The sequence below is a fragment of the Catellatospora chokoriensis genome, assembly GCF_011297315.1.
GTDB lineage: Bacteria > Actinomycetota > Actinomycetes > Mycobacteriales > Micromonosporaceae > Catellatospora > Catellatospora citrea.
In genome coordinates this window covers 229,606-277,889 of record NZ_JAAOTI010000012.1, presented here as the reverse complement: position 1 = coordinate 277,889, position 48,284 = coordinate 229,606, and the positions used below count along the sequence as shown (strand labels likewise).

At 71.5% G+C, this 48,284-nt stretch carries 46 protein-coding genes, 1 tRNA gene and 1 pseudogene (1 of these 48 running past the window's edge); 16 read left to right on the top strand and 32 right to left on the bottom strand.

From position 1 onward, the window contains the following. The first annotated feature begins 43 nt into the window (after positions 1–43). A tRNA-Gly gene (locus HAV39_RS20100) sits at positions 44–159 on the top strand. Positions 160–228: 69 nt separating this feature from the next. Here HAV39_RS20100 and HAV39_RS20095 read toward each other — a convergent pair. Together HAV39_RS20095 and HAV39_RS20090 are read right to left on the bottom strand one after the other, a co-directional pair. Continuing rightward, the gene (locus tag HAV39_RS20095; protein WP_191840714.1) at positions 229–804 is read right to left on the bottom strand and encodes a hypothetical protein; all 576 of its coding nucleotides are present in this window, start codon (positions 802–804) and stop codon (positions 229–231) included. Positions 805–963: 159 nt separating this feature from the next. Continuing rightward, positions 964–1,539, bottom strand: coding sequence for a hypothetical protein (locus HAV39_RS20090; RefSeq protein ID WP_191840713.1), 576 nt, complete (start codon positions 1,537–1,539; stop codon positions 964–966). 79 nt (positions 1,540–1,618) lie between these two features. Here HAV39_RS20090 and HAV39_RS20085 point away from each other — a divergent pair, with 79 nt between their 5' ends. Beyond that, positions 1,619–1,849 carry a hypothetical protein gene (locus HAV39_RS20085; RefSeq protein ID WP_144121103.1) on the top strand — a complete coding sequence of 77 codons (231 nt, stop codon included), beginning with the start codon at positions 1,619–1,621 and terminating at the stop codon, positions 1,847–1,849. Positions 1,850–1,885: 36 nt separating this feature from the next. On the opposite strand, the gene HAV39_RS20080 is transcribed toward HAV39_RS20085, so the two are convergent. The 4 genes from HAV39_RS20080 to HAV39_RS20065 all read right to left on the bottom strand — a co-directional run bounded on the left by HAV39_RS20080 (position 1,886) and on the right by HAV39_RS20065 (position 4,886). Next, the gene (locus tag HAV39_RS20080) at positions 1,886–2,356 is read right to left on the bottom strand and encodes a ribose-5-phosphate isomerase (RefSeq protein ID WP_191840712.1); all 471 of its coding nucleotides are present in this window, start codon (positions 2,354–2,356) and stop codon (positions 1,886–1,888) included. 246 nt (positions 2,357–2,602) lie between these two features. Next, positions 2,603–3,793 carry a DUF1015 family protein gene (locus HAV39_RS20075; RefSeq protein ID WP_191840711.1) on the bottom strand — a complete coding sequence of 397 codons (1,191 nt, stop codon included), beginning with the start codon at positions 3,791–3,793 and terminating at the stop codon, positions 2,603–2,605. Between the two features lie 147 nt (positions 3,794–3,940). After that, the gene (locus tag HAV39_RS20070) at positions 3,941–4,147 is read right to left on the bottom strand and encodes a hypothetical protein (RefSeq protein ID WP_191840710.1); all 207 of its coding nucleotides are present in this window, start codon (positions 4,145–4,147) and stop codon (positions 3,941–3,943) included. A gap of 103 nt (positions 4,148–4,250) precedes the next feature. Next, complete coding sequence (locus HAV39_RS20065; protein ID WP_120316554.1) at positions 4,251–4,886, bottom strand: mycothiol-dependent nitroreductase Rv2466c family protein; 636 nt, start codon at positions 4,884–4,886, stop codon at positions 4,251–4,253. Between the two features lie 176 nt (positions 4,887–5,062). Here HAV39_RS20065 and pepN point away from each other — a divergent pair, with 176 nt between their 5' ends. Beyond that, on the top strand, positions 5,063–7,618 hold the full coding sequence (gene pepN / locus HAV39_RS20060) for an aminopeptidase N (RefSeq protein ID WP_191840709.1): 2,556 nt from the start codon (positions 5,063–5,065) through the stop codon (positions 7,616–7,618). 64 nt (positions 7,619–7,682) lie between these two features. Here pepN and HAV39_RS20055 read toward each other — a convergent pair whose 3' ends face one another. The 14 genes from HAV39_RS20055 to HAV39_RS19990 all read right to left on the bottom strand — a co-directional run bounded on the left by HAV39_RS20055 (position 7,683) and on the right by HAV39_RS19990 (position 19,908). Next, positions 7,683–8,090 (bottom strand): DUF5130 family protein, encoded by a 408-nt coding sequence (locus tag HAV39_RS20055; RefSeq protein WP_191840708.1) that lies wholly within the window; start codon positions 8,088–8,090, stop codon positions 7,683–7,685. After that, positions 8,077–8,364 (bottom strand): aa3-type cytochrome oxidase subunit CtaJ, encoded by a 288-nt coding sequence (ctaJ, locus tag HAV39_RS20050; RefSeq protein ID WP_191840707.1) that lies wholly within the window; start codon positions 8,362–8,364, stop codon positions 8,077–8,079. The genes HAV39_RS20055 and ctaJ overlap by 14 nt, the downstream gene beginning before the upstream one ends. Positions 8,365–8,453: 89 nt before the next feature. Next, complete coding sequence (locus HAV39_RS20045; protein WP_191840706.1) at positions 8,454–9,194, bottom strand: alpha/beta hydrolase; 741 nt, start codon at positions 9,192–9,194, stop codon at positions 8,454–8,456. Between the two features lie 13 nt (positions 9,195–9,207). Next, positions 9,208–10,215, bottom strand: a complete 1,008-nt coding sequence (locus tag HAV39_RS20040; protein ID WP_191840747.1) for an amidohydrolase family protein — start codon at positions 10,213–10,215, stop codon at positions 9,208–9,210. Then, complete coding sequence (locus HAV39_RS20035; protein WP_191840705.1) at positions 10,212–10,733, bottom strand: 3-hydroxyanthranilate 3,4-dioxygenase; 522 nt, start codon at positions 10,731–10,733, stop codon at positions 10,212–10,214. The genes HAV39_RS20040 and HAV39_RS20035 overlap by 4 nt, the downstream gene beginning before the upstream one ends. Further along, positions 10,730–11,155, bottom strand: coding sequence for a RidA family protein (locus HAV39_RS20030; RefSeq protein WP_191840704.1), 426 nt, complete (start codon positions 11,153–11,155; stop codon positions 10,730–10,732). The genes HAV39_RS20035 and HAV39_RS20030 overlap by 4 nt, the downstream gene beginning before the upstream one ends. Further along, positions 11,152–11,880, bottom strand: coding sequence for a 2-keto-4-pentenoate hydratase (locus HAV39_RS20025; protein ID WP_191840703.1), 729 nt, complete (start codon positions 11,878–11,880; stop codon positions 11,152–11,154). The genes HAV39_RS20030 and HAV39_RS20025 overlap by 4 nt, the downstream gene beginning before the upstream one ends. After that, complete coding sequence (dmpG, locus tag HAV39_RS20020; RefSeq protein ID WP_191840702.1) at positions 11,877–12,911, bottom strand: 4-hydroxy-2-oxovalerate aldolase; 1,035 nt, start codon at positions 12,909–12,911, stop codon at positions 11,877–11,879. The genes HAV39_RS20025 and dmpG overlap by 4 nt, the downstream gene beginning before the upstream one ends. Then, positions 12,908–13,825 carry an acetaldehyde dehydrogenase (acetylating) gene (locus tag HAV39_RS20015; RefSeq protein WP_191840701.1) on the bottom strand — a complete coding sequence of 306 codons (918 nt, stop codon included), beginning with the start codon at positions 13,823–13,825 and terminating at the stop codon, positions 12,908–12,910. Before HAV39_RS20015 ends, dmpG begins: the two co-directional genes overlap by 4 nt. A 103-nt stretch (positions 13,826–13,928) precedes the next feature. Then, entirely contained in the window at positions 13,929–14,723 is a 795-nt protein-coding gene (locus tag HAV39_RS20010) for a 2-keto-4-pentenoate hydratase (protein ID WP_191840700.1), read from the bottom strand. Positions 14,724–14,752: 29 nt separating this feature from the next. Continuing rightward, positions 14,753–16,255, bottom strand: a complete 1,503-nt coding sequence (locus HAV39_RS20005; RefSeq protein WP_373311867.1) for a 2-hydroxymuconic semialdehyde dehydrogenase — start codon at positions 16,253–16,255, stop codon at positions 14,753–14,755. Further along, entirely contained in the window at positions 16,252–17,616 is a 1,365-nt protein-coding gene (locus HAV39_RS20000; RefSeq protein WP_191840699.1) for an FAD-dependent oxidoreductase, read from the bottom strand. The genes HAV39_RS20005 and HAV39_RS20000 overlap by 4 nt, the downstream gene beginning before the upstream one ends. Next, entirely contained in the window at positions 17,613–18,929 is a 1,317-nt protein-coding gene (gene kynU, locus HAV39_RS19995) for a kynureninase (protein ID WP_191840698.1), read from the bottom strand. Before kynU ends, HAV39_RS20000 begins: the two co-directional genes overlap by 4 nt. 88 nt (positions 18,930–19,017) lie before the next feature. Then, positions 19,018–19,908, bottom strand: a complete 891-nt coding sequence (locus HAV39_RS19990; RefSeq protein WP_191840697.1) for a tryptophan 2,3-dioxygenase — start codon at positions 19,906–19,908, stop codon at positions 19,018–19,020. 142 nt (positions 19,909–20,050) lie between these two features. On the opposite strand from HAV39_RS19990, the gene HAV39_RS19985 reads away from it, so the two are divergent. From HAV39_RS19985 to HAV39_RS19975, 3 genes are all read left to right on the top strand, one after another. Beyond that, positions 20,051–20,485, top strand: coding sequence for an Lrp/AsnC family transcriptional regulator (locus HAV39_RS19985; protein WP_191840696.1), 435 nt, complete (start codon positions 20,051–20,053; stop codon positions 20,483–20,485). 243 nt (positions 20,486–20,728) lie between these two features. After that, positions 20,729–21,223 (top strand): hypothetical protein, encoded by a 495-nt coding sequence (locus HAV39_RS19980; RefSeq protein WP_191840695.1) that lies wholly within the window; start codon positions 20,729–20,731, stop codon positions 21,221–21,223. A 4-nt stretch (positions 21,224–21,227) separates the two neighbouring features. Continuing rightward, positions 21,228–21,845, top strand: a complete 618-nt coding sequence (locus HAV39_RS19975) for a class F sortase (RefSeq protein WP_191840694.1) — start codon at positions 21,228–21,230, stop codon at positions 21,843–21,845. On the opposite strand, the pseudogene HAV39_RS19970 reads toward HAV39_RS19975, so the two are convergent. Next, positions 21,791–22,370: pseudogene (locus HAV39_RS19970) on the bottom strand (HNH endonuclease). The gene HAV39_RS19975 and the pseudogene HAV39_RS19970 sit on opposite strands and share 55 nt — an antisense overlap. A gap of 199 nt (positions 22,371–22,569) precedes the next feature. Between HAV39_RS19970 and HAV39_RS19965 the strand changes: the two are divergent. The 4 genes from HAV39_RS19965 (at position 22,570) to HAV39_RS19950 (ending at position 26,929) form a co-directional block, all read left to right on the top strand. Then, positions 22,570–23,577, top strand: coding sequence for a mechanosensitive ion channel family protein (locus tag HAV39_RS19965; protein ID WP_191840693.1), 1,008 nt, complete (start codon positions 22,570–22,572; stop codon positions 23,575–23,577). Between the two features lie 159 nt (positions 23,578–23,736). Further along, a complete protein-coding gene (locus tag HAV39_RS19960) occupies positions 23,737–25,062 on the top strand; it encodes an MFS transporter (protein ID WP_244958835.1) in 1,326 nt (441 codons plus the stop codon). After that, a complete protein-coding gene (locus HAV39_RS19955; protein ID WP_155389625.1) occupies positions 25,040–25,489 on the top strand; it encodes a globin in 450 nt (149 codons plus the stop codon). Before HAV39_RS19960 ends, HAV39_RS19955 begins: the two co-directional genes overlap by 23 nt. Positions 25,490–25,648: 159 nt before the next feature. Next, positions 25,649–26,929, top strand: a complete 1,281-nt coding sequence (locus tag HAV39_RS19950) for a delta-60 repeat domain-containing protein (RefSeq protein ID WP_191840691.1) — start codon at positions 25,649–25,651, stop codon at positions 26,927–26,929. A 191-nt stretch (positions 26,930–27,120) separates the two neighbouring features. On the opposite strand, the gene HAV39_RS19945 is transcribed toward HAV39_RS19950, so the two are convergent. The 4 genes from HAV39_RS19945 to ettA all read right to left on the bottom strand — a co-directional run bounded on the left by HAV39_RS19945 (position 27,121) and on the right by ettA (position 30,632). Continuing rightward, a complete protein-coding gene (locus HAV39_RS19945; RefSeq protein WP_373311866.1) occupies positions 27,121–27,702 on the bottom strand; it encodes a type III secretion system chaperone family protein in 582 nt (193 codons plus the stop codon). 159 nt (positions 27,703–27,861) lie between these two features. Next, positions 27,862–28,491: a DUF8185 domain-containing protein gene (locus HAV39_RS19940; RefSeq protein ID WP_191840690.1), complete on the bottom strand. Its 630-nt coding sequence runs from the start codon at positions 28,489–28,491 to the stop codon at positions 27,862–27,864. Continuing rightward, a complete protein-coding gene (locus tag HAV39_RS19935; protein ID WP_155389622.1) occupies positions 28,476–28,877 on the bottom strand; it encodes an acyl-CoA thioesterase in 402 nt (133 codons plus the stop codon). Before HAV39_RS19935 ends, HAV39_RS19940 begins: the two co-directional genes overlap by 16 nt. A gap of 78 nt (positions 28,878–28,955) precedes the next feature. Further along, positions 28,956–30,632, bottom strand: coding sequence for an energy-dependent translational throttle protein EttA (gene ettA / locus HAV39_RS19930; RefSeq protein ID WP_191840689.1), 1,677 nt, complete (start codon positions 30,630–30,632; stop codon positions 28,956–28,958). A 293-nt stretch (positions 30,633–30,925) separates the two neighbouring features. Here ettA and HAV39_RS19925 point away from each other — a divergent pair, with 293 nt between their 5' ends. The 3 genes from HAV39_RS19925 (at position 30,926) to HAV39_RS19915 (ending at position 36,460) form a co-directional block, all read left to right on the top strand. Then, positions 30,926–32,347, top strand: coding sequence for an alpha,alpha-trehalose-phosphate synthase (UDP-forming) (locus tag HAV39_RS19925; protein ID WP_191840688.1), 1,422 nt, complete (start codon positions 30,926–30,928; stop codon positions 32,345–32,347). Continuing rightward, a complete protein-coding gene (gene otsB, locus HAV39_RS19920; RefSeq protein WP_239120936.1) occupies positions 32,344–34,884 on the top strand; it encodes a trehalose-phosphatase in 2,541 nt (846 codons plus the stop codon). Before HAV39_RS19925 ends, otsB begins: the two co-directional genes overlap by 4 nt. A gap of 106 nt (positions 34,885–34,990) precedes the next feature. Beyond that, positions 34,991–36,460, top strand: a complete 1,470-nt coding sequence (locus HAV39_RS19915) for an AAA family ATPase (RefSeq protein ID WP_191840687.1) — start codon at positions 34,991–34,993, stop codon at positions 36,458–36,460. A gap of 134 nt (positions 36,461–36,594) precedes the next feature. On the opposite strand, the gene cobA is transcribed toward HAV39_RS19915, so the two are convergent. After that, a complete protein-coding gene (gene cobA / locus HAV39_RS19910) occupies positions 36,595–37,794 on the bottom strand; it encodes a uroporphyrinogen-III C-methyltransferase (RefSeq protein ID WP_191840686.1) in 1,200 nt (399 codons plus the stop codon). Between the two features lie 108 nt (positions 37,795–37,902). Next, positions 37,903–38,976: a nicotinate-nucleotide--dimethylbenzimidazole phosphoribosyltransferase gene (gene cobT, locus HAV39_RS19905; RefSeq protein ID WP_191840744.1), complete on the bottom strand. Its 1,074-nt coding sequence runs from the start codon at positions 38,974–38,976 to the stop codon at positions 37,903–37,905. A 122-nt stretch (positions 38,977–39,098) separates the two neighbouring features. Here cobT and HAV39_RS19900 point away from each other — a divergent pair, with 122 nt between their 5' ends. Beyond that, entirely contained in the window at positions 39,099–41,321 is a 2,223-nt protein-coding gene (locus HAV39_RS19900; RefSeq protein ID WP_239120935.1) for a transglycosylase domain-containing protein, read from the top strand. A 72-nt stretch (positions 41,322–41,393) separates the two neighbouring features. Here the strand turns inward: HAV39_RS19900 and HAV39_RS19895 are convergent, their stop codons facing one another. Continuing rightward, entirely contained in the window at positions 41,394–41,993 is a 600-nt protein-coding gene (locus HAV39_RS19895) for a GNAT family N-acetyltransferase (protein ID WP_120316582.1), read from the bottom strand. 178 nt (positions 41,994–42,171) lie between these two features. Here HAV39_RS19895 and HAV39_RS19890 point away from each other — a divergent pair, with 178 nt between their 5' ends. Both HAV39_RS19890 and HAV39_RS42775 read left to right on the top strand, forming a co-directional pair. After that, positions 42,172–42,993, top strand: coding sequence for an SURF1 family cytochrome oxidase biogenesis protein (locus HAV39_RS19890; RefSeq protein WP_239120934.1), 822 nt, complete (start codon positions 42,172–42,174; stop codon positions 42,991–42,993). A 168-nt stretch (positions 42,994–43,161) separates the two neighbouring features. Then, a complete protein-coding gene (locus HAV39_RS42775; RefSeq protein ID WP_244958834.1) occupies positions 43,162–44,175 on the top strand; it encodes a hypothetical protein in 1,014 nt (337 codons plus the stop codon). 142 nt (positions 44,176–44,317) lie between these two features. On the opposite strand, the gene HAV39_RS19880 is transcribed toward HAV39_RS42775, so the two are convergent. The 4 genes from HAV39_RS19880 to HAV39_RS19865 all read right to left on the bottom strand — a co-directional run. Beyond that, positions 44,318–45,691 carry a dipeptidase gene (locus HAV39_RS19880; protein ID WP_191840684.1) on the bottom strand — a complete coding sequence of 458 codons (1,374 nt, stop codon included), beginning with the start codon at positions 45,689–45,691 and terminating at the stop codon, positions 44,318–44,320. 82 nt (positions 45,692–45,773) lie between these two features. Continuing rightward, positions 45,774–46,322, bottom strand: coding sequence for a uridine kinase family protein (locus HAV39_RS19875; RefSeq protein ID WP_191840683.1), 549 nt, complete (start codon positions 46,320–46,322; stop codon positions 45,774–45,776). A 115-nt stretch (positions 46,323–46,437) separates the two neighbouring features. Continuing rightward, positions 46,438–47,976, bottom strand: coding sequence for a cobyric acid synthase (locus HAV39_RS19870; protein ID WP_191840682.1), 1,539 nt, complete (start codon positions 47,974–47,976; stop codon positions 46,438–46,440). A 194-nt stretch (positions 47,977–48,170) separates the two neighbouring features. Further along, on the bottom strand, positions 48,171–48,284 hold the final stretch of the coding sequence (locus tag HAV39_RS19865; protein WP_425321549.1) for a single-stranded DNA-binding protein. It continues 525 nt past the right edge of the window; only the last 114 of its 639 coding nucleotides appear in the window; its start codon lies beyond the right edge, outside the window; its stop codon occupies positions 48,171–48,173.

Genomic DNA, 48,284 nt, shown 5'->3' with positions numbered 1-48,284 from the left:
GTGCCAGCGGCGTGCCAGATGGAGAGACCTCATACGGTCACAAGCGGGCACCAGTGGTCAGAGGCCCGGCGGTGACGACCGGGCGTTTCAGGCATCGCGGGCCGTCCTTGGCGGTCTTCCAAACTGACTACGCGAGTTCGATTCTCGTCGCCCGCTCCATAGAAGAAGGCCCAGGTCATCGGCGGTTCGCCGGGCCTGGGCCTTTTCCGTGTACGAGCGCACACCTCGTCAGGCGTTGCAGAGACGCTGGTGGGCGTACTCGTCGGCGGCCGCGTTGCAGCGGTAGGGCGAACCGAGGATCTGGCGCAGGTGCTCGGTGAGCGGGATCAGTTCGATCACGCCGGGAGCGAACAGCCGCACCCGGTACCCGTCGCCGACGCGGGGCAGGCCTTCGAGGCTGTCCGGCACGACGGTGGCGCCGTCGTCGCCGGTGTAGCGGAACCCGGTGTAGATCAGGTGCGGCGCACCTGGGCTCAGGTCCACCTTGAGCGTCGCCTCGGCGGTGCAGCGGACCGGGACCGAGATGCCGCGGCACGGGCCGAGCTGGATGCGTTCGCCGGCCGTGCCGTCGGGCTTGATGGTCAGCTCGGCCCCGTGCACCCGCCAGGTGCCGACGAACGGCGCGAGGCCGGGGACGACCGCGGCGGGCGTGGAGGCAGCGGTGCCCGAGGGCGTCGCGGAGGCGGTGACCGTGCCCGCGTTCGCGGTGGCGACGGGCTCGGCGAGCAGTCCCCGGCCGAGCGCCATCCCGCCGCCGATCACCAGCACGCCCAGTGCCGCGGCCAACGGATACCGGAGTCTCACCCCGCCCTCCCCCGCGTCCGGTCGAACTCGATAGAGCTGGTTCACCCTATTTCATCCCGATTGACACCAAGCCGCAAATACGAAGATCGCCGCTCCGGCCGGGAGCCGCGGTCGAACCGCGGATCCTCACCCGAAACGGCGATCTTCAGAAGACCGACGTCAGCGAACGCCGCGCAGGAAGTTCCAGGCGTCCACGACCCAGCTGATGGAGCGCAGGTACTGCGCGCCGGCGACGACCAGGAAGACGCCGATCACGGCGTGGGACAGCCAGGCGCTGCGCCGGGACCGGCCCATGATCTTCTCCAGCACCACCCCGCCGACGAGGCGGCACAGCGCGAACAGGCCGACCCCGACCAGGACGATGAGGAACAGGGCCAGGGTGGCCGAGGCGTGATCGCTGTCGGCTCCCGCCGAGGCGGCCCACAGGCCCCAGGACACCAGCAGGAAGATCGCGCCCGCCACGCTCCACCGGCCGCCCGCCTTCAGCTGCCGCATGCGCACGCCGAACGGCACGTCAGGGCGCTTGAGGTGGCCCGAGGTGACGATCTGCCCCGGCGCGAGCGTCGGCTCGAAGGAGACCGTGTGCTCCACCTGGCGCTGGGCGGGCACCGCTGCCACACCCGTCTTGAAGTCCTTCTGCCCCGGCGCGGGCTGCTGGGTCTGCAACGCCTCGGTCGGGATCTCCTGCGTACGGTCGAAGCGCAGTTCCTGCGTCGGATCGGTCCCCTCAGTCACGCCGCACATGCTAGCCGCCGCGCACGACACCGCCAGTCGAGTATCGCGGCCGCCCAGGCCGACCGACTAGCCTGGCGGGATGCAGGAATACGAGCGTCGCAGGCATCGTGGCCGCTCCGACGACGATGACGACCACGACCTCGAACGCGGCCTGCGGGGCCTGATCGGGCCCGGGGCGTCGCAGATCAGCCTGTCCGCGGCGCTGCGGGCGCGGGACGCCGCCCGGCCCACGGCCGACGACCTGGCTCGCGCCGAGGCCGAGCTGGAGATCGTCCGCCGTGGTTGGGTGCCGCGCGACCCGCTGCGCTGACGCCGCCGGAATCAGCCGGGAAAAGTCGGAGATCCGTCAGTTCGGCAGGGGCGGCAGCTCGCCGGTCTTCTCGTAGACGGCGACCTCCTCGATGCGCCGGGCGTGCCGCTCGGCCTGCGAGAAGGGGGTGCTGAGGAACGCCTCCACGATCGCGGTCGCCTCCTCCAGCGTGTGCTGGCGGGCGCCGATGCCGACGACGTTGGCGTCGTTGTGCTGCCGGGACAGGGTGGCCGTGTCGATGTTCCAGGCCAGCGCGGCGCGTACGCCCGCGATCTTGTTGGCGGCGATCTGCTCCCCGTTGCCGGAACCGCCGATCACCACGCCCAGGCTGCCCGGATCCGTGACCACCCGGTGCCCGGCGTGCAGGCAGAACGAGGGGTAGTCGTCCTCGGCGTCGTAGGCGTGCGCGCCGACGTCGACCACGTCGTATCCCTTGGCCTGCAGCTCGGTGACCAGGTGGGCCTTCAGTTCGAAACCGGCGTGGTCCGCCGCGAGGTAAACGCGCATGGTCAAAGTCTGCCAGCCGAGCCGGGCCGCCGTGCGGCGGACCCGCTTGCCGCCGCAGCCGAGCAGGGCGCGGTCCGCACCAAGGTCTTTCGACTTGCCAGGCAGGTGGGCGAATACGGCCTCAAGATACGCACAGATGCCCGGCAAGTCGGACGATCATGGCTCGGGCACGCTGCTCAGCGCGGGTAGAGCGTTAAGAAGGGCACCTTCTACATCGTATAACGATGTGAAGGTGCCCTTCCTTCGTCAGAGCTGGGCCACGACCAGGCCGGCGCGGGCCTTGGGGGTGAACCAGGTGCTCTTGCGGGGCATCTTCTGGCGGGCCAGGTTCACCTCGACGAAGTCGTCGACGGTGACCGGGGCGATGAGCACCGCGAGCGCGGCCCGGCCGGCGTCGACCTCACCGGTCAGCCAGGCCGCCGGATAGTCGCCACCGACGTAGGTGATGCGCTTGTCGCCGGGCTCCAGGTCCAGCGCCTCACCGAACAGGACCCGCTCGACCAGGGCGTGGTCGATGTTGTCCACGACGGACCCGGCGGGGTCGCGGGGCAGGGTGACCGCGTAGGAGCGGCCGCCCGCGTAGAGGTGGATCACGCCGCCGGTGGCGGGCACGTCCGGGGTGCCCTCGCCGACCTGCGCGCCGGCCTTCTCCAGCCGGGTCAGCAGCTCCTCGACGGTGATGTCGAGCTTGTGCACCAGGCGGTTGTAGGGCTGGATCGCCACCGACTCCGGCGTGGTCACCACGGCGAGGAAGCGGGCGAAGCCGCCGGTCTGCGCGGCCAGGCTGCGGTGGTTGCCGTCGGCGACGACCAGGTCGCCGCCACCGGCCAGGGCGCGCAGCGCGTCCGCCTGCGGGCCCGGGGGCAGCGGCCAGATCGCGTGGGTACGCCCCGACGGGTCCACGTCCGTGGCGGCGGGCTCGCCCGCCTGGGCGACCGCCTCGGCCAGCGCCGCGTGCAGCTCCGTGCCGCGACCGGTCTGCAGCAGCAGCACCGGCGACAGCAGGTGGCCCAGCGCCTGGGCGAGCGCCACCCGCTCGCGCACCTTCTCCAGGAAGACGTCCTCGTTGCGGATGACCAGGCCCGGCTCGTCGGCGCTGGTCGAGATCTGGTCGGTGTCGACCATGCACCAGAGGCCGTACGCGGCCGCGCCGTCCGGGGCGGTGATCGCGTAGAGCACGACCACGTCCTGCGCGGCGGCGTAGGCTCCGGCGTCCTTGGCCTGCGCCAGCCGCGCCACCGCGTCGGGCAGCGCGTCCGCGAAGGACTTGCCCAGGCTGTCCGGCGCCCGGTGCGGCATCTCGACGGCGAGCGCGCTACGCGGGTTGGCGGTGATGATCTCGGTGATCTCGGCGTCGTCGGCGAACTCGTCGTAGTTCTGCGCGCCGGTGGCTCCCGTGGTGAGCCAGGCCGTGTGGATCGGGTGTACGACTGTCACGGCTGCTCACGCTACCGCCGTCCACCGGCTGGGACGGTGTGGCCCCGCGCGGCGGCGGGCGGCGTGGCGTGGCCCGCCCCGGAGTCCGGACAGCACGACGCCCGCACGGCGCGGGTCCGTGCGGGCGGTCGTCGACGGGTGCCGGGCTCAGCCGCGCCGGGCGACCACGAAGCCGGCGGGCGACGCGCCGACCAGGACCGGCTCGGCGAGGAACGCGGCGATCTCGGCGGGCAGGTTCGGCTGCCAGATCGCCCACCTGCTCTCCTCGACGCTGAGGTACGAGGTGCCCAGGCTGTCCGCGACGGCCTGGGCCGGTGTGGGAAGGCGCCAGGGGTCCGCGGCGACGTCCGCCATGTCTGTTCTCCCGACTCGTCGGTGAAATGGTGAAGTGGTCCATCTCACCAACGAGCGGGCGGGCGGAAAGGACAGCCCTGCGCGGTCGGCCAGTCGGCCGGGATCAGTCGAAGATCGGACCGAGGTCGCGGCTGCGCTTGAGCTCGTAGAAGCCGGGGGTCCCGGCCACCAGCAGCACGCCGTCCCAGAGCCGTCCGGCGGCCTCGCCCTTGGGCGCGGGCGTCACCACGGGGCCGAAGAACGCGATCCGCTCCCCGTCCGGGCCGGGCGCGTGGATCACCGGGGTGCCCACGTCGGTGCCGACCGGCTTCATGCCCGCGTTGTGGCTCTCCACCAGCAGGTCGTCGTGCACGGTCTCGGCGGCGGCCGCGGCCAGCGCGGGGTCGAGCCCGGCGTCGGTGAGCGCGGCCGCGTACAGCTCCGGCCCCAGCTCCTCCTTGCCCAGGTGGATGCGGGTGCCCAGCGCGGTGTAGAGGTCGCGCAGGACGTGGTCGCCGTACTTGCGGGCGGCGGCGATGCACACCCGCACCGGGCCCCAGCCCTTCGCCATCAGTTCCTGGTACTGCTCGGGCAGGTCGCGGCCCTGGTTGAGCACGGACAGGCTCATCACGTGGAAGTCCACCGTCACCGGGCGGACCTTCTCGACCTCCAGCAGCCAGCGCGAGGTCATCCAGGCCCACGGGCAGAGCGGGTCGAACCACATGCCGACCGAGGAGGGGGTTTCGCTAACAGGGGTCATGTGGTGAATCATGACGCGGCGGTTTCACTCCGGCGCGTGACCTTAGCCACGCCCCTGGGACACAATGTGAAACAGTTACTTCGCGCCCTCACCCGGGACGTGATGAAAGACTGCTCTGGGCAGCGACACTGCCCTACATGCTGCTCACGACCGCAGCCGACAGGAGTTAACACGCCGTGACCGGTACGCGCAATCTCTCCCAGGCCGAGGCCGCCGACAGGGCCCGGCTGCTGGACGTCAACTCGTACGACGTCTCGCTGGACCTCACCGACGGGGCCGGCAACCCCGGCGACGGCACCTTCCGCAGCGTGACGACGGTGAAGTTCACCGCCGCGACGCCCGGTGCGGGCACCTTCATCGAGGTCGCCGCCAGCAAGATCGCTCGGGCCGAGCTGAACGGCGTGGCGCTGGACACCAGCGCCTGGACGGCCGAGACCGGGCTGGTGCTGCCGCAGCTGGCCGAGCAGAACACGCTCGTGGTCGAGGCGGACTTCCCGTTCTCGCAGCAGGGCCAGGGCCTGCACCGCGCGGTCGACCCCGCGGACAAGGAGGTCTACCTCTACAGCCAGTTCGAGACCGCGGACGCCCAGAAGGTCTTCGCCTGTTTCGACCAGCCGGATCTGAAGTCGGTCTACACCTGGCACGCCGTGGTGCCCAAGCACTGGAAGGTCGTCTCCAACGCGCCGGTCGCGTCGGTCACCACCGAGGGCTCCGGCAAGACCGTCCACTTCGAGCAGTCGGCCCGCATGTCGACGTACGTCACCGCGCTGTGCGCCGGGCCGTACCACGAGGTGCGGACCACGCACGACGGCGTCGACATGGGCGTCTTCTGCCGCGCGTCGATGGCCGAGTATCTCGAGGCCGACGAGCTGTTCGAGATCACCAAGCAGGGCTTCGACTTCTTCCAGGCCCAGTTCGGCGTGCGCTACCCGCTGCCCAAGTACGACCAGCTGTGGGTGCCCGAGTTCAACGCGGGCGCCATGGAGAACTTCGGCTGCGTCACCCACGCCGACGCCTCCTACGTCTTCCGCAGCGAGGTCACCGACTACGAGCGCGAGCAGCGCGCCAACACGATCCTGCACGAGCTGGCCCACATGTGGTTCGGCGACCTGGTCACCATGCGCTGGTGGGACGACCTGTGGCTGAACGAGTCGTTCGCCGAGTGGGCCTCGCACTGGTGCAACGCCGAGGCGACCCGCTTCTCCGACGCCTGGACCACGTTCCTGTCCGTGCGCAAGAACTGGGGCTACGGCCAGGACCAGCTGTCCAGCACGCACCCGGTCTACTGCGACATGCCCGACGTGGACGCGGTCGAGGTCAACTTCGACGGCATCACGTACGCCAAGGGCGCCAGCGTGATCAAGCAGCTCGTGGCGTACGTCGGCATCGACGCGTTCGTCACCGGCCTGCGCTCGTACTTCAAGCAGCACGCCTGGGGCAACGCCACCTTCGGCGACCTGCTCTCGGCGCTGGAGGCGGCCTCCGGCCGCGAGCTGCGCGGGTTCGCCAAGGCCTGGCTGGAGACCGCTCAGGTCAACACGCTGCGCCCGGTGGTGGAGATCGCCAAGGACGGCACGTACCGGCAGGTGACGGTGCTGCAGACCGCGCCGGAGAGCCACCCGACGCTGCGCCCGCACCACCTGGCCGTCGGCCTGTACGACCTCGTCGACGGCAGCCTGGTGCGCCGCGAGCGGATCGAGACCGACGTCGCGGGCGCGGAGACGGTGCTCGCGGAGCTGGCCGGCAAGAAGGCCGCCGACGTGCTGCTGCTCAACGACGACGACCTCACGTACACCAAGCTGCGGCTGGACGAGCGCTCGCTGGCGACCGTGGTCGGCAACCTGAGCGGCTTCGACTCCTCGCTGGCCCGCGCGCTGTGCTGGGCCGCCGCGTGGGACATGGTCCGCGACGCGGAGCTGCCCGCCCGCGACTACGTCGCCCTGGTCACCAACGCGCTGCCCGGTGAACGCGACATCAACCTGGTCACCTCCACGCTGCGCCAGGTCCAGCTGGTGCTCACCCAGTACGCCGACCCGGCCTGGGCGCCGGCGGGCTGGGCGAAGCTGGCCGACACCGCCAAGGCCGCGCTGGCCGTCGCCGAGCCCGGCAGCGGCTTCCAGCTCGCCTGGACGCGTGCCTTCATCAGCGCCGCCCGCGGCAGCACCGACCTGGCCACCCTGCAGGGCTGGCTGACCGGCACCGGGGTGCCGCAGGGCATCGCCATCGCCGGTGAGCTGCGCTGGCAGCTGGTGCAGTGCCTGGTGGCGAACGGCGGCGTCGACCCGGCGGTCATCCAGGCCGAGCACGACGCCGACCGCACCGCCTCCGGCGACATCGGCGCCGCGCTCGCGTACGCGCTGATCCCGACGCCGGACAACAAGGCCGCGGTGTGGACGGAGCTGACCGGCCCGACGGCGCTGCCCAACTGGCGCAACCGGGCGCTGATCCAGGGCTTCCAGCACCCGGCCCAGGCGGAGCTGACCGCGCCGTACACGTCGCGTTTCTTCGCCGACGTCGCGGGCGTGTGGGCGGCCCGCGACAGCGAGCCGGCCCAGGAGTTCGTGGTGCTGGCCTACCCGGTGCTCGACGTGTCGCCGCAGACCGTGTCGGCGGCGCAGGCATGGCTGGCGGAGGAGGGCCACCCGGCCCCGCTGCGCCGCCTCATGGCCGAGGGCAACGACCGGGTGGTGCGCGCCCTCAAGGCCCGCGCCAAGGACGCCGCAGCCTCCTGAGCGGATACGGAAGGGGCCGGACGCGATGCGTCCGGCCCCTTCCCGCGTCTCTATGCCCGTCAGGTCACAGGGTGTGCTTGCCGGCCAGGCCGGTGAGCTGGGCCAGGCCGCTGACGAGGCCGCCGGCCAGGTCTCCCCCGCCGAACGAGGCCGCCATGGACAGCGCGGCCAGCTTGCAGTCGCGGTCCGACAGGCGCTTGCGGGCCTGCGACCCGGTCACGATCTCCAGCTGGCGCTGGCCCGGGGCGACGGCGATGAGCACCGACTCCGCCGGGTTGGCCAGGCGGGCGTGCAGCAGCTCGGCGCCCTCGCGCACCGGCTCGCTGACCTCGCCCACGTACACGCTGAAGGTCAGGCCGCTGTTCTCGTCGGCCTTGCGCAGCGCGTCGTCGAGCCGCAGCAGCTGGCGGGTCGTGAACGGCCCGTCGAGCACCGCCGGGCTGGACACTGCGTAGTGGTCACCAGCGGTCACTTGCGCCCCCTGTCACGTCCACGACCGGCGTGATGTCGCCGGCCGCGGTCAGCTCCGCACGCGCGGCCGCGTCGAGCGCCGCGTGGTGCGCCTCCGGGCCGTCCGATTCGGGCCGGGCGAGGAACCACACCGGCGCGAACTCGTACGGCCGACCGGGCCGGTACCGCTTGGCGTTGCGGCCACCGGCCGCATAGACCAGTGCAAAGATGATCCCGATCACCGCGAGCGGGATGCCTGCGTAGATCAGTAGATCAGATAGATCTGGCGTGGACACCGTGAAGCCCCCCGGCTCGAGTCCTGATTAACGTCTCAACGCTAGCGGAGAGGACGCGGCCACCTGCTCAGGGGTGGTCGCGTGCCGTCTCAGTCACCCAGCCGCGACAGCTCGGCGAGCACCGTGGGCCAGGCCGCCGACAGCGGGTCGATGACCGCGTAGTGGGCCGCGCCGGGCACCGCGACGAGCCGGCTGCCCGGCTGCGCGACGGCGTACGCCTCGGCCAGCGTGATCGGCACGATCGCGTCCCGCACGCCGTGGACCAGCACCGTCGGGCTGGTCGGGGCGGGCAGCCGGACCGGATCGAGATCCTCGCGGGTCGATGCGTCCGCGCCCAGGAAATCGACGACCGCCCCGCCGTCGAGGTCGAGTTCCTGGGCCAGCCGGAGGTCCGCCACGGGCCCCAGGGCCAGCGTGCCGACCTGCTGGGGGGCCGGCGCGGCGATCGCCGCCCACAGCACCAGGTGCCCGCCGGCCGAGTGGCCGACCGCGATCACCCGCCCGTCGTGTCCGCCCAGCTCACCCGGCACGACGGCGAGCGCCTCGGCGACGTCGCGCACGGTGGCGTCCGGATCGCCGGGCACCCGGCGGTACTCGGTCGACACGACCGTCCAGCCCGCGTCGCGGATGGCGGCGGCCATCGGACGGGTGTGGGCACGGTCATACTCCGGCCGCCAGAATCCGCCGTGCACGATCACGACCAGCGGCCGGGCCGCGGCACGGGCGTCGCCGCACCAGGCGTCGGCGACGTGCTCGGGCCGCGGGCCGTAGCGCAGGACGAGATCCGGCGCGGTGGCCGACCGGCTGAGCACCGAACGGTCCTCGGTCATGCCCGCTCCTCGCTCATGCCGCCCTGCCCAGGAACGCCAGGGCGTTGCCGCCGAGCAGCTTGGCGCGCTGGCCTTCGGTGAGGAAGTCGGACTTGCGCACCACCGCGCCGACCGGGCGCTCGCCCAGCGGGTACGGGTAGTCGCTGCCGAGCAGCACCCGGTCCTCCCCCAGCGTGTCCACCAGCAGCCGCAGCGCGGCCGGGTCGAACACCACGGTGTCCACCGAGAAGCGGTGCGTGTACTCGCTCGGCGGCAGCGCGGACTGCCCGCGCACCACGTCGCCGCGCCGGTGCCAGGCGTTGTCGGCCCGGCCCAGCCAGAACGGGAAGCTGCCGCCGCCGTGCGCGAAGCACAGCCGCAGCGTCTCCGGGACCTGGTCGAACACCCCGCCGAGGATCATCGACAGCACCGACAGGTGGGTCTCGGCGGGCATGCCGGTGAGCCAGCGGGCCATCCACCGGTCCAGGCGCGGGCCGGTCGGCATGTCCCACGGGTGCACGAACACCGGCGCCCCGACCTGCGCGCAGTGCTGCAGGAACTGGACGATGCCGGCGTCGTCGAGGTCGCGGTCGCCGACGTGGTTGCCGATCTCGACGCCGACGTGCCCGTTGGCCAGGCTGCGGTCGAGCTCGGCGCAGGCCAGGTCCGGGTCCTGCAGCGGCACCTGGCAGAACGGCACCAGCCGGTCTCCCCCGTCCGCGCAGACCTGCAGGGCCAGGTCGTTGAAGATCCGGGCCACTTTCATGGCCTGCTCGGCCGGGCGCTCATACGAGAAGAACACCGGGGTGGGCGAGACGACCTGGATGTCCACCCCGTCGTCGGCCATGTCCCCGAGCCGGGTCGGCGCGTCCCAGCACTGCGCGCCGATGGGCCGGAACTCGGTCTCCCCGATCATGATCATCGCGGCGCGCTCGGAGTCCACCCGCAGCCAGGGCCAGCCGTCGCCGCCGCACTCGCCCGACAGCTCCGGCCAGCCCTTCGGCACGACGTGGGTGTGCACGTCGACTACGGGCGACATCAGCCCTTGCCCGGGTGCAGCGTGCCGCACTTGTCGCAGGTGCGGGCCTGCTCGCTGTCGTAGAACGCGGTGAACACCGGCGGCAGGTCGGCGACGATGTCGCGCACCTGCAGCTCCACCTCGTGCACGATCTCGTCGCAGTTCGGGCAGTACCAGCGGAACTTCTCCAGCGTGCCCTCCTCGCGGACCCGCTCCATGACCAGGCCGATCGAGCCGGCCTCGCGCTGCGGCGAGTGCGGCGTGAGCCGGGGCAGCATCCACATGTGCCCCTCGGGCACCGTGATGGTCCGCGGGCCGTCCGGGGTCATCAGGTTGATCCGCAGGGTGCCCTTGATCTGGTAGAAGAACTCCTCGTACGGGTCCACGTGGAAGTCCGTGCGCTGGTTCGGGCCGCCGACGACCATCACGATGAAGTCGTCGCCCGTCGGGAACATCTGCTTGTTGCCGACCGGCGGCTTGAGCAGGTGCTGGTTGTCCTCGATCCAGCCGGGAAAGCTCACCGGCTCGGAAATCTCCGTCACTTCGATCCTCCTTCGGGCAAAAGTGCGACAGCCTGGATCTCGATCAGCAGGTGCGGGTGCGGGAGCTGGTGCACCGCGACCGTGGTGCGGGTGGGTCCGGTGGCGTCGAAGAACTCGCCGTACACCTCGTTGTACCCGCCGAAGTCGTTCATGTTGACCAGATACGTGGTGACCTGCACCAGGTCGGACAGGTCCGCGCCGACCGAGCGCAGGATGTCGCCGATGTTCTCGATCACCGCGCGGGTCTGCTCGCGGATGTCGAGACTGGTCGTGCCCATCCCATCCACCGAGGCACCCGCGATGGTGTTGTCCGGCCGCCGGCTCGACGTGCCGCTCACGAACGCGAACCCGCCCGCGACCTTCACGTGCGGAAACCGCCCCCGCGGCGTCGCCTTGCCCGCGACCACCTTCGCGCCGCTCATGCCGCTGCCTTCAGCGATGCGGTGCCGAGGCCCTCGACGACGGCGCGCACGTGGGCGCCAGGGGTGAGCGGGACGGCGGCGGTGGCCGCGCCGGCCAGGAAGACCCAGCCGGGCTCCAGAGCGACGCCGTAGCGGGCGGTCAGGGCGCGGCCCTCGGTCAGCGCGCGGCGCGGGTCGCCGAGGATCGCCGCGGTCGAACCCGCCTGGACGACCTTGCCGTCGACCTCCAGCAGCACGCCGAGGTTGTCGACGCCCGGCGGGACGGGCTGCCACGCGCCGATCACGAACGCCGCGCCGGAGGTGTTGTCGGCGACTACGTCGGCGTGCGTGAACTGGAAGTCTGCGTACCGGGAGTCGATGATCTCCAGCGCAGGGGCGGCCGCGGCGATGCCGTGCTCGCCCAGCAGGAACGCGATCTCCGGCTCGATCCGCGGGTGGATGAAGCCGTCCAGGCTGAGCTGACCGCTGTCGGGCACGGCCATCCCGTCGGTGAGCCGTCCCCAGATCACCTCGTGTACGCCGACCTGCGCCATCTTGGCCCGGCTGGTCAGTCCCATCTTGATGCCGACCAGCCGCTGACCCCGGTCGAGGCGGCGCGCGATCAGCGCCTCCTGCACGGCATAGGCACCGTCGACGTCCAGCTCGTGGCCCAGGGTGAGCTGCGGGATCGCGGTAGCGCTGACCGCCGCGTCGTCCAGCAGCACGGCCATCTCAGTGACGCTCATTTGCTTCCCTCCGCTGCCTGGACCAGGTCCAGGGCCACGTCGACGATCATGTCCTCCTGGCCGCCGACCATGCGGCGGCGGCCCAGCTCGACCAGGATCGAGCGCACGTCCACGCCGTACTTCGCCGAGGCGCGCTCGGCGTGGCGCAGGAAGCTGGAGTAGACGCCCGCGTAACCCAGTGACAGGGTCTCCCGGTCGACCTGCACCGGGCGGTCCTGCAGCGGCCGCACGATGTCGTCGGCGGCGTCCATCAGCGCGAACACGTCGCAGCCGTGCTGCCAGCCCATCAGTTCCGCGGTGGCGACGAAGACCTCCAGCGGCGCGTTGCCCGCGCCCGCGCCCATGCCCGCCAGGCTCGCGTCGACGCGCACCGGGACGCCGGGACGGTCGCCGTGCTCGACGGCGAGCACGCTGTTGGCGACGCCGAGCGACAGGTTGTGGTGGGCGTGGATGCCGACCTGCGTGGTCTCGTCCAGCACCTGCCGGTAGGCGTCGACCCGCTCGGCGACGTCGCCCATCAGCAGCCGGCCGCCGGAGTCGGTGACGTAGACGCAGTGCGCGCCGTACGACTCCATGAGTTTGGCCTGCTTGGCGAGTCCTGCCGGGTCGTTCATGTGGGACATCATCAGGAAGCCCGCGACGTCCATGCCGTTGTCGCGCGCCCAGCCGATGTGCTGGGCCGAGATGTCGGCCTCGGTGCAGTGCGTGGCGATGCGCACGCTGGTCACGCCGAGGTCGCGGGCGGCCTTCAGGTCGGCGATGGTGCCGATGCCGGGCAGCAGCAGCGTGGTCAGCTTCGACCGGGTCATCACCTCGGCGGCCGCGGCGATCCACTCCGCGTCGGTGGCCGCGCCGTGGCCGTAGTTGACGCTGGACCCGGCCAGGCCGTCGCCGTGCGCCACCTCGATCGCGGCCACGCCCGCGGCGTCCAGGGCCGCGGCGATCTGCCGCACCTGGTCGACGGTGTACCGGTGCCCGATGGCGTGCATGCCGTCGCGCAGGGTCACGTCCTGTACGTAGACCTCGGTCACGCCGCCACCTCCGCGCGCTTGCTGACCAGGCGCTCCGCGGTACGCAGCGCGGCCGAGGTCATGATGTCCAGGTTCCCGGCGTACTCGGGCAGGTAGTGCCCCGCCCCGGAGACCTCCAGGAACACCGAGACCTGCAGCGCCGGTTCGGCCAGCATCGGCACGCTCACCCGGTCGAACTGCACCTTCTGCTTGAGCCGGTAACCGGGCACGTAACCCTGCACCTGCTTGACCATGTCCTCGATCGACGCCTCGATCGCGGCCCGGTCGGCGTCCGCGTCCGCGCACAGGCAGTACACGGTGTCGCGCATGAGCAGCGGCGGCTCGGCCGGGTTCAGCACGATGATCGCCTTGCCGCGCGCCGCCCCGCCGACGACCTCGATGGCGCGGGCCGTGGTCTCGGTGAACTCGTCGATGTTGGCCCGGGTGCCGGGACCGGCCGAGCGCGACGCGATGGACGCGACGATCTCGCCGTACGCCACCGGCGTCACCGCGTGCACGGCCGCGACGATCGGCACCGTCGCCTGCCCGCCGCAGGTCACCATGTTGACGTTGGACTGGTCCAGGTGCTCGTCCAGGTTGACCGTGGGCACGACGTACGGCCCGAGCGCGGCCGGGGTCAGGTCGATCACGATCTTGCCGTGCTGGCGCAGCACCTCGTCGTTGCGCCGGTGCGCCCCCGCCGACGTGGCGTCGAACACCACGTCCACCTCGGCGAACTCCGGCATCGCCACCAGCCCGTCCACACCTTCGGCCGTGGTCGCCACCCCGAGCCGCGCAGCCCGCGCCAGCCCATCGGACTCCGGATCGATCCCCACCATCGCCACCATCCGGAGCGACTCCGACAACCGCAACACCTTGATCATCAGGTCGGTCCCGATGTTCCCCGACCCGATGACCGCCACCCCGGCCTTCACCACGTACCTCCCTTGCCGACGGCCACCACGTGAGCCCCGTTGATCACGGTGCCGAGGTGGTGACACGCCGTCGAACACGTCCTTAAGTTCATGATCAAACCGTTCATGCGGTGAAGCGTGTGCGGACGGAGCCGAGGTTGGAGATGCGGGCCTCGTAGGCGGCGCCGGGGGTGACCGGGACCATCGGGCCGAGGGCGCCGGAGAGGATCACGTCGCCCGCGTGCAGCGGGGTGCCTGCGGCGGCCATGGTCTGGGCGAGCCAGGCGACGGCGTGCAGGGGGTTGCCGAGGCAGGCCGCGCCCGCGCCGACGGAGACGGGTTCGCCCTCGTGTTCCAGGACCATGCCGCACAGGCGCAGGTCGACGGCCGACAGCGCCACCGGGCGGTTGCCGAGGACGAACATCGCGCTGGAGGCGTTGTCGGCGACCGTGTCCACGATGGAGATGTCCCAGTTCGCGATGCGCGAGCCGACGATCTCGATGGCGGGCAGCAGGCAGTCGGTCGCCCGGACCACGTCGGCCACGGTGACCTGGTCGTACGGCAGGTCCCGGCCAAGCACGAAGGCGACCTCCGCCTCGACCTTGGGCTGCAGGATGCGCGTCACGTCGACCTCTGCCCCGTCGAAGGCGGCCATGTCGGCGAACAGCACCCCGAAGTCGGGCTGGTCGACGCCGAGCTGCCGCTGCACGGCCGGGTTGGTCAGGCCGATCTTCGCGCCGACGACGCGCCGTCCGGCCGCGACCGCGTCGGCGGTCATCGCGCGCTGCACCGCGTACGCCGAGGCCACGTCCCCGACCGGCAGCAGCCGCTCGCGCAGCGGGGCGCACGGGGTGCGGGTCTCCTGCGCCTCGCGCAGCAGCCGCACCGCCTCGTCCAGCGTCTCCTTGCCGATGCTCATGCTCACCTCTCGTGTCGTGGCCGAGGCGGTCACGACAGGTCCACGCAGACGTTGGTCAGTTCGGAGTAGAAGGCCAGCGAGTGCACGCCGCCCTCGCGGCCCACGCCCGAGGCCTTCACCCCGCCGAACGGGGTGCGCAGGTCGCGCAGGAACCAGGTGTTCACCCAGACCAGCCCGGCGTCCAGGCGCGACCCGGCCCGGTGCGCCCGGCCCACGTCCCGCGTCCACACCGTGCTCGCCAGGCCGTACGCGCTGTCGTTGGCGAGCGCGTACGCCTCCTCCTCGTCGTCGAACGGCATCAGGCTGCACACCGGTCCGAAGATCTCCTCGCGGTTGACCCGCGCGTCCTGGGCCAGCCCGGTCAGCACCGTCGGCTGCACGTACGCGCCACCGTCGCGGGCGTCGCCGAAGCTCGGCACCCCACCGCCGGCCAGCACCGTCGCGCCCTCGGCACGGGCCAGGTCGTAGTAGCCGAGCACCTTGTCCCGGTGCTGCCGCGAGATCAGCGGCATGTTCACCGTCGCCTCCTCGTGCGGCCAGCCGAAGGCCAGCTCGGAGGCCTGCTTGGCGAGCCGGTCGGCGAACTCGTCGAAGATCGAACGGTGCACGTACAACCGCTCGGTGCACAGGCAGACCTGGCCGCCGTTGGTGAAGCTGGACCGCACCGAGCCGGCCACCGCCGCGTCCAGGTCGGCGTCCGGGAAGACCAATCCGGCGTTCTTGCCGCCCAGCTCGAACGAGACCGCCTTCACCCCGTCGGCCGCCGCGCGCATGATCGCGCTGCCGGTGGCCGACTCGCCGGTGAACGTGATCGCGTCCACGCCCGGGTGCTTGGTCAGGAACTCGCCCGCCGAGTCCGGGCCGAAGCCGTGGACCAGGTTGAACACGCCCTCGGGCACGCCCGCGGCGGCCATCACCTCGGCCAGCAGCGTGGCCGACGACGGGGTCTCCTCCGACGGCTTCACGATCACCGCGTTGCCGCAGGCCAGTGCCGGGGCGAGCTTCCAGGTGAGCAGCAGCAGCGGCAGGTTCCAGGGCACGATGATCGCGACCACGCCCACCGGCTTGCGTACCGCGTAGTTCAGTGCGCGGCCTCCGGCCGCCGTCGTGGTCATGAACGACTCGGTGGGCGCGGTCGCCACGATGTCGGCGAAGGCCCGGAAGTTGGCCGCGCCGCGCGGGATGTCGAGGGTACGCGCCTGCGAGATGCTCTTGCCGGTGTCCGCGACCTCGGCCGTGACCAGGTCGTCGAAGCGCCGCCCCAGCTCGTCGGCGACCCGGCGCAGCACCGCCGCGCGCTCACCCTCGCTCATCCGCCCCCACGGCCCGTGCAGGGCCGTGCGGGCGGCGGCAACGGCCGCGTCCACGGTCGACGCGTCCGCCTCGGCGACGTCGAAGATCTTCTCGCCGGTCACCGGCGACACCTTCGCGAACGTCTTGTCCGCCGAGACGAACGTCCCGCCGACGAAGTTGCGCAGCAGCCCCGGCGCACCGGCCGGACGGCCGGTCATCAGCATCGGATCCCAGTTCATGCCCCAGTGCCCTTCCGGAAGGCGAACGCGGCCAGCGCCCCGACGGCCAGCACCGCCGCGCCCGCCGCCGCGGCCAGCAGCCGCTGCTGACGGCGCACCCGCCGCTGGACCTGGGCGTACGGCGTGGTCGAGAACGACACCAGCTCGTAGCGTGACACGTACCGGCCGGGCAGCGCCCGCTCCAGCGCGTGCTCGACCTTCTTCTGCGCCTGGAACACCGGGGAGGCGACCTTGTCGCGCATCTCCACGAAGTTCTCCAGCGCCATCTGCGCGATGGCCTCGGTGTTGTCCCGGCGGCGCGCCTCGAACTCGGGCAGCGCCCGGTCCCAGTCGTCGCCGGTCTCGTCGAGGATGCGGTCCAGCTCGACGACGTCCTCGAAAGCGCAGTTCGCGCCCTGGCCGTAGAACGGCACGATGGCGTGCGCGGCGTCGCCGAGCAGGCCCACCCGGCCGTACGCGTGCCACGGGCTGCACCGCACCGTGCCCAGCACGCCCACCGGGTTGTGCAGGTAGTCGTCGACGAGGTCCGGGGCCAGCTCGATCACGTCCGGGTACACCTGCGCGAAGTGCTTCTCGATCGCGGCCGGGCTGCTCAGCGACGCGAACGCGTTGGTGCCGCCGGTCGGCCAGAACAGGGTGCAGGTGAAGGAGCGGTCGGGGTTCGGCAGCGCGATCATCATCGACGCGCCGCGCGGCCAGATGTGCAGCGCGCCCGGGTCCATCGCGAACTCGCCGTCGCGGGCCGGGATGGTCAGCTCCTTGTAGCCGTGCTCCAGGAAGTCCAGGCTCTCGGTCAGGCCGGTGTGGGCGAGCAGCTGCCCGCGCACCGCGGAGCTGAAGCCGTCGGTGCCGATGACCACGTCGGCCTGCGCCGTCTCCTCCCGCCCGTCGACCGCGAACGTCATCGCACCGGTCTTCGGGTCCAGACCGACCAGACGGTGTTCGAAGTGCGCGGTCACGTTCGGCAGCGCGGTGGCCGCCTCCAGCAGGGCGTTGTTCAGCGCGCCGCGGCTGATCGAGTTGATCGCCCGCTCGCCGTCGCTGCTGTAGGGCTGGAAGCCCGGCTCACCCTCGACCGGGTGGATCATCCGGCCGCGCATCGGCAGCGCGTCGGCCATCACCGAGCGGTCCAGGTCGATGCGGCGCAGCGCGTCCAGGCCCCGCTCGGACAGTGCCAGGTTGATGGAGCGGCCGCGCTCCACCTTGCCGGTGCGCGGGTCGGGGCGGCGCTCGTACATCGTCACGGTGTAGCCCCGGCGGGCCAGGTAGCAGGCCAGCAGGCTGCCCGCCAACCCCGCGCCGACCACGGCGACGTTCTTCGCGGCGGTCCCGGAATCGCCGGTCCTCGGCTCGGTGGTCATCGCTCCTCCTCCGGCGTCGCCGCCGCGCCCTGCCGGGGTGCGTCGGTCGGGAAGATCGCGGCGAGCGCTTGCGCCACCCGCCAGCAGTCGTGATAGGTCGAGTACAGCGGCACCGGCGCGAAGCGCACGATGTCGGGCTGGCGCGCGTCGGCGATCACGCCGTGCTCGTGGCGCAGCCGCCGGGCCAGCTCGTTCGCACCCAGATCGGTGGTGCGCACGGACAGCTGGCAACCCCGCCGCGCCGGGTCGCGCGGCGTGACCTGCTGCAACGGCCGTCCCGGCAGCACCTCGTCGAGCAGGCTCTCCAGGTATGCGGTCAGCCGCAGGCTGCGCTCGCGCAGCGCGTCCATACCGATCTTGTCGAACAGGTCGAGGGAGGTGCGCACCGGGCCCATCGCGAAGATCGGCGGGTTGGAGATCTGCCACGCCTCGACCGTGGCCGGCGGGCGCGAGGTCGGCGTCATCTCGAACCGCGTCGACGCCTCCGTGCTCCACCAGCCCTCGAAGCGGGGCAGGTCGGGGTCGCCCAGGTGCCGCTCGTGCACGAAGACGCCGCCCAGCGCGCCGGGGCCGGAGTTCAGGTACTTGTACGAGCACCAGGCCGCGAAGTCGACGTCCCACTCGTGCAGCCGCAGCGGCACGTTGCCCGCCGCGTGCGCGAGGTCCCAGCCGACGACCGCGCCCGCGGCCCGGCCCGCCGCGGTGATCGCGGGGATGTCCATCAGCTCACCGGTGAGGAAGTTGACCCCGCCGAGCATGACCAGGGCGACCGTGTCGCCCTCGGCGCGCAGGAACGCCAGCACGTCCTCGGTGCGCAGGGTGTCCTCCCCGGCGCGCGGGCGCAGGCGTACCACGGTGGTGTCGGGGTCCAGGCCGTGGAAGCGGGCCTGGCTGCGCACAGCGTAGCTGTCGGACGGGAACGCCACGTCCTCGATCACGATGCGGGTGCGCGCCCCCGCCGGCCGGTAGAACGACACCATCAGCAGGTGCAGGTTGACCGTCAGCGAGTTCATCACCACGGCCTCGGCGGGCAGCGCCCCCACCAGTCGCGCCGCCTGCTCGGTCAGCAACTCGTGGTACGGCAGCCAAGGCCGCGCAGCCTCCAGATGCCCCTCCACCCCGAGCCGCGCCCATGCGTCGAGATCGCCCAGGAGCTCGTCCCGGGTGGCCCGCGGCTGCAACCCGAGCGAGTTCCCGGCCATGTAGGCCGTCTCCGAATAGGCCCCACCCTCAGCCGGCGGGACCAGGAAGAGGTCCCGATGACCCGGGTCGGCCTGGTCCCGACGCCGCGCGCCTTCCTCAGTGAACGTCATACTGCTCTCGCTACCACTCTGCGTTGATCATGAACTTATGGACGTGATGGACGGCGTGTCGCCACCCCGGTGCCGTGATCACTGTGCCTCACATGGCGGTGCGGGCGGACCAGAGTTCGGGGAAGACGGTGCGGGACATGCTGCGCTGGAGCCAGGCGTAGCCGTTGGAGCCGCCGCTGCCGACCTTCGCGCCCATGGTGCGGGCCACGGCCTTGAGGTGCTTGTAGCGCCAGTCGTCGAAGCGCTCGGCGACGTCGGTCAGCGCCTCGCCGAGCAGGCGCAGGTGGTTGTCGGGGCTCTGGTCGGCATAGATGCGCACCCACGCCGCCTCGACGGCCGGGTGGGCCTCGTGCTCGGTCGCGAAGTCGCGGGTCAGCAGGTCGGCGGGGATGTCGAAGCCCTGGCGGGCGAGCAGCGCGATCACGTCGTCCCAGACGCTCGTGCCGTGCAGGGTCGCCAGCAGGTCGTGGTACACCTCGTCCTGGCGCTGGAACGGGCGGATCAGCGACGCCGTCTTCAGCCCGAGCAGGAACTCCAGGTGCCGGTACATCGCCGACTGGAAGCCCGAGCCCTCGCCGAGCAGGTTGCGGAAGCGGTTGAAGTCGGCGGGCGTCATCCAGTGCAGCGCGTTCCAGGCCGCGTTGAGCCCGTCCAGGTGCAGCGCGGTGCGCCGCAGCGGGGCGAGCGCGCCGTAGGCGTCGTCCTCGGCCAGCAGCCGCTGGGTCTCGCGCAGCTCGAATCGCACCAGCCCGAAGTACAGTTCCATCACCTGGCTGATCATGAGGAAGGACATCTCGCCCGGGTCCTTGCTCAGCGTCTGCTGCAGCGTGTGCAGGGTGCTCGCGTGCACGTACGCGTCATACGGCGTGCGCTGCGCGAACTCCAGGGTCGGCTCCCCGCCGTTGGCTTCGGCGCGCTCGGCGCGCTCGGCCGCGGTCGCGGGGCGTACGGCGGCGGTCGTCGTCGATGGAGCGGTCACGCGTTCCTCCGGGTGCTCTGGTCAACGTCATGATGTCTCCGTGAGGCCTCCGGACGGAATGCCGAATCAACGGCGCTCGGGGCGATCCGCTTAACGTTCATACTGGGGTCGGGGCGTTTCGTTTACGAAGGGAAAGCGGGTCGTGGACGACATGGATTGGGCGCTGCTGCGCGAGCTGCAGGAGGACGCCCGGCTGTCCTTCAGCGAGCTGTCCCGGCGGGTGCACCTGTCCCCGCCGGCGGTCGCCGAGCGGGTGCGGCGGCTGGAGGAGTCGGGTGTGATCACCGGCTACCGGGCGCACGTGGACCTGACCGCGGCGGGCCGCCCGGTCGTCGCGATGATCCAGATGTCCTGCTACGGCCCGGGCTGCGTGCTGCGGGATCCGGCGGTGCCGGAGTGGCCGGAGATCCTGGAGATCCACCGCATCACCGGCGACGCGTGCAGCGTCCTCAAGGTCGCCGCGACCTCCATGGACGCCTTCGAGGCCCTCATCGACCGGCTCGCCCCCCACGGCCGCCCCTCAAGCACCCTCATCCTCTCCACCCCCCTCGCCTGGCGCCCCCTCACCCCACCCTGACGAGCCGGTGCGTGAGCGCACCATGATCGTTCGGCTTGCCAGGCAAGTGGGCGAATGGACGGTCAAGATACGCACAGGTGCCAGGCATGTCGGATGACCTTGGAGCCGCGAGGCGGGGGCAGCGCGTGATGGCGTCCGGTTCGGGCCTTTTTTCATGTTTCTGGGCGTGGTGGGTTGGGGATGGGTGAGAGGATTTGGTATAGCCCGGGGGGATCGGGTGGTGATGAGTGATTTGGGGGAAACATGCGGTCTGCTCTCCGGGTGGCGGCCGGTGCCGTGGCGCTGGTCGTGGCGGCGCTCACCGCGCCGGCGCCCGCGCACGCCGAGGGTGTCTTCGTCGAGGTCAACCCGAGCACCATCCAGGCCGGCTTCCAGGTCGCCATCCGCGCCAGCTGCGGCGACGCGCTGAACAACGCGAAGGTGCACTCCGAGGCGTTCGGCACGGTCACCGTGGAGCCGGTCAACGTGTACCTGATCGCGGCGGCCACGGTGCCCGAGAACAAGAAGGCCGGCGGCTACAACGTGAAGCTGACCTGCCCGAGCCGGCAGACCGCCACCACCACGCTGTGGGTGGTCAACCACGACAGCCCGAGCCGCGGCCCGAACACGGGCGGCGGCGCGCTGGCCGGCGACGGTGGGGCGACGCTGATCGGCGCCGGCGCCACGGCGATGGGCCTGGGCCTGGGCGTGCTGCTGCTGTCGCGACGGCGCGGGCGCAGCCCGCTGACCCCCGCCTGACGCCGTGCTGCGCCGTCTGCGCGGCCCGCTGGCCGCGGTGCTGCTGCTGGTCGGGCTGTTCAGCGTCGGCATCGGGCTGGGCAAAGCCAACGGCTACTCGTTCGCCGAGCTGTTCCGGGGGCCGGGCAAGGCTCCGCCGGGCGAGTTCCCGGTGCTCGGCCCGAGCCGCCCGCTGCGGATCCAGATTCCCGCGATCAAGGTCAAGGCGTACATCCACGGCGTGGGCCTGGACTCCCGCGGCGCGATCGACACGCCGTCGCTGCTGCTGCGCAACGAGGCCGGCTGGTTCGACGACGGGCCCTCCCCCGGCCAGTACGGACCGGCGATCATCGTCGGGCACGTGGACACCAAGGACTCCCCCGGCGTCTTCCACCGCCTCGACGAGCTGAAGCCCGGCGCGAAGATCGAGATCACGCGCCGGGACAACAAGGTCACCGTGTTCGAGGTCAACACCGTCGAGCGGTTCAGCAAGCAGAGCCTGCCCGTCGACCGGATCTACCACGACTACACCCGGCCCGGGCTGCGGCTGATCACCTGCGGGGGGCGCTGGGTGGGCGGCGAGCTGGGCTACGCCGACAACATCGTGGTGTTCGCGAGCCTGGTCAGCACGCACCGGGCCTGAGCCTCAGGCGGCCGTCTCCAGCCACTGCGCCCAGCGCGGGTCCGGGGTGCGGTGGCCGAGCACCCGCCAGATCGCGCCGTGCGGCACCGTCGGCTTCATGGGAAGACGCCAGCCGAGATCGGCCAGCGTCTTGTCGCCCTTGTGGTGGTTGCAGCGCGCGCAGGCCGCGACCACGTTGTCCCAGGCGTGCTGCCCGCCCTTGGACCGCGGGTGCACGTGGTCGATCGTCTCGGCCGGACCCTGGCAGTAGACGCAGCGCCCGCCGTCGCGCGCGAATATGGCGCGCCGGGACAGGCCGACCTGGGAGCGGTACGGCACCCGGACGTATCGGGTGAGCTTGGCCACCAGCGGGACGGGCACCCGGTGGCGCGAACTGTGCAGCACCCCGTCGCCGTCGGCGACGCAGACGGCCTTGCCCGAGAGAATGAGAATGGCGGCCCGGCGCACGGACACGACACACAGCGGTTCGTAGGTCGCGTTGAGGAGCAACGCGGCGGAGGCGGCTGTGCGTCGTATGTCAGGCATCGGTCTCACCCTCCGGCGGCCAGTCACGTCATCGCGTCATTGTGACCATCGTCCCCGATTGATCTGGTGAATGCACCTACAATTTGCGGCGGTCTCATGAATTCTCAGCTGCGCTATGCCCTGCTCATTGGCATATGCGAGGAAAATCCCCCCGAGCCCGCCCGCACCGCCGACCGACCGATGAGGTAGCTAGTTAGCCATGCCGTTGAGCCTTCTCGCCCCCGACCCGGCCACGCCGTGCACCGACACCGACCAGATCTGCCAGTGGCTGTACAACGTCACCGACTCCGAGTGGCTGGCCGACGGCGGCTATTACCTGCTCATCAAACCGATCCGCATCATCGTCATCATTGTCGTCGCGCTGATCGCCCGCGCGCTGCTGAACCACACGATCAACAAGATCGTGGCACGTACCGCCCAGGGCAAGGTGCCGACCATGCTGCGCCCGATCCGGGAGAAGGTGCCGGTCTCGGTCCTGAACGCCGGGAGCATGTTCCCCGAGCGCCGGCGCCAGCGCGCGGAGGCCATCGGCTCGGTGCTCAAGAGCATGGTCACCGTCGGCGTCTTCTCGGTCGCCTTCCTGATCGTGCTCAGTGAGTTCGACATCAACGTCGGGCCGCTCATCGCCAGCCTCGGCATCGTCGGCGTGGCCCTGGGCTTCGGCGCGCAGTCGCTGGTCAAGGACTTGATAGCGGGCCTGTTCATGCTGCTGGAGGACCAGTACGGCGTCGGCGACGTGATCGACACCGGCGAGGCCGTCGGCGTGGTCGAGTCGGTCGGCCTGCGCACCGTCACCATCCGCGACGGCCGCGGCGTCATCTGGTACGTGCGCAACGGTGAGATCATCCGCATCGGCAACAAGAGCCAGGGCTGGGCCACCGTCATGATCGACGTGCCGATCGGCTTCGTCGGCGTGGAGGAGGCGACGTCGGTGCTGCGCGAGGCGGTCGACGCCTTCGCGCACGATCCCGAGTGGTCCGCCGACTTCGTGGAGCCGCCGCAAGTGCTGGGTGTCGAGAACATCAGCGTGGACGGCGCGGTGATCCGCACCGTGTGCAAGACCTCTGCCGACCGGCAGTGGGACCTGCAGCGGGAGATGCGCCGCCGGCTCACCGAGGCGCTCGAGGCCTCGGGCATCGCGGCGCAGATGCAGGCGTCCCGCGCGCTGCGGGCGTCGGTGCCCGCCGAGGAGCCGCCCACCGCCTGACCGGACAGCGTGGCATCAGCCGTAGAGGCTAGCGCTTTATCCACCGATCGGGCAGAATCAACCGACGACATCCCTTCTGGGACGGTCATTCGGCGTGACTCTGCGACAGGATGGCGGTCCTCGACACCAATGTCGTGATCGATGGAGGACCATCCGGTGGTGCACCACCCCGCTCGCACCAACACACCCCCGCCGAACGAACCGCCCGGCTCGCAACCCGAGCACCGCGCGACCTTCGGTGAGGTGCTCGCCATCCGCGAGTACCGGGGCATGCTCGGTGCCAGCGTGCTGTCCTGGATCGGCGACTACCTGGCCAAGGCCGCGGTCACCACGCTGGTCTACGAGCAGACGCAGTCGGCGGGCATGGCCGCGGCCACCTTCGCGATCAGCTTCGCGCCGTGGGTGCTGCTGGGGCCCATGCTGGCCGCGGTCGCCGAGCGGTATCCGTACCGCTCGGTCATGATCATCAGTGATCTGGCCCGGATGGTGCTCATCGCGCTGGTCGCGGTGCCCGGCCTGCCGATCCCGGTCCTGCTCGGCCTGCTCTTCCTCACCGCCCTGGGCAACCCGCCCTACGAGGCCGCCCGCTCGGCGCTCTATCCGGCCATCCTCACCGGCGACCGCCTGGTGGTGGGCATCTCGCTGAACATGAGCGCCGGCCAGGCCGCCCAGATCGGCGGCTACCTCGCCGGCGGTGTGCTGGCCGCCCTGAACCCGCGCATGTCGCTGCTGCTCGACGCGGGCACCTTCGCCGCCTCGGCGCTGCTGCTCACCCTGGTGGTGCGGCACCGGCCCGCGGTGGCCAACCCGAGCGCACGGCGCAATCTGGTCCGGGAGACCGTGGAGGGCTTCCGGGTGGTCTTCGGGATCCCCGCGCTGCGCGCCATCGCCGTGCTCGTGTTCAGCGTGACCCTGTTCGCGATCGTGCCGGAGGGCCTCGCCGCCGTCTGGGCTCACCACCTGACGCCGGGCGAGGACGCCGGGCGCGGCTTCGCGCAAGGCATGATCATGCTCGCCAACCCGGCCGGTTACGTGCTGGGCGGCATCGTGGTCGGCCGGTTCATGGCACCGCACGTGCGCCGGTCGCTGATCCGGCCGCTGGCCCTGCTCACCCCGATCATGCTGGTGCCCGCGCTGCTCAACCCGTCGCTGGCCGCCGTGTGCCTGATGGCGGCGGCCTGCGGCTTCTGCCTGGCCGGCATGCTGCCCGCCATCAACGGGCTCTTCGTGCAGGCACTGCCGAACGTCTACCGGGCCCGCGCGTTCGGCGTGATGCAGGGCGGTGTGCAGATCATGCAGGGCGGCGCGGTGCTGATCACCGGGATGCTGGCCAGCCACTGGCCGCTGCACCAGGTCATCGGCCTGTGGAGCGTAGCCGGGGTGGTGCTGGTGCTGGTGGCGCTCAGCGCCTGGCCGCCGCACGAGCGGTTCACCGCGGCCATCGAGCGCGCCCGGCGGCTCAATGAGGCTCCGGTCGCCGGGTAGCCTAGGGCTGGTGAGTGACCAGCCCGCCGCCCCCGCGTCGACCGCCCTGCCGACTCCGAACTACTTCGAGCTGCTCGGCGGTGAGGACGCCTTCCGACTGCTCGTGGACGAGTTCTACGCCGGGGTCGCCACCGACCCGGTGATGCGCCCGATGTACCCGGAGGAAGACCTCGGCCCGGCCAACGAGCGGCTGCGCCTCTTCCTTATCCAGTACTGGGGCGGTCCGAACACCTACTCGCAGGAGCGGGGGCACCCGCGGCTGCGGATGCGCCACGCCCCCTTCGTCATCGGCACCGTCGAGCGCGACGCCTGGCTGCGCCACATGCGCCACGCCGTCGACACCCTCGAACTCAGCCCCGAGCTGGACAAGATGCTGTGGGACTACCTGGAGCGGGCGGCGTTCTTCATGGTCAATGCGGAGCACTAGGCCATGAAGCAACAGCTCAGCATGGTGAACGCCGACCACTGAGCAGTTCCGAGTGACCTTGGGCACCCTTCTCGACTGACCGGCCGAGCAGGGTGCCCTTCCTTTCGGTCGCCTCGTTAACCAGGGGAGGAATGCCCGGATTTACGAGGAGACGCCCTGATGCGCCATCGCGTGGTATCGCTGGCCGCCCTGGCCGCGATGGCCCTGCCCGCCGCCGTGTGGGCTGCCCAACCGCAGGCCCCGGCCGAGAACCTGAAACCGCGCGACGTGCGCACCGTGGCCGAGGATCCCGCCGACTGGACGCCGCACATCCTCGACGGCGAGGTGCACGCGCTGGCGGTGGTCGGCGAGGTCGTGGTAGTCGGCGGAGACTTCACCAGGGTGAGCGACAACCTGGGCACCGAGGAGTACGAGCGCGAGCACCTGTTCGCCTTCGACCTGCACACCGGCGCCGTGCTCGACTTCGCGCCGGAGGTGGACGGCATGGTCTACTCGCTGACCCCCGGCCCGGACAACTCGGTGTTCGTCGGCGGCGCGTTCGAGGAGATCGACGAGCAGGACCAGAGGGGACTCGCCCGGCTCGACCTGGCCACCGGCGAGCTGGTAGAGGGCTTCGACGCCTCGATCAACTGGGGCGACGTACGCGGCCTGTCCGTCTCCGACGGGTGGCTGTACCTCGGCGGCTCGTTCACCGCGGTCAACGACGTGCCGCGGCGCGGGCTGGCCCGGCTCGACGTGCTCACCGGCGAGGTGGACCCGGCGTTCGACGCGCGGCTGGACGCCCCGGAGATCGGCCGGGTGAAGGTCGAGGACATCGCGATCTCGCCGTCCGGCGACCGGCTGCTGGCGATCGGCGCCTTCACCCGGGTCGGCTCGGCCCGCCGGGTGCAGGCCGCGATGTTCGACCTGACCGGCAACCCGTCAAAGGCCGCCAACTGGTCGACCGACGCGTACGTCCCGCTGTGCCGGGAGGGCTTCGACACCTACATGCGCGCGGCCGACTTCTCCCCCGACGGCGATTACTTCGTCATCGTGACGACCGGCCGGCTCAGCGGCTACGAGATCAACTGTGACACCGCGGCCCGGTTCGAGACCTACGCCACCGGCAAGGTCCGTCCCACCTGGGTCAACCACACCGGCGGCGACTCGCTGTACGCCGTCGAGATCGTCGGCGGCGCCGTCTACGTGGGCGGGCACCAGCGCTGGCTGGACAACCCCTACGGCATGGAGTCGGCCGGACCGGGTGCGGTGGAACGCCCCGGTGTGGCGGCGATCAACCCGGTCACCGGGATGGCCCTGGCCTGGAACCCGACCCGCACCCGCGGCGTCGGCGTGCGCGCGTTCGCCACCACGCCGCTGGGCCTGCTGGTCGGCTCGGACACCGACGAGCTCGGCCGGGAGTACCACGGCCGGATCGGCCTGTTCCCCCGCCTGGACTGACGCGGCTCCCACAGGAGCCCGTCGGAGCGGCCGCTCGGTGTACGGCCGCAGCGCGGCGTAGGCCGTACACCGATTGAGGCCGCGGAGCGGGCTCCGCATGACGCAGACAGATCAGCCGCCTGCCCGGGTGTACGAGACCCGGACAGGCGGCTGTCGCCGTCAGAGGGCCCTGCGGCGGCGGAGAGACGTCTTCAGAGCAGCAGGCCGCCGTCGCTGTGCATCCAGTCCACGAAGGTGGTGGAGACCGAGGCGGCGCAGTCGAGAAGCTCCATCAGCAGCGCGTCGTGCACGCCGGAGCGCAGGGGCACCTGCCACTCGGCGTAGATCGGCAGCTGGCCGCGCTCGGTCGGGTCGCCCACGTAGGCCTTGGCGAAGCGGCGGGTGTGGTTCCACTCGTTGACCGCGCGGTAGGCGAGGTCGGCCAGCTCCGGCGGCACGGTGGCGTGCGGGCGGGCCCGGATCACCAGGATCTCGTCGTCCGGCCCCTCGACCGCGAACAGCAGGGCGTGCCGCTCCCAGAGCGCCAGCAGGCTCTCCTCGCCGTCGGAGAGGTAGCGGATGTCGAGCAGGTCGAGGGTGGCGGCGATGCGGCGCAGGTTGACCTGTGGTGTCTCGGCCGGCGCCAGGGTCGTCGGCGCCGGCGGCAGGCTGTCCATCATGGACAGGTCGTCCGGCACCTCGAAGAGGCTGCGCTGTTGCGGGACCGTGCGCGAGCGCGCCGTCCCCGCCGTCGACTGACCCACCCGCAAGCGTTGCCACGAAAACCACGCCATGCCCATGCTCCTGTCCGACCGTAGCCTGAAGCCGACAGATCAATGCTGAGGGAGATTGCTTGCCTACCCTCAGTTCCATCCCCGGCGAGGAGGCTACCCGGACAGCCGTCTTTCGTCATCCCCTTACCGGCGGTCCCAGGCTGAACAGACGATGTCCGATCAGCCGATCGACCGACTGGCAATCGGCCGTACGGACAACACGGGCGTCCGGAACCAAGCAGTGCCAAAGGAACCGGCGAGTCCGGTCCACGTCCCCGCGGTGACCACGGTGACGTCCTCGGCTCCGAGGAAGCCCATCCGCACCAAGCCTTGCACGAGCCGCTGCGGCACGGCGAACGCCACGCCGTCCACATCGGACGTTCCGCTCACCACGACGTGGTCCAGGAGCGCGTCGCGCAGCACCCGCTGCCCGACCGCGCGGCCCTTCAGCCCGGTGGTCCCGACGTCGCGCAGCGCCTGCGCGGCGGCCGCGGCCACGTCGCCGACCACCGACGCGGGCAGCCGCTCGACCGCCCGGGCGGTCGCCGGGGGCAGCGCGCCGCGCCACCGGTCGTCCAGCGCCGGCGGGTCCGCGGCGCCTTCCAGCAGCGCCGCCGCCGCGGCCACCCGGTCACGGTCGACGCTGCCGGCGACGGTGCGGGTGACGAGCACGCCCCACGGCAGCGTGGCCCACAGCGCCACCCGGCCCGGCCCGGCCGGGCACAGCCGCACCAGGGTCGCCGGGTCGAGCCGCAGCAGCCGGCGCAGGAACACCGCCGCGTCGGCGCGCTCGGTCAGGTCGACAGCCATGGCTTCAGGAAACTCTGCTCGGCCTCGCTCATCCGGCGCGGCCGCTGCCGGTCCAGGTCGTACGGCACCAGCACGGAACGGGCCCGGCTGGCCAGCAGGTCACCGTCGAACAGCTCGTAGCAGACGGTGAACCGGGACGGCTTGAGGTCTTCGATCCACAGTTCGATGCGCACCGGGTCGCCATAGTCGACCGGCCGCAGGTAGTCCACCTCGTGCCGGGACACCACGATGCCCTCCTCGAAGGAGGTCACCCCGGCCTCCCGGGCGCCGACGAACATCATCGCGACGCGGGCCTCCTCGTACAGGGTGAGGAAACGCGCGTTGTTGACGTGGCCGTACGCGTCAAGATCAGACCACCGCAGCGCGCAGTGGTAGGTGAATCTCATGGTTCTCCCACTCGCCTTGATCGTTCGGCCTGCCGGTCGCTCGCGCGACCGGCAGGCCGGTGGATCATGAGATCCGGATCAGTCGCGCGTCAGCCTGCGGTGGGTGACCCGGTGCGGGCGGGCGGCCTCGACACCCAGGCGCTCGATCTTGTTCTTCTCGTACGACTCGAAGTTGCCCTCGAACCAGAACCACTTCGACTCGTTCTCCTCGGTGCCCTCCCACGCCAGGATGTGGGTGGCCACGCGGTCGAGGAACATCCGGTCGTGGGAGATGACCACGGCGCAGCCCGGGAACTCCAGCAGCGCGTTCTCCAGGCTGGACAGCGTCTCCACGTCCAGGTCGTTGGTCGGCTCGTCGAGCAGCAGCACGTTGCCGCCGATCTTGAGCGTGAGCGCCAGGTTGAGGCGGTTGCGCTCACCACCGGACAGCACGTTGACCGGCTTCTGCTGGTCCGGCCCCTTGAAGCCGAAGGCGGCCACGTACGCCCGCGAGGGCATCTCGACCTTGCCGACCATCAGGTAGTCCAGGCCGTCGGAGACGACCTCCCAGACGGTCTGGGCGCTGTCCAGGCCGGCCCGGTTCTGGTCGACGTAGGACAGGGTCACCGTCTCGCCGACCTTGACCGCGCCGTCGTCCGGCTTCTCGATGCCGACGATGGTCTTGAACAGGGTGGTCTTGCCGACGCCGTTCGGGCCGATGATGCCGACGATGCCGTTGCGCGGCAGCGAGAACGACAGGTTGTCGATCAGCACCCGCTCGCCGAAGCCCTTGACCAGGTCCTTGGCCTCGATGACCGTGCTGCCCAGGCGCGGGCCCGGCGGGATCTGGATCTCCTCGAAGTCCAGCTTGCGGGTCTTCTCGGCCTCGGACGCCATCTCCTCGTACCGGTCCAGACGGGCCCGGGACTTGGTCTGGCGCGCCTTGGCGTTGGAGCGCACCCACTCCAGCTCCTCGGACAGCCGCTTGCGCATCTTGGCGTCCTTGCGGCCCTCGATCGACAGACGCGCCGCCTTCTTCTCCAGGTAGGTGGAGTAGTTGCCCTCGTAGGGGTAGGCGCGCCCGCGGTCGAGCTCCAGGATCCACTGGGCCACGTTGTCCAGGAAGTACCGGTCGTGGGTGATCGCGATCACCGTGCCGGGGTACTTCGCCAGGTGCTGCTCCAGCCAGAGCACGCTCTCGGCGTCCAGGTGGTTGGTGGGCTCGTCGAGCAGCAGCAGGTCGGGCTGCTCCAGCAGCACCTTGCACAGCGCCACGCGGCGCTTCTCGCCACCGGACAGCGGGCCGACCGGCAGGTCGGGCTCCGGGCAGCGCAGCGCGTCCATGGCCTGCTCGAGCTTGGAGTCGAGGTCCCACGCGTCACTGTGGTCCAGCTCCTCCTGGAGCCGGCCCATCTCGTCCATGAGCTCGTCGGAGTAGTCGGTCGCCATCAGCTCGGCGATCTCGTTGAACCGCGCGAGTTTGGCCTTGGTGTCGGCGACGGCGAGCTCGATGTTCTGCAGCACGGTCAGCGACTCGTCCAGCCGGGGCTCCTGAGCCACCATGCCGACGGTGTAGCCGGGCATGAGCCGGGCCTCGCCGTTGCTGGGGATGTCCTGGCCGGACATGATCCGCAGAAGGCTCGACTTACCCGCGCCGTTCGGGCCGACCACGCCGATCTTGGCACCCGGCAGGAAGTTGAGCGTGACGTTGTCGAGCACAACCTTGTCGCCGTGCGCCTTGCGTGCCTTCTCGAGCGTGTATATGAACTGGGCCACGGTCGGGCCAACCCCCTTCAGACAGTCTTCGTGTCAATACTCCCAGGTGGCCCTGCGGCCTGAGACATGGGGCCGTGTGAGCCGGCTCGCCCGCCCCCGGGACGTGCGCCGACCCGGACATCGGGTTTCGCAGGGCACGAGGCGGGCATCACGCAGCGGGTTGTGATCAAAGCGCAGCGCTGGGATGATCTACACGTATCGCCATCGCGTGTCGCGCCGATGATCCACCTTTCAGAGGACTTCAGTAGTCTCAGAGGATGGCCCACGATCCACCGATCGGAGGAGAGGCAGCGATGGTCGATCGCAGTCCGTTCGTTGTCGTGGCAAACCGGCTGCCCGTGGACGAAGTGACCACGGACACCCCGGGAGGCCGCGTCACGGGTTCCGGAGATTCCCGCCGCCGGTGGCGGCGCAGCCCCGGCGGACTCGTCACCGCCCTGCACCCGGTGCTCGTCGAGCGCCATGGCACGTGGATCGGCTGGTCGGGCTCGCCCGGCCCGGCTCCGGAGCCGTTCGAGCTGGATGGGATCAACCTGCGGCCGGTGCCGCTCTCTGAAGAAGATCTTGAGCGGTACTACGAGGGCCAGTCCAACGCCACCATCTGGCCGCTCTACCACGACAACGTCGAGCCGCCCGTCTTCCGCCGCCGCTGGCGGGAGGCCTACCGGGTGGTCAACCGGCGCTACGCCGAGGCGGCCGCGGAGGTCGCCGCCCAGGGGGCCACCGTCTGGGTGCAGGACTACCAGCTCCAACTCGTGCCCGCGATGCTGCGCGAGCTGCGCCCCGACCTCAAGATCGGATTCTTCCTGCACATCCCTTTTCCGCCGATCGAGCTGTTCATGCAGCTGCCGCAGCGCGCCGAGGTGCTGCGCGGGCTGCTCGGGGCCGACCTGGTCGGCTTCCAGCAGCGGCTGGCCGCGCAGAACTTCATCCGGCTGGCCCGGCACCTGCTCGGCACGCCGTACCACGGCAACGTGATCGAATATGAGGGCCGCCAGGTCAAGGCGGACGCCTTCCCGATCTCGATCGACGTGGGCGAGATGCAGCGTCTCGCGGACAACCCACTTGTCCGGGAGCGGGCGGTGCAGATCCGGGCCGAGCTGGGCGACCCCAAAACGGTCATCCTGGGCGTGGACCGGCTCGACTACACCAAGGGCATCGAGCATCGCCTGAAGGCATATCGCGAGCTCTTGGCCGCGGGACGGCTGTCCGTGCCGGAATCGGTGATGGTGCAGGTCGCGACGCCGAGCCGGGAGCGGGTCGAGCACTACCAGGCACTTCGCATCAAGGTCGAGCGCGAGGTGGGCCGGATCAACGGCGATTTCGGCCGTGTCGGCGTGCCTGCGGTGCATTACCTGCACCAGTCGTACAGTCGCAGTGAGTTGGCCGCGCTCTACTGCGCGGCCGACGTCATGATGGTGACCCCGTTGCGGGACGGTATGAACCTGGTGGCCAAGGAGTACGTGGCGGCACGCTTGGAGCATGGTGGCGCACTCGTGTTGAGCGAGTTCGCGGGCGCGGCCGGAGAGCTGCGACAGGCGTTCCTGTGCAACCCCCACGATCTGGACGCGGTCAAGGACGCACTCATGCGCGCGGTCACCGTCGACGAGCACGAGGCCCGGCGCCGGATGAGCGTGATGCAGCGGCACCTGCGCCGCCACGACGTGGCGCGCTGGGCGTCAGACTTCCTGACCGAACTGGGAGCAATACCATGACCCTGGGCATGACCGTCGATCTCGACCGCGACGGCTTCGACCCCGAACTGCGCTCCGCGCTGGCGCAGCTTGCCCGCGTGCCGCACCTGCTCGTCGCGTGCGACTACGACGGCACCCTGGCCCCGATCGTGGAGGACCCGTCCGCGGCCGCCCCGATCCCGGAGGCGGTCGCAGCGTTGCGATCGCTGGCCACGCTCCCGCAGACCACCGTCGCGGTGGTCTCCGGGCGCGCACTGCGCGACCTGGCGGCGCTGTCCCGGCTGCCGAGCGAGGTCCATCTCGTCGGCAGCCACGGCTCCGAGTTCGACATCGGCTTCGTCCAGCGGCTCGCCTCCGACCTGGTCGAGCTGCGCAGCCGGCTGCAGACCGAGCTGGAGCGCATCGCCGCCGAGCACCCGGGCGTACGCCTGGAGAACAAGCCCGCCAGCGTCGCCGTGCACCTGCGCACCGCCTCCCGGGCGGTGGCGGCCGCGGTGACCGACGCCATCCGGTGCGGTCCGGCCGCCTGGGCCGGCGTGCACACCACCGAGGGCAAGGAGGTCGTCGAGCTGTCGGTGCTGGCCTCGCACAAGGGCACCGCGATCGACGAGCTGCGCCGCCAGGTGTCCGCGGGCGCGGTGCTGTTCATGGGCGACGACGTCACCGACGAGAACGCCTTCCGGCAGCTGTCGGGCAAGGACATCGGCGTGAAGGTGGGCGCGGGCGAGACCGCCGCGTCCTTCCGGGTGCACGACCCGCTGCAGGCGGTGCGCATCCTGGCGCTGCTGCTGGACACCCGGCGGCACTGGCTGTTCGGCGAGCGGGCGGTGCCGATCGAGCGCCACTCGATGCTGGCCGACGGCCGCACCGTCGCGCTGATCAGCCCGGACGCCCGGGTGAGCTGGCTGTGCCACCCGCGGCCGGACAGCGCGGCGATCTTCGCCGACCTGCTCGGCGGCGCGCCCGCGGGCCACTTCAGCGTGGGGCCGCAGCGCGGCGGCCACCCGCTCGGCCAGCGCTACCGCCCCGGCACGATGACCGTGGAGACCCGCTGGTCCGGGCTGACCGTGACGGACTGGCTCGAAGGCGACAGCCTGATGCGCCGCCTCACCGGCAACACCGTGGTGCGCGTCGAGTACGCGCCGCGGCCCGAGTTCGGGCAGGTGCCGGTCCAGCTGCAGCCGCTCACCGACGGGCTGCTCGTGCTGGGCACCAGCGAGCACCTGTGCCTGTACTCCCCCGGCGTCGAGTGGGACGTGGTCGACGATGGCGGGCACGACACCGCCCGCGCGGTCATCGACCTGTCGAAGATGAACGGCGAGGCGCTGCTCGAGATGCGCATGCGCAGCCACAACCTGACCGCCCACCCGCTGTCCGCGGGCGAGCGGCTGGAGCTGGTCGAGCAGCCGTGGCGGGAATGGGCCAACTCGCTGGAACTGCCCTCGGTCGAGAAGGAGGTGGTCATGCGCAGCGCGCTCACGCTGCGCGGGCTGTGCCACTTCGAGGGCGGCGGCGTCATCGCGGCGGCGACCACCTCGCTGCCGGAGACGCTGGGCGGCATCCGCAACTGGGACTACCGCTTCGTCTGGCTGCGCGACGGCGCGATGACCGTCAAGGCGCTGGTCGAACTCGGCTCGCTGACCGAGGCCGAGGCGTTCCTGCGCTGGGTCGACGGGGTCGTCGACCGCACCGGCGGGCACCCGGAGCGGCTGCACCCGCTCTACACCGTGGACGGCTACGAGCTCGGCCCCGAGGCCGTGATCGAGAGCCTGCCCGGCTACGCCGGCTCCCGGCCGGTGCGCGTCGGCAACGCCGCCAACAAGCAGCTCCAGCTGGACGTGTTCGGCCCGGTCGCGGACGTGCTGATGGCGGTCGCGGACAAGCGCGGCAAGATCCGTCACGAGGAGTGGCGGGTCATGGAGGCCATGGTGCAGGCCTGCTCCCAGCGCTGGCACGAGCCCGACCACGGCATCTGGGAGGCGCGTCTGCCTCCGCGCCACCACGTGTACTCCAAGGTCATGTCGTGGATGACGGTGGACCGGGCGCTGCAGGTGCTGGAGCGGCACACCACCGAGGAGCGGCCCGAGTGGGTCGAGCTGCGGGACCGGATCGCCGAGAACGTCCTGCACCAGGGCTGGCACGAGGGCACCAAGGCGTACACGGTGGCCTACGGCTTCCCGGAGATGGACGCCTCCAGCCTGTGGATCGGCCTGTCCGGCCTGCTGGCCGACGACGACCCGCGCTTCCTGGACACGGTGCTCGCGGTCGAGGCAGAGCTCCGCTCGGGACCGGTCGTCTACCGCTACAAGTGGGACGACGGCATGCCCGGCAAGGAGGGCGGCTTCCACATCTGCACCGCGTGGCTGATCGAGGCCTACCTGCGTACCGGCCGCCGGGCCGACGCCGAGGAGCTGTTCGACCAGATGCTGGCCACGGCCGGCCCGACCGGCCTGCTCCCCGAGCAGTACGACCCGGACCTGGAGCGCGGCCTCGGCAACCACCCGCAGGCCTACAGCCACCTCGGCCTGATCAGGTGCGCGCAACTGCTCGGCAGGTGAGCACGGCGAAGGGGCTCCACCCTGCGGGGTGGAGCCCCTTCCTTTGCCACGACTATGGTAACTCCAGCTATCATAGCTGCAGCTATCATAATCAGGGGGTACGCCGATGGACGCAGCGAAGCCGCAGCGCCTGCACGGCCGCGCGGTCGAGTGGGACGAGCTGACCGACTTCGTCTCGGCTCCGACGGCGGGGGCGACCCTCGGCCTCGTCTACGGCCGCCGCCGCCAGGGCAAGACACTCATGCTCGAACTGCTGGCCCAGCAGACCGGCGGCTTCTTCTTCGGCGCGACGCAGCAGACCGAGAGCCAGAACCTGGCCGACCTCGGTCGCGCACTCGCCGAACACCGCGGACTCGGTTCGCCGCTGGCACCGGCCGACTGGCGCGAGGCGCTGACCGAGCTGATCCGGCTCGGCCGCGAACGGCAGCTGCCCGTCATCATCGACGAGTTCCCCTACCTCGTCGCGACGACGCCCGCCCTGCCCTCCTATCTGCAGCAGGCCCTGAGCCCGCTCGGCGAGGCCAAGCAGGACACCCGCACCCGGCTCGTCCTCTGCGGCAGCGCGCTGACCACGATGTCCACGCTGCTCGCCGCGGGCGCTCCGCTGCGCGGCCGGGCGGTGCTGGAACTGGTGGTGCGTCCGTTCGGCTACCGCGAAGCGGCCGCATTCTGGGGACTCACCGATCCCGACCTCGCCTTCCGGGTCAACGCCCTGGTCGGCGGGACACCGGCATACCTGGAGATGAGCGGAGGGGCCGGGCCGCGCAGCGCCGCCGACTTCGACCGCTGGGTGCGGCGCCGGATCGTCAATCCCGCGTCGGCGATGTTCCGTGAGGGCAGCCTGCTGCTGCGCGAGGACCCGTCGATCGCCGACCCCACCTCGTACGCCGCCGTCCTCACCGCGCTGAGCGCCGGCAAGGTCCGCCGCACCGAGATCGCGGCCGAACTCGGCCGGCCCGCCTCGGCGCTGGCCCACCTGCTCAACGGTTTGCAGGGCATCGGCCTGGTCGAGGCCGTCGACGACGCGCTGCGCAGCAAGCGCACCGTCTACCGGATCACCGAGCCCGTCGTCCGGCTGTACCAGCTGATCATCAACCGGCACGAGGCCGAGCTGGTCGCGGGGCGGGCGGAGCAGGTGTGGGACCGCAACAGCGACACCATCGCCTCCAAGATCTACGGACCGCACTTCGAGGATCTGAGCCGCCAGTGGTGTTTGTGGCACGCGAGTGAGCAGACGCTGGGCGGCCTGGCGAGCCGGGCGCTGCCCACGGAACTCCCCTGCCGGGACCACCGGGCCGGCCACGAGCTGGACGCCGTCGTCTGGGAGACCCGTGCCGGCCACCCCGGGCGCATCATCGCGATCGGCGAGGCCAAGGCCACCGCGAGCCCGGTCGGCGTCGACGAGCTGACCCGCCTCGACCATCTGCGCGGGCTGCTTCCCGCCGACGCCGCGACCCCCGCGCCCCGCCTGCTGCTGTTCGCCCGTTCGGGCTTCACCCCCGCGCTGAGACGCACCGCGGCCACCCGCGACGACGTCGAACTCGTCGACCTGGACCGCCTGTACCACGGCTCGTGACACCAGCGCGCTGCGCAGCCGCGCACAGCTTCATGATCTGTTTTTGTGGACGCCTGATGTCGCTATGACGACGCCGGACGTCCACAAAAACAGATCATGACGGCTGGCGGCCGGTCCCGATGCCGCAGGCCGGATCAACGTCCGGGTGTCAGGACCTCGGCCACGTGACCGATGACGACGATGGCGGGCGGGTTGAGCTGCTTGGCGAGGTCGGGCAGGTCGGCGAGGGTGCCGTGGACGGACTTCTGCTGGTCCGTCGTGCCCTCCTGGACGATCGCGGCGGGGGTCGTGGCGTCGCGGCCGTGCGCCAGCAGCGTCGCCACGATGGCGGGCAGGTTCTTCAGGCCCATCAGGATCACCAGCGTGCCGCGCAGCCGGGCCAGCGCGGGCCAGTCCACCAGCGAGTCCGGATGGTCCGGGCCGATATGCCCGCTGACCACGGTGAACTCGTGCGCGACCCGGCGGTGCGTCACCGGGATGCCCGCCGCGGCGGGCACCGAGATCGCGCTCGTCACGCCGGGCACCACGGTCACCGGCACACCCGCCTCGGCGCAGGCCAGCACCTCTTCGCCGCCGCGGCCGAAGACGTACGGGTCACCGCCCTTGAGGCGCACCACGAAGAGCCCCGCCCTGGCCCGTTCCACCAGGATGCGGTTGATCTCCTCCTGCTGCGCGGCTGGTCCATAGGGCAGCTTCGCCACGTCGACCAGTTCCACGTCGGCGCGCAGCTCGTCGAGGAGCAGGCCGGGGCCGAGCCGGTCGGCGACCACCACGTCCGCGGCGGCCAGCAGGCGACGGCCCTTGACCGTGATCAGCTCCGGGTCGCCGGGACCGCCGCCGACCAGCGCCACGGTGCCCTTCACCGTCTCCGGCACGGTCGCCTCATCGGTGGCCAGCAGGTTCGCGATGCGGTCGCGGACCGCCACCGCCCGCCGCGGTGAGCCGCCCGCGAGCACGGCCACGGTCACCGCGCCGTGCCGGGCCACCGCCGGTGTCCAGGCGCTCGCGGCGTGCCGGTCGTCGGCGCGTACGCAGAAGATGCGGCGCTGCTCCGCAGCGGCCGAGACCGACTCCGCGGCGTCGTGGTCGTCGACCGCGACCTGCACCAGCCACACGCCGTCCAGGTCTCCCTCGGCGAACGGCCGCTCCAGCCAGGTGAGCCGGCCCGCGTCGGCCAGCCCGCGCAGCGCGGGCGTCAGCTCCGGCGCGACCAGGCGCAGCTGTGCACCGGCCGCCAGCAGCGCGGGCACCCGCCGGGTCGCCACCGCGCCCCCGCCGACGACCAGCACCGGCCGCCCGTCCAACCGCAGCGCGAGGGGATAGAGGTCACTCACTGTCGCTGCACGCCCTTCGTAGTGCCCTGCGCGGCACCCCGCACGGGGTCGCTCACTCCTCGACTTTCTCCCGAGCCACCACGGCTCAGCCTGCGGGGCTCGCTGCGCTCACTCCTCGACTTTCGCGGCGACACCGGCGCTGTCGAACGTCGCCATCTCGTGCAGGACCCGCACCGCGCCGGCCACGATCGGATAGGCCAGCACCGCGCCGGTGCCCTCGCCCAGCCGGAGGCCGAGGTCGAGCAGCGGGTTCAGTTCGAGCTGCGACAGCGCCACGCTAGCGCCCGGCTCGACCGACTGATGTCCCGCGATCATCGCGTCCCGGCTGCTGGGCGCGATGGCCACCGCCGTCAGCGCGGCGGCGGCCGCGATCACGCCGTCGAGGATGACCGGCACCCGGCGCGACGCCGCGCCCAGGATGAAGCCGGCCAGCCCGGCGTGCTCCAGGCCGCCGAGCGCGGCCAGCACCGCGACCGGGTCGGTGGCCGGGTCGCCGCCCCAGGACGGGCCGTGCAGTGCCAGCGCCTGCCGGATCACCTCGACCTTGCGCAGGTGCGTGGGCGTGTCGATGCCGGTGCCGTAGCCGGTCACGACGCCGGGGTCGCGCCCGGTGAACGCGGAGATCAGCGCCGCCGACGCGGTGGTGTTGCCGATGCCCATGTCGCCGGTGAGCAGCACACGAGCCCCGCCGTCGATCATCGCGGACGCGGTCTGGATGCCGACTTCCAGTGCGGCCTGCGCCTCGGCGCGGGTCATCGCGGGCTCGACGGTCATGTCCCGGGTGCCGGCCCGCACCTTGGCCGAGATCAGGCCGTCGGCGGGGGGCAGGTCGGCGGCGACGCCGATGTCGACCACGGTCACCGTGACGCCGGTCTGCCGGGCCAGCGCGTTCACGGCGGCGCCACCGGCCAGGAAGTTGCCGACCATCTGCGCGGTGACCTCCTGCGGCCACGGGGTCACGCCCTGCGCGTGCACGCCGTGGTCGCCCGCGAAGACGGCGAGCTGGGCGGGCTCCAGCCGCGGGGGCGGGCAGGCCGCGGCCAGCCCGGCCAGGCGCACCGACAGCTCCTCCAGCTCGCCCAGCGAGCCGGCCGGCTTGGTCAGGCGCGCCTGCAGTTCCCGGGCCAGGTTCATCGCGGCGGCGTCGAGCGGACGGACCGCCTCGATCGTTAAGCCCAACAGCTCACTCGTCACGACCTCACCTCACCACGTCGACTGTCGCGATGCCGACTCGGGGGTAGAAAACGTCGCGTCTTTTACTGCTTTGAATCCATCTACTGAGTAGTTTGTCCTACCTTTGTAGGGTGAAGCCGCTTAGCCGCCTAAAAGGTGCAATTTCCGCCACCGGACGTCTCGCGCCGATCCTGCGCTCGGGCCTGATCGCAGGCGTCGTCGTCGCCGCGGTCACCTACCCCCTCGCCGCCGTGGGCGGCCTCGGGCTGAAGGCCGGCGCCGATTTCTACGACTCGCTGCCGGCCGAGCTCAAGAGCCTGCCGCCGGCGCAGACCAGTTACGTGTACGCGTCGGACGGCAAGACGCTGCTCACGAACTTCTACGAGGAACACCGCAAGTACTCGCCGATCGCCGACGTGTCGGAGAACATCCGCAAGGCGATCGTGGCCAGCGAGGACGGGCGCTTCTACGAGCACAACGGCGTCGACGCCAAGGGCATCGCGCGTGCCTTCGTGGCCAACCACACCGCCGGTGAGGTGTCCCAGGGCGCGTCGACGCTGACCATGCAGTACGTGCGCATGGCCCTGCGCGACGGCGCGCAGACCCCCAGCGAGGTCATGGCGGCGACCGAGCAGACCCCACTGCGCAAGATCCGTGAGGCCCGGCTGGCCATCAAGGTGGAGAAGGAGCTGTCGAAGACCGACATCCTCGAGCGCTACCTGAACGTGGCCTACTTCGGGCACCGCGCCTACGGCGTCTTCGCCGCGGCGCAGATCTTCTTCTCCAAGCTGCCGAAGGACCTGACGCTGGCCGAGTCGGCCACCCTGGCCGGCCTCGTCAAGGCGCCCACCGCGTACGACCCGGCGGGCAGCGACCAGACGGCGGCCACCCAGCGGCGCAACTACGTCATCGACCGGATGGCCGAACTCGGCTACATCACGCCCGAGGTCGCGGCGACGACGAAGAAGGAACCCATCAAGCTGAAGATCACCGAGCCGCCGAACGACTGCATCGCGGTCGCCAAGCAGAACAACAGCTGGGGCTTCTTCTGCGACATGTTCAAGAACTGGTGGCTGTCGCAGCCGGCGTTCGGGGCCAACCCGGGCGAGCGCGAGGACAACCTGCGCCGCGGCGGCTACAAGATCACCACTTCGCTGGACCCGAAGGTCCAGGACATCGCGATGGACCACGTCACCAAGCGCCAGCCCATCGGCAGCGCGTACGCCCTGGGCGAGGTCGTGGTGCAGCCCGGCACCGGGCTGGTCAAGGCGATGGCGGTGAACCGCACCTACTCCCTCGACCAGGACGGCAACGGGGCGCACACCGACCCCAAGCGCTACGGCAAGGTCAAGGGCAACTACCCGAACACGGTGAACCCGCTGCTCGGCGGCGGCAACCTGCCCGGCTACCAGGCCGGCTCGACGTTCAAGATCTTCACGATGGTCGCCGCGCTCGACGCCGGAATGAAGATGAACACCTGGTTCTACGCGCCGCACCGGTACAAGTCGCAGTACTTCGCCGGCTGGGGCGAGCGCGGCTCCTGCGGCGGCGGGCACTGGTGCCCGTCCAACGCCAGCGGCTCGATGACCGGCAACCACGCCATGTGGTCGGGCTTCGGCAAGTCGGTCAACACGTACTTCGTGCAGCTGGAGCAGAAGGTCGGCGCGGACAAGGCGGTCCGCATGGCCGAGCGGCTCGGCCTGAAGTGGCGCACCGACATCGACCAGCTGCAGGCCTCGCCGGGCAAGTCCAAGACCTGGGGTTCGTTCACCCTCGGCGTCGCGGACACCACGCCGCTGGAGATGGCCAACGCGTACGCCACCATGGCGGCCGACGGCAAGTTCTGCGAGGCGCTGCCGGTCACCGGGATCATCAAGCCCGACGGCACCCCGGCGATGATGGACGTCAAGGGCAAGCAGGTGCCGGTCGCCACGCCCCGCTGCCGGCAGGAGGTCAGCAAGGACGTGGCCCGCGCCGCCACCGACGCGATGCGCTGCGTCACCGGGTACGGCGCGGCCAAGGGCGGGTGCGGCGGCTGGTCCACCGCCCCCGGCGTCTACGGCATGGTCGACCGCCCGGTCGCGGGCAAGACCGGCACCACCGACGACACCCGGGCCGCCTGGTTCGTCGGGTTCACCAAGGAGCTGGCCGCGGCGGCGTTCATGGCCGACCCGGACAACCCGTTCCACGCCACCGGCGACTACAACGCCTGGAAGCCGATCGAGACCGTGGCGTACACGCTGAAGGACTCGCTGAAGGGCAAGGACGTGCAGCAGTTCACGCCGCCGTCCGACAACATCCTCGGCAAGAAGCCTGCGAACCTGCCGAAGATGAAGAAAAAGAAGAAGAACTGACCGGCTCACACAGCGAAGGGGCCCCGCCACTCGGCGGGGCCCCTTCGTTTGCGTGTCAGCTTCGTTCGCAGGTCAGCGCAGGTCGGCCGCCACTATCGACCAGACCTCCAGGTCCACCCGGCCGCTGTGCACGTACCCGGCGTTGCGCAGCAGGCCCTCGTAGGTGAAGCCGGCCTTCTCGGCCACCCGCCGCGACGCGGTGTTGCCCGGGGCCACCCGCAGCTCGATGCGCTGGAAGCCGTGCTCCAGCACCAGCGCCAGGGTCAGCGCGTCCACCGCCTCCGGCGCCATGCCCAGCCCGCGGGTATCGGCGGAGACGGCGTACGAGATCTCGGTGACCCGGCCGACCCAGTCCGTGCGCTTTGTCCACAGGCAGCCGACCAGCCGCTGGTCCTCGCGCCGCACGATGCCGTAGTGGTCGCCCGCCCCGCTGTCGCGGCGCTCCCCCGCCATCTCCGTGCACCACGAGCGCCCGTCGATCTGGCCGAACTCCTTCGGGAACGGCAGCCAGCGCTGCGTCTGCTTGTCCGCGAAGATCTCGGTCACCGGGTCGGCGTCGGCGGCCACCAGCGGGCGCACGTCCAGCCGCGGCGTCTGCACGGTCATCGTCGGAAAGCGGCGCACCGCGATGTTGCCCAGCCCGGCCACGCCGGAATCGGGATTGGCAGACATACGACAGACTCCAGACGTAAGGGCGGCCGCCTCGGCGGAGCACATGAACTGATCCTCAGACGCGCGGCCGCTGTCCGAAGCTGCACCATACCCGCTGTGCCATCCGGTCGCCCGAGTGACCGCTCCACCGATCGGCCGTGACAGAACTCACAGCTCAGGGCGTGGGTAAACTGCCCGGGTGCACGCCCTCCTCACCCGCCGCTGGCTGACCGTCTTCGCCGTCGCCCTGCTCGCCTCCTTCGTGATGGTGCTGCTCGGCCGCTGGCAGTGGAGCCGGTACGAGCTGCGCAGCGCGATCAACGACCGGATCGACGCCAGCACCGTGGTCACGCCGGTGCCGGTCGGCGACGTGCTGTCCCCCGCCACCGGCGGCAAGGGCGCGGCCCCGGGCCCCGGCGAGGACCGGGCCTGGACGCGGATCACCGCCACCGGGCGGTACGACGCCACCCAGGAGATCCTGGTGCGCAACCGCACCGTCGACGGGCAGGTCGGCTACGAGATCCTCACTCCCCTGCTGCTGGCCGACGGCTCGGCCCTGCTGGTCGACCGCGGCTGGGTGCCGCCGCACCCCGACGGCATCACCGTCGCCCCGAAGTTCCCCGCGGCGCCCGGCGGCACCGTCACCGTCGTCGGCCGGGTGCACCTGACCGAATCCGGCGCGGGCGCCGTCGACCAGCGCAACGGCCACTGGGAGACCCGCCGGGTCAGCGTGCCCGCCATCGCCGACAAGCTGCCCTACCCGGTGCTCGGCGCGTACGTGCTCGCCGACGCCGACACCCCCGGCGCGCAGGGGCTGACCGCGATCGAGGTCGGCCACGAGAACGACTGGCTCAACCTCGGGTACGCGATCCAGTGGTGGATCTTCGCGGCCGGCGCTCTGGTCGGCGTGGCCTTCCTGTACCGCAAGGACCAGCGCGAGCAGCGCGCCGCGGCCGAGGCCGGCACCGGCCCTGATCCGGAGCCCACGCCCGAGCCCGCCGACGCCGCCACGTCCGCCTGACCCGCATCGCCTGGTCGGGACAGCGGCGTCGGCCGCTGCGACCGGCACGACCGTCCGGTGCGGACACCGATCCGGTGATCGCGCCGCGCATGCCGAGGCACCTGCGCCCGCACGGGCGGGCTACGGAGGCAGCCGATGCGCTGGCAAGGCAACGGCTATGGTGCCGGTGTGACCGACGAGCAGCCCGACCAGCCGCGCCCCGACCTGCCGCCGACCCTGCCGCTGCCGACCGAGCCGATGAAGGCCTTCGGCGCGCGCGCCCGCGCCGAGATGCCCGACGCAGCCCAGGTCCCCGTCGCCGCACCGCCGAGCGAGCCGCCGACCCCGCCGACCATGCCCGTGGTCTACCTCGCCACCCCGCCGGCCGACCCGACCCAGCCGATCCCGTCCGCACCCGCCGTGGGCTCGGCGTCCGTCCCCACCCCGCCGACGGCCCCGATCTCCGCCCCACCCGCGGTGGGACCCGCGCAGGTCTCCAGCCCGCCCGCCGCACCACTCGCACCCACCGCCCCGATCTCGGCCGCACCCGCCGTAGGGTCCGCGCAGGTGTCCACACCCCCGCTCGCACCCACCGCCCCGATCTCGGCCGCACCCGCCGTAGGGTCCGCGCAGGTGTCCACACCCCCGCTCGCACCGTCGCCGTGGACGCCGCCGATGGCCGCCGCGCCACCGGCTCCGGCCGCCCCCGTGGCATCGCCGGTCGCGCCGCCGCCCGCGGCGCGTGCGACGCAACCGACGCAGCCCGCGCCGCCGCGGTTGCAGCTGCCGCACACCCCCGCTCCGGCGGCCCGGCCACCGGCCACACCCCCCGGCCGGCCCGCGGCCGGTCCCGGGCCGGTGCTCGTGCAGCTCGGCGAGGTGTCGGTCAGCTCGACCACGATCCACACGCCGTCGGGCGAGATCCCGCTGCGCGGTTCACAGTGGGCGGTCAGCGATCAGTGGCACTCCCAGCAGCGCATCCCCACCTGGGCGGTGGTCTGCGCGGTGCTCGGCTTCTTCCTGCTCTGCTTCCTGAGCCTGCTCTTCCTGCTCGCCAAGGAGACCCGGTACAGCGGCACGGTCCAGGTCATCATCACCAACGGCCCGCGCCAGTACGTCGTCCGCATCCCGGTCACCGACCAGCGCGTCGTCGCCCACATCCACGCCCAGGTCAACTACGCCCGCTCCCTCGCCGCCCTGTGACCCGCATTGAATAGACGTTGGCCTATTACATCGAGAAAAAGAAGATCGAACTCGATGTAATAGGCCAACGTCTATGACAGAACGGGGTGAGGTCACGCAGGCCGCCCACTGCCCCGCGAGGAGGCAGTGGGCGGTTACGCGGTCAGGACTTGGCGGCCTCGGCGACGTTGTGCAGGAGCAGGGCCTCGGCGAGGCAGACCCGGGCGAACTCGCCCAGGTGCAGGCTCTCGTTGGGGCCGTGCGCCTTGGCGTGCGGGTCCTCCACGCCGGTGACCAGGATCGACGCGCCCGGGAACATCTCCTGGAACGTCGCGATGAACGGGATCGAGCCGCCGACGCCGATCTCGACAGGCTCGGTGCCGTCCCAGGCCGTCGCGAACGCCGAGCGGGCCGCGTCGAAGTACTTGCCGGTGGCGTCGATCACGCACGGGTTGCCGTCGTGCTCGAACTCGAAGCTGACCTTCGCGCCCCACGGCACGTGCTTCTCCAGGTGCGCCATCAGCGCCTGGTACGCCGACTTCGGGTCGTCGCCGGGGGCGAGCCGCATGCTCAGCTTGGCGCGGGCGGCCGGCACCAGCGCGTTGGGCGCCTCGGCGGTGCGCGGGGCGTCGATGCCGAGCACGGCCAGCGCCGGCTTGGTCCACATCCGGTCGACGATGCGGCCGGTGCCGATCAGCTCGACGCCGTCGATGATGCCCGCCTCGGCGCGGTAACGGTCCACCGGGTAGTCCAGCGGCGCGGCCTCGCCGCTGACCAGGCCGGGCACCGCGACGTCACCGTTCTCATCGTGCAGGGTCGCCAGCAGCCGGCACAGCACGGTCAGCGCGTCGGGCACGGCGCCGCCGAACATGCCGCTGTGCACCGCGGACTCCAGCACCTGCACGTCGACGAAGCTGTTCACGATGCCGCGCAGCGAGGTCGTCAGCGCGGGCACGCCGATGTCCCAGTTGCCGGAGTCGGCGATGACGATGACGTCCGCGGCCAGCTCGGCCTTGTGCTTCTCCAGCAGGGCGGGCAGCGAGTCGGAGCCGAACTCCTCCTCGCCCTCGACGAACACGACCACGCCCAGCGGCAGCCGGTCGTCGTCGGTGCCGCAGCCGAAGGCACGCAGCGCCGCGATGTGCGCCATGACGCCGGCCTTGTCGTCGGCGGCACCGCGGCCGTAGAGGCGGCCGTCGCGCTCGGTCGGCTCGAACGGCTCCGACTCCCACTTGCTCAGGTCACCGACCGGCTGGACGTCGTGGTGGGCGTAGAGCAGGACGGTCGGCGCGCCGGCCGGTGCGGGGCGGCGGCCGATGACCGCGGGGTGCCCGTCGCCGATCCGGCTGACCTGCACGTCAAGCCCGACGCCGCGCATGAGTTCGGCGACCGCCTGGGCGGAGCGCTCCAGCGGGGCGAAGTCGAAGCCGTCGAAGGCGATGCCGGGGATGCGTACGAGCGCCTCGAGGTCGGCCCGTACCCCCGGGAGCTCGCGCTCGATCGCAGCGCGCAGCTCGTCAACAGTGAGGGTCGTCATGAGGATGATCCTGTCACGGCCCCCGGACGACCTGCACGGCGATCGGCCGGTTGGGGCCGGTGCCCGCGGCGTCCGCCCCGGCTCAGCCGACTCCGTCGATGCGCAGGTCGGCCAGCGCGGCGGTGCCGTCGGCCGCGAAGTGGATCGACTCGCGCCGCCGCCACTCGCGCAGCGCCGGCTGCATCGCCGGTCCGTCGCGCAGCACGCTGCGGGCCCGGCGCACCGCGGGCGGGGCGTCCACGTACACGGTGAGGCTGGCCCAGGCCCGGCCCTGCGCGCGGGCGCTGCCCACGCCCTCGACGATCACCACCTCGGCGGGCCACACGGTCACCCACTCGGTGCCGAAGCGCCGCAGGTGCCAGTCGTACGTGTGGTAACCGCCCGGCGCGCCCAGCCGGATCGGGGTGAGCACCTGCCGCTCCAAGCGCGCCCAGTAGGTGAACTGGTCGTCCCAGCCGTCGAGCAGGTCGTCGGTGTGCACCACGGAGACCGACCGCTCGCCCAGCGCCTGCGCCAGCCGCGCCGCGTGGAAGGTCTTGCCGGCCCCACTCGGCCCGTCGATCAGCACCAGCCGGCTGCGCCCGAGCCGCGGCGGCGCCGCCAGCAGTCGCGCGACCTCGTCGCCCGTCACCGGACCCCTCCTCTCCGGCTCTGCCACTCGACAGATTCAGGGAAACCGCAGTCATCGGCACCCGAACTCGTGCAGTTTCCCCAAAAGTGCAAGCCGGGGGCGCGGCGAGGGCGCGTCATCCGAGCGACGGCGCGCCGGGCGGCAGGAACGGCAGGCCCGCCGGCGCTCCGTTCTCGATCAGCTGCCACAGGCGCTCGGTGTCCAGGTGCTCCTCCACCAGGTCACCGAGCCGGTCGACGGTCGCCTCGCGCATGGCTGCGAAGCTCGTGTCCGGCGCGACCTCGAACCCGTGCCGCCCGGCCAGGCCCGCGGCCAGGGTGAGAAAGCGGCGGCGGAACTCGTCGGACTCGAATGCGCCGTGCCAGTGCGTGCCGAACACGTTGCCGGCGGCCACGCCCTCGGTGTCACCGTCGGGCAGGGTGATCAGCGACGCCAGCGCCGGATCCCGGTACGCCACCCGCCCGTGATGGATCTCGTAACCGCGCACGTCCGCGCCGAGCGCGTGCCCGGTCGGCCGGGACAGCGTCTTGTCCGGCGCGAACACGATCCGCACCGGCAGCAGCCCGAGCCCGGCCACCTCGCCGCGGCGGCTCTCCACCTCGTCGGCGATCTGCTCGGACAGCATCTGGAAGCCGCCGCAGATGCCCAGCAGCGGCCGCCCGGCCTGGGCGTGTGCGAGCACGGCCTGGTCCAGGCCCGTGTCACGGAGCCAGCGCAGGTCGTCCACGGTCGCCTTGGTGCCGGGCAGCACCACCAGGTCGGCGTCGGCGATCTCGCCCGGCTCGACGGTCAGCCGCACGCTCACCCCGGGCTCGCAGGCCAGCGCCTCGGCGTCGGTGGCGTTGGAGATGTGCGGCAGCCGCACCACGGCGACCCGCAGCCACTCCTGCCCGCGGGCCGGGCCGGGCCGGCCGAGCACCCGCCCGTACGCGAGCGCGTCCTCCGCGTCGAGCCACAGGTCCACATCGAACGGCAGCACCCCGTACACGGTCCGGCCGGTGGCCGCCTCGATCATGTCCACGCCGGGCTGGAGCAGCTCCCGCGAGCCGCGGAACTTGTTGACCACGAACCCGGCGACCAGCGCCTGGTCCTCGGCGTCGAGCAGGGCGACGGTGCCGAACATGGCCGCGAAGACACCGCCGCGGTCGATGTCGCCGACCACGATCGTGGGCATCCGCCCGTGCCGGGCCAGCCCCATGTTGACGTAGTCGTGGTCGCGGAGGTTGATCTCCGCCGGGCTGCCGGCGCCCTCGCACACCACGACGTCGTACTCCGCCCGCAGCTCGTCGTAAGCGGCGAACGCGGCACCGGACATGGCCGGCTTCAGCCGCCGGAAGTTCGCCGCGTCGATGGTGTCCACCGCCTGTCCCAGCAGCACGACCTGGCTGGTGTGGTCGCTGCCGGGCTTGAGCAGCACCGGGTTGAACCGCACCTGCGGCTCCTGCCCGCTGGCGACCGCCTGCAGCGCCTGCGCCCGCCCGATCTCACCGCCGCGGCCCTGCCCGTCGACGACGACCGCCGAGTTGTTCGACATGTTCTGCGCCTTGAACGGGGCCACCCGCACACCGCGACGGTGCAGCCAGCGGCACACCCCCGCGGTCAGCACGCTCTTGCCGGCGTCGGACGTCGTGCCGGCGATCAAGATCCCGCTCATGCTCCCAGCCTAGGGGAACGCGCTGGACCCCCCGTCATGCCGGAGCGGGGCGACCGGCCTCCCCAGCAAGCCCGCCGGCCGCCCCTCCCCTGCCCGACATCACCCGCCCGGCGACGCGCCCGCCGCTACCGCGGGCCGCCGACACGCGTCCCTACCGCGGACGGCGGAACGGGCGATGCCCCCTCACCAGGGGTCTATGCCGCGACGGGCACCCGCGAGCGGGCCGCCGCCTCGTCCTCGTCGAGGTCGTCGTCGGCGTCCTCGTCGTCGGCGTCCTGCTCACCGGTGACGAGCTCGGCCTGCAGCCC

What these genes read in the sequence shown, in the direction of transcription:
- HAV39_RS20010 (WP_191840700.1), bottom strand. Translation starts at nt 14,723, where the DNA reads ATGAGCATCGGCAAGGAGACGCTGGACGAGGCGGTGCGGCTGCTGCGC.
- HAV39_RS19950 (WP_191840691.1), top strand. Translation starts at nt 25,649, where the DNA reads ATGCGCCATCGCGTGGTATCGCTGGCCGCCCTGGCCGCGATGGCCCTG.
- HAV39_RS20080 (WP_191840712.1), bottom strand. Translation starts at nt 2,356, where the DNA reads ATGCGCGTTTACCTCGCGGCGGACCACGCCGGTTTCGAACTGAAGGCC.
- HAV39_RS19880 (WP_191840684.1), bottom strand. Translation starts at nt 45,691, where the DNA reads ATGACGACCCTCACTGTTGACGAGCTGCGCGCTGCGATCGAGCGCGAG.
- HAV39_RS19980 (WP_191840695.1), top strand. Translation starts at nt 20,729, where the DNA reads ATGCGGTCTGCTCTCCGGGTGGCGGCCGGTGCCGTGGCGCTGGTCGTG.
- HAV39_RS20030 (WP_191840704.1), bottom strand. Translation starts at nt 11,155, where the DNA reads ATGAGCGGCGCGAAGGTGGTCGCGGGCAAGGCGACGCCGCGGGGGCGG.
- HAV39_RS19955 (WP_155389625.1), top strand. Translation starts at nt 25,040, where the DNA reads ATGAGGCTCCGGTCGCCGGGTAGCCTAGGGCTGGTGAGTGACCAGCCC.
- HAV39_RS20045 (WP_191840706.1), bottom strand. Translation starts at nt 9,194, where the DNA reads ATGACCGAGGACCGTTCGGTGCTCAGCCGGTCGGCCACCGCGCCGGAT.
- HAV39_RS19965 (WP_191840693.1), top strand. Translation starts at nt 22,570, where the DNA reads ATGCCGTTGAGCCTTCTCGCCCCCGACCCGGCCACGCCGTGCACCGAC.
- HAV39_RS20065 (WP_120316554.1), bottom strand. Translation starts at nt 4,886, where the DNA reads ATGACCCCTGTTAGCGAAACCCCCTCCTCGGTCGGCATGTGGTTCGAC.
- HAV39_RS19935 (WP_155389622.1), bottom strand. Translation starts at nt 28,877, where the DNA reads ATGAGATTCACCTACCACTGCGCGCTGCGGTGGTCTGATCTTGACGCG.
- HAV39_RS20085 (WP_144121103.1), top strand. Translation starts at nt 1,619, where the DNA reads ATGCAGGAATACGAGCGTCGCAGGCATCGTGGCCGCTCCGACGACGAT.
- HAV39_RS19940 (WP_191840690.1), bottom strand. Translation starts at nt 28,491, where the DNA reads ATGGCTGTCGACCTGACCGAGCGCGCCGACGCGGCGGTGTTCCTGCGC.
- HAV39_RS19870 (WP_191840682.1), bottom strand. Translation starts at nt 47,976, where the DNA reads ATGAGCGGGATCTTGATCGCCGGCACGACGTCCGACGCCGGCAAGAGC.
- HAV39_RS20025 (WP_191840703.1), bottom strand. Translation starts at nt 11,880, where the DNA reads ATGAGCGTCACTGAGATGGCCGTGCTGCTGGACGACGCGGCGGTCAGC.
- otsB (WP_239120936.1), top strand. Translation starts at nt 32,344, where the DNA reads ATGACCCTGGGCATGACCGTCGATCTCGACCGCGACGGCTTCGACCCC.
- HAV39_RS19925 (WP_191840688.1), top strand. Translation starts at nt 30,926, where the DNA reads ATGGTCGATCGCAGTCCGTTCGTTGTCGTGGCAAACCGGCTGCCCGTG.
- HAV39_RS19895 (WP_120316582.1), bottom strand. Translation starts at nt 41,993, where the DNA reads ATGTCTGCCAATCCCGATTCCGGCGTGGCCGGGCTGGGCAACATCGCG.
- HAV39_RS20005 (WP_373311867.1), bottom strand. Translation starts at nt 16,255, where the DNA reads ATGAACTGGGATCCGATGCTGATGACCGGCCGTCCGGCCGGTGCGCCG.
- HAV39_RS19915 (WP_191840687.1), top strand. Translation starts at nt 34,991, where the DNA reads ATGGACGCAGCGAAGCCGCAGCGCCTGCACGGCCGCGCGGTCGAGTGG.
- HAV39_RS20070 (WP_191840710.1), bottom strand. Translation starts at nt 4,147, where the DNA reads ATGGCGGACGTCGCCGCGGACCCCTGGCGCCTTCCCACACCGGCCCAG.
- HAV39_RS20000 (WP_191840699.1), bottom strand. Translation starts at nt 17,616, where the DNA reads ATGACCACCGAGCCGAGGACCGGCGATTCCGGGACCGCCGCGAAGAAC.
- HAV39_RS19945 (WP_373311866.1), bottom strand. Translation starts at nt 27,702, where the DNA reads ATGGCGTGGTTTTCGTGGCAACGCTTGCGGGTGGGTCAGTCGACGGCG.
- kynU (WP_191840698.1), bottom strand. Translation starts at nt 18,929, where the DNA reads ATGACGTTCACTGAGGAAGGCGCGCGGCGTCGGGACCAGGCCGACCCG.